We start from the raw sequence: 54872 nt of genomic DNA on the forward strand, positions 1-54872 counted from the left end.
CTTCCCGAGTTGTTCACCGACTTGTCGCCCGCGACCTGGTTTCGCCCCCCTACCATCTCCCTGCAGCGGTCAAGCCCGAGTCAGGCGCGAGGAAACGGGGAGCAATTGCGGGACAGATCAAAGCCGCCCGGCGTCGGTGCGGTCATCGGCTGGACGGCGCTGGCCGCCATCGCCCCGGGCGCCGCGCATCTGCGCGCCGGATGGCGAAGGACCGGACTGGCGCTGCTGTGCGCGTACGCGGCGCTGCTGCTGCCCCTGCTCTGGATCGCGCTCGCCTCCGACCTCGGTGACCTCGCCGGGCGGTTGGTCTCCTCCTCCTGGCTGACCGGCGTCACGGTGGCCTCGCTGGCGCTCGGCGTCGCCTGGTTCGTCCTGGTCGTGCACTCGTTCGTGGTGATGAACCCCGGCACGCTGCCCGGCGCCGGGCAGGCGGTCGCCGGGGTTCTGGCGGGAACGCTCGCGGTGACCGTACTGCTGCCGTTCGGCCTCCTCGGACAGTACGCGGCGGTCTCGCAGTCGGCACTGGACGACGTCTTCACTGCCCCGTCCACCTCACGCCCCACCGGCGGCGGGGGTGGAGAGGACGACCCGTGGGCGGGCCGCGACCGGGTGAACATCCTGCTGCTCGGCGGGGACGCCGACACCCACCGGGTGGGCGTGCGGACCGACAGCGTCAACGTGGCCAGCATAGATGTCAAAACCGGCAACACCGTGCTGCTGAGCCTGCCGCGCAACCTGGAGAACATCCGCTTCGTCCCCGGCTCCCCCATGGCGAGGCGCTTTCCCGACGGATTCAGGCTCCCGGCCAATCCGGACGGCTCGCGCGAGGACCTGCTCTTCGCCGTCTGGGAGTACGCCGACGCGCACCCGGAGATCTTCGGGGGCCGCGGGAAGCAGGGAGCGAAGACGCTCATCGACACGGTCGGCTACACACTGGGCCTGAAGATCGACTGGTATGCCCTGGCCAACATGTGGGGCTTCGCCCGGCTGATCGACGCGATCGGCGGCGTGACGGTGACCGTGCCCCAGGACGTGGTCTTCGGCAAGTACGACGAGGGCCTGGTCAAGGCGGGTACCCGCAGGCTGCGCGGCGCCGACGCGATGTGGTTCGCCCGCTCGCGCACCAACAGCGACGACTACACCCGGATGGGGCGCCAGCGGTGCGTGCTGGGCGCCCTGCTCTCCCAGGCGGACCCGGCGACCGTGCTGTCGCGGTTCAACCAGGTCGCGCTGGCCACCAAGGAACTGCTGCGGACCGACATCCCGCGCCCGATGCTGGAGCACCTGGTCCCGCTGGCGCTGAAGGTCAAGAACGCGAAGGTGACCAGCGTCCAGTTCGTCCCGCCGCTGATCAACACCGGCTACCCCGACTGGAGCAGGATCCGCACGATCACCGCGAAGGCCCTGCACTCCTCGGCCGTCATCAGGCGTCCCCTCACCGCCACCGCGCCCCCCACGTCCACCCCTCGGGCCACGACCTCCCGCACGCCCCTCCCCAGGGCGAGCAGCACGGCGAAGCCGGACCCGACCGCTCCCAAGGGCATCGCCGAAGGCTGCGGCTGAGCGGGGCCGTACTACCTGAATGCGGGCCGGTGCTCCAGCCTTCAGAGTGGGGAGCGCGTCAAGCCGAGTACGACTCCTTGGCCAAGCGGCGGACACGGGCCTCGTCGATGCGGTGGCCCAGGCCCGGCTGGGTGAGTGGCACGGCCACCACGCCGCCGGAGGCGCCGACCGGCGGGTCGACGATCTGCGCGCTGCGCGGCGGTTCGGCCACGTCGCAGGGCAGGGTGCAGCCGGGCAGGCTGGCGGCGGCGACGGTGGCCGCGCGGGCCAGCCCGGTGCCCCGGCCTCCGGCGCAGGCGATATCCCATCCGGCGCGCATCGCACGGTCGTGCACCCGCCGTACCTCGCGCAGGGAGCCCAGGGCCGACGGGCGGAGCAGCAGCGCCCTGCCCGCCCCCGCGGCGATCGCCTCGTCCAGCTCCGCGGCCGAGGCGACCTCGAGCAGGACCGGGGCGGCGACGCGCTGCTGCAGGTCGGCGTGGTCGGCCAGACCGGCGGGACCGGCGAAGGGACGTTCGATGGCGGAGAGCGTGTAGGCGTCCAGCGCCTCAAGGGCGGCGACGTCGCGGTAGGCGCCGCGGGCGTCCACGCTGATGCCCAGCACGGGGTACGCCTGGCGGACGGCGCGCAGCGGCTCGATGTCCCAGCCGGGGTGGACATCCAGGGTGACGTGGGCGTACCCGGCGCAGACGTGCCGGTTCACCCGGGCGACCAGGCTCTCCAGGTTGCGGTCGGCGCCGATCCTGACGGTAGCCGTGAGGGAGGTACGGGTACCGCCCAGCGCGTGGGCCAGCGGCACTCCGCGCATCCTCGCCCACAGGTCCCAGCAGGCCATGTCGGCGGCGGATCCACCGGGGACGGCGCCGAGCTCGTCGGGGTGCTCCCAGTCGACGCCGATCAGCGCCTGCGCGAGCCCCTCCTCCAACGCGACCCAGGTCTTGGGGTCGGCGTCGACGACCTCGCCCCACCCGGTCATGCCCCCGTAGTCGGTGATCCGGACGAGGATACTCTCCGGCCGCCTGCCGTACGGCAGCACCAGCCGGAACACCTCAAGCTCGCGGACACGCGGCATGACCCCCCCTTGACCTCTCCGAACCCGGAGAATTCAAGCTCCTAAAACACGAATCCCGCCCGAGGGCGGGACTTCTCTCAACACCACCGGGAACGGCGTTCTTCCATGGTGCCACGGCGGCCCGCGAATGCCCCCTGCTTGCGAGGGTGGGATTAGGTCAGGTTTTTTACGATATTTCTGGCGCTTTCGGTGCGGAGAGAACTCAGGTCGGGTACGGAGGCAGACCCAGGAGGAGCTCAGCCCCGGACAGGGGCGTCGGCTCTGACCCGGGCGCCGACCAGGGCTCCGGTGGTCGCCATCAACGCCGCCAGCCCGAAACAGAGCAGGTAGGCGACGGCCGAGGCACCCAGTGCCGCCAGGAGCGCGCCGGCGACCGCGACGGAGACGACCGTGTACACCGACTCCGCGACCCCCAGTGACGCGCTGTTCTCCCCCTCCTCCCCCGGGGGTGACAGCTCCAGGACGAGCACCGACAACGTCGGGTACACGATGCCCATGCCGAGCCCCAGGACGATCTCCCCGAGGAACGCGGCGGCGACCGGGACGACGGCGAAGACGGTCAGGCCCATCAGCACGAGTCCCACGGCGATCAGCACCGAACCGCAGCACAGCACCAGGACCCGGTCGAAACTCCGGCGACCCACCACCCACGAGCCGAACGACCAGCTCAGCGCGCCACCGGTGAGGGTGAGCCCGGCCATGGTCAGCGACAGGCCACGCTCCTCGTTGAGCATCAGCGGCAGGAACGCCTCCCCGCCGATGGCCGCGCCCGCCGCGATGCCCCGCAGTGAGATCACCGAGGGCAGGCCCCTGGCCGCGCGCAGGGTTCCCTCAGGGAGCAGCCGGGGCAGCGCCGCGACCAGCGTGGCCAGCCCGACGACCAGCAGGACGAACCCGGCGCCGCGCGCCGCGCCCCCGTACTGCATCAGTGCCGCGCCGACCGCGACGAGCACCGCCCAGCCCAGCCGTCGCGCGATCGAGGAGCGCGGGCCGGTCCGCGGCCGGTCCGACATGGGCGCGGCGGCCAGCCCTCGCCAGAGCAGCAGCGCCGCGGGGAGGAGGAGCACCGTCACGCCGATGAAGACCCAGCGCCAGCTCGCGTGCTCCACCACGAGGCCGGTGATCACCGGCCCCACCATGGAGGGCACCACCCAGGCCGTCGCGAAGATCGAGAACACCCGGGGGTGCGTCTCGGCCGGGTAGACCCGCGAGACCAGCACGTACATCGCGACCTGGAAGACGCCTCCGCCGAAGCCCTGCACGAAACGGCCCACGACGAACACGTCCATCGTCAGCGCCGTCCCGGCCACGACCAGCCCCGTGGCGAAAAGCGCCACGCCGACCCAGAGCGGCGCCACCGGCCCCCTGACGTCGCCCCAGCGCCCGCCCAGCACCGTCGCGATCACTCCGGCCGCCATCGCCCCGCTGAACGCCAGCCCGTACAGCGCGTGACCGTCCAGCTCGTCGGCCACGACCGGCATGGCGGTGGCCACCGCCAGGTACTCGAAGGCGACCAGGGAGATGAGTGCCACCAGCCCGACGGTCAGGGCACGGTGCCGCGCGGCGAATATCCCGACGGCCTGCTTTTCGCCCGTGATGGTAATCATGGGCCGACGGTACGCCCGGCGCCTCACCCCCGGCATCGGGCCTCCGGGTCAGTCCTTGGTCGTAGGACCGGCCTCCCGGATGTGCGAGACCAGCCCCCTCAGCAGCAGGTCGAGCCCGAACTCGAACCGCTCCGTGCCGTTGGCGTCCATCAGGTCGTCGATCCGGGCGACGAGGTTGGGGAACCGGTCGACGGGCAGGCCACGGTAGAACGTGGCGATCTGGCCGAAGAACTCGCTCATGAACTCCCCCAGCTCCTTGCCGCTGCCGCGCTGCCGGCTGACGTAGAGAGAGCCCTCGTAGGCGTCCGAGCAGACGTACAGGCCGAGACGGTCGATCATCATGGCGGCGGACTTGGGCGGCACCCCGCCCGCGAGCATGATGGCCAGCTGTCCCTCGGCCACCCGCAGCCCGTTGGGACCGGTCGGGATGGTGGCCAGGCCGACCCTGGCAATGTCGGCGTGGGCCCTGAACACCAGAAAGGCCTGCATGATCAGCTCCCTGATCTGCTCAAGCCAGCGCTCGGGATCAGGCTCGGGCACCCGGATCTCACTCATGACCTCGTCATAGATCAGCTCAAGCAGTTCCTCCTTGTTCGCCACATGGGCGTAGAGCGAGGCGGGGCCGGTGTCGAGTGCTTGGGCGACGCGGCGCATGCTCAGCGCGTCCAGGCCCTCGGCGTCGATGAGGCGCAGCCCGGTGGCGACGATGAGATCCCTGCTCAGGACGGTTCTCGGGGCACTCGCCTTGCGGGTCTTGCGCCACGGCGGGGCGGGGATCTGGGTCACCCGCCGATCCTATACCGCAACGAATCGCGTTCACGAACACCGTACTTAGCGCGAACAATGTACTTGACACGAACAGTGTTCGCCCATAAAACCATGTTCGTATAAAACGAACAGCGTTCGTCGATCATTCGACCTCCGATCGGAGCCCCCCATGACCCACACGGTCGAGACCGGCCCCTCACCCGTCGGCGCGGAGCCGTACCGGTGGCGCTGGGTCGCCCTCTGCGTGGTCCTCACCGCCGAGGTGATGGACCTGATGGACGCGATGATCACAACCATCGCGGCGCCGTCCATCCAGAAGGATCTGGACGGGTCGTCGAGCATGATCCAGTGGCTCAGTGCCGGATACACCATGGCGATGGCCGTGGGTCTCATCACCGGAGGCCGTCTTGGCGACCTCTACGGACGCAGGCGCATGTTCACCATCGGCGCGCTCGGCTTCACCCTGTGCTCGCTGCTCTGCGGACTGGCCGTCTCACCGGAGATGCTGATCGTCGCGCGGGTGCTGCAGGGCCTGGCCGGCGCGGTGATGGTGCCGCAGGGCCTCGGCGTGATCAGGGAGGTCTTCCCGCCCAAGGAGCTGGCCGCCGCGTTCGGCGCGTTCGGCCCGGTCATAGCGTTGTCCACGGTCGCCGGACCGGTCCTGTCGGGCTGGCTCGTCGACGGCGACTTCTTCGGTACCGGATGGCGCATGATCTTTCTGATCAACCTGCCGGTCGGCCTGTTCGCCCTGCTCGGCGGGCTACGCTACCTGCCCGCGTCACAGCCCTCAGGCGCCTCACGGCTGGATCTGACCGGGATGGGGCTCGTCTCGGCCGCCTCATTCCTCCTGGTCTTCCCTCTGGTCCAAGGGCGCGACCTCGACTGGCCCGGGTGGACCTTCGTGATGATGGCCGTCTCGATCCCGGTTTTCGCCCTCTTCTGCCTCCACCAGTCCCGCAAGGAGCGCGCCGGCGGCGCCCCGCTGGTCGTGATGAGCCTGTTCCGCAAGCGCGCCTTCGCCGGCGGCCTGGTCACCGGCCTCGTCTTCTTCACCGGGATGGTCGGCTTCTCCCTGGTGTTCGGGCTCTACACCCAGATCGCCCTGGGCTACGGCCCGCTGAAGGCCGGCCTCGCCGGCCTGCCGAACGCCATCGGCACGCTGGTCGGATTCATTCTCGTCAACGCCTCCGGGCTGGCCCGGAGGGTGGGCCGCAGACTGATCCACATCGGCACGGTAGTGATGGCCGGGGGCGTCGCGGGGGTCGCCCTCACCCTGAACGTCGCGGGCATGGGCGTCACGCCCTGGCAGCTCGCCCCCGCCCTGCTGGTCACCGGTATCGGGATGAGCCTGATCATGGCGCCGTTCTTCGACATCGTGCTGGCCGGGGTGGAGCCTCACGAGACCGGCTCGGCCTCCGGGACCCTCACCGCCATCCAGCAACTCGGCGGCACGCTGGGCGCGGCCGCGATCGGGACGCTCTTCTTCGACCTGCTCAAGCGGAACTGGAGCTTCGAGGACTCGATGCTCCTGACGATCTGGGTCGCGGTGGGCCTGCTCGTCGCCACCTTCGCGGCCGTCTTCCTGCTCCCCCTGCGCGCCCGGGACGAGCAGGACACCGCGCACTGACCCGCGCACTGACCCGCGCCCGTTCCCGTGACCCGCCGATGTGCCACGGGATCGGGTGGCGGCACCCTCGCGGGGAGAACCGACCTCCCCATGGGTACAGTGGCCGGTGGTGCGCCGGGAAGTCTGGTCGGCAGTGGCCGACCCGACCCCGAAAACGGAGCACCGATGACCGAGACCCCACCTGGCACGTCCCGCCTGCTCGGCCTGGGCTCGTGGCCCGAGGCCCGCCGCATCGCCGGCATCCTCCGCGAGGAGACCGTCGGCGGGGCGCTGCTGCTGGCCGGTGCGATGGCCGCCATGATATGGGCGAACTCCCCGTGGTCAGGAACCTACGAGGCGCTGCGCGCCTTCAGGATCGGCCCCGCGGCCCTGCATCTGGATCTGAGCCTGGCGAGCTGGGCCGCCGACGGGTTGCTGGCGATCTTCTTCTTCGTGGCCGGCCTGGAGCTGAAACGCGAGTTCGTCGCCGGTGACCTGCGCCAGGTGCGGCGGGCCGCGGTGCCGGTCGCGGCCGCGCTCGGCGGAGTGATCGTCCCGGCCGTGCTGTACCTGCTGTTCACCCTGGACGCCGACGCCGGTGCCGCGAAGGGCTGGGCGATCCCGACCGCCACCGACATCGCGTTCGCCCTGGCGGTGCTCGCGGTCATCGGCCGGTATCTCCCCACCGCGCTGCGTACCTTCCTGCTCACCCTGGCCGTGGTCGACGACCTGGTGGCCATCATCATCATCGCCGTCTTCTACACCGAGCACCTGTCGGTGCTGCCGCTGCTGGGCGCGCTGGTACCGCTGGCGATCTTCGCCCTACTGGTGCAGCGCCGAGTACGGTCCTGGTGGCTGCTGCTGCCGCTGGCCGCGGTCACCTGGGCGCTGATGCACGCCTCGGGCGTGCACGCCACCGTCGCGGGTGTGCTGCTGGCCTTCACCGTGCCGGTTCTTCGCAGCGAAGGCGCCGGCGGTCCGGAGGCCGGGCCCGGCCTGGCCGAGCACTTCGAGCACCGCCTGCGGCCGCTCTCGGCGGGGGTGGCCGTGCCGGTGTTCGCGTTCATGTCCGCCGGGGTGGCCATCGGTGGTCTGAGCGGCCTGGCCGACGCCCTGAGCGACCCGGTCGCGGTGGGCGTCGTCGTGGGCCTCGTGGTGGGCAAGCCCATTGGGATCATGCTCGCGACCTGGCTGGTGGCCCGCTTCACCCATGCCCGGCTGGACGAGGGCCTGGCCTGGGTGGATGTGGCCGGGCTGGCCGTGCTGGCCGGTATCGGGTTCACCGTCTCCCTGCTCATCGGGGAGCTGGCCTTCGGGCTCGGCAGCGAGCGCGACGCCTACGTCAAGGTGGCGGTCCTGTCCGGCTCCCTGATCGCGGCGCTGGCGGCGACGGTGATCCTGCGGCTGCGCAACCGCGTCTACCGGCGCATCCACGAGGCGGAGACCGCCGACCTCGACCACGACGGCATCCCGGATGTTTACCAGGAGCGTTCCTGAGGGGCCGGGAAGCCTGCCGATCCCCTCGACGTGTCGTCGAGAGGCCACCGGGCGAAGAATCGTCCGAGACGACGGCTGATCCGTCGGTGGGTGCCGGGCCGCCGCGTTCGGCCCCTGACGTCCTGGAGAAGGTGGGCCCCCGCGGCCTTGCCTCCTTCACCAGGACGGGATCAGGTGGCGGTGCGCTCCAGTCGGCGCTCGGCCCACTGGCCGATGTCGCGGCGCTCGATCGCCGCGGCCATCAGGTCGGGGAAGGCGTCGGGGGTGCAGGCGAAGGCGGGCACCCCCATGGCAGCGAGCGCCGCGGCGTTGTCGTGGTCGTAGAAGGGCGCGCCCTCGTCGGAGAGCGCGAGCAGCACGATCACCTGGACGCCCGCCGCGGTCATCTGGGCGACCCTGCGGAGCATCTCCTGCCGCACACCGCCCTCGTAGAGGTCGCTGATCAGAATGAAGATCGAGTCGTTGGGGCGGGTGATGAGGCCCTGGCAGTAGGCGATGGCCCGGTTGATGTCGGTGCCGCCGCCGAGCTGGGTGCCGAACAGCAGCTCGACCGGGTCGTGGAGCTGGTCGGTGAGGTCGACGACCGCCGTGTCGAAGACGACCAGCGAGGTCCTCAGCGAGCGCATCGAGGCGAGCACCGCGCCGAACACACTGGAGTAGACGACGGAGGCGGCCATCGATCCGCTCTGGTCGATGCAGAGCACCACCTCTCGCTGGACCGCCCGCTGCCTCCTGCCGTATCCGATCAGCCTGGACGGGATCACGATGTTGCGCTCCGGCAGGTAGTTCCTCAGGTTGGCACGGATCGTTCGGTCCCAGTCGATGTCGGCGACCCGCCTGGGCCGGTGGGTCCTGGCCGAGCGGTCCAGGGCGCCGGTCACGGCGGCCTTCGTCTTCTGAACCAGCCGCCGCTCCAACTCGGAGACGACCTTGCCGACCAGCGCCCTGGCCGACTCCCGTGCCTTCTCGGGCATCACCCGGTTGAGCGACAGCAGGGTGCCGACCATGTGCACGTCCGGCTCGACGGCATCCAGCATCTCCGGCTCCATCAGCAGCCGGGTCAGGTTCAGCCGCTCGACGGCGTCCTTCTGCATGACCTGGACGACGGTCGAGGGGAAGTAGGACCGGATGTCGCCCAGCCAGCGCGCCACCCGGGGCGCGGAGGCGCCCAGGCCACCGCTCCGCTCGGCCGCTCCCGCACCGGCGCTGGCGCCGTCGTACAGCGCGGCCAGTGCCCCGTCCATCTGGGCGTCGATGCCGGCGAGCGAGCACCCGGTGCCGTCGGCGTCACCGCCCAGGACCATCCGCCAGCGGCGCAACCGCTCATCCATCGCTGCTCCCCGTCCTTCCCAGAATCGCCAGCACGGTCCGCACGGCCGCCGCCGCGCGTTCCTCGTCGAACTCCTCCGCGTCCGGTGCCCGATCCGCGCCGCCAGAGCCGAGAGAGCGGACGCGCGAGCCGATCGAGCGCCGCTCGGGGGCGGCGAAGGCGCCGAACGTCCTGCGGAGCAGGGGCAGCACGTCGACGAAGGTCTCCGGGGCGAGGCCGGTGAGCCACTCGTCGACCAGCCCGAGCAGCCGGGAGTCGTGGACGAGCAGCAACCCGCCCCCGGAAAGGAACCCCTCGATCCAGGACGCCGCCCTGGCCGGCGGGTGCCCCGCCGACATCGCCAGCGACATCCGGCGGCCCGCCTCGGCCGTGTCGAGGTCGGCCGCGTCCAGCAGGATCCTGGTGAGCCGGCCCTCGATGAGCCCGTGCAGGTCGCCGCGGCCACAAACCCCGCGCAACGCCACCAGCCACCGTCCCTGCGGAGACTCCTCCTCAGGGCGGACAGCGCCTCCCGAGGATCCGGTGCTCCTCGTCTCCTTCGCACCCTCCGGACCGTCCAGGCCCACGGAGCCGGCGGACGCGCCCGGATCACCCTGAGCCCCCGTCTCCCGTGAACCACCGAAGACGTCAGGACCGGTGGGCACGGCTTCGAGCAGGGAGACGGCGGTGTGGACGGCGTCGATGTGACGGATCAGGTCACGGGCGGCGTCGTCGTCGAGGCCGGTGACGGCGCCACCGAGTCCGACGCAGATCCTGGTGAGCATGGCCCCGACGATGGTGGCCAGGCCGGTGGCGGGGGTGCCGCGCACATCGCCGTATCGCTGGGCGCGGACCATCGCCGGGAGCGCCGCCATCAGGTGCGTGACGTCGCCGTCGAGCGCGGCCCGCGCCGACAGGGCGTCGAGCACGTGCGGCAGCGCCTCCGGCAGATCTGCGAGCAGGCAGTGCTCCACCAGGCCGGTGAGCCCGGCCAGCGTGACGCCTCCGGACGCCCCGCCGCCGGGCGGTCCCCCGGTCCCGGCCGCACCGCCTCCCCGGCCCGGCATCCCCGAGCCGGAGTTCCCGCCGGACACCCCGCCCCCGTCGGCGAGGTCGCGGACGCGGGCGGCGGCCGCCGCCGGGACGGTCGTTCCCCAGGAACTCGCCTCGATCAGGTCGATGTCGAACTCGGGCCGCCAGGCGAGCGACCACGACTCGCGGAAGGTGCCCTTGCTCCGGCTCTCCTGGGGAGTGCCCCAGGAGACGCCGAGCAGGCGGAGCCTGTGCAGCAGCCTGCTGCGCTCCAGGTCGAGGGGTTTGCGCAGGTCGAGGTCGTACTCACGATCGAGCGCCTCGGGCTTGAGCCTCACCCGTCGCTGTTCCTCGCGCAGATGGCGCTGGAGGGGGACCATCGGGGTGCTGTCCGGCACCTGGCCGAGCCGCTCCCCCACGACCATGCGCCGCTGGATCAGCTCCACCGGCAGGTCGTCGCCCTCGCACAGCACCGCCCTGACCGCCTCGGTGACCTCCGCCAGCCCGGCCAGGGGCCGCCCCCTGAGCACGGCCAGGCTCTCGGCGAGCCGGACCGCCTCGATGACGTGGGCGGAGGAGACCGGCAGGTCCTCCTCGCGGAGCACTCCGGCCGCCCCGGTCAGCCACCGCTCGACGGGGCGGTCCGGGGAGGCGAACAGATGGTGGTACCAGCCGGGGGAGGTCACACCCGCGCCGTACCCGCTCCAGGAGGCCAGCCGGCCGTACGTCCACGGCACCCAGGTGATCTCGGCCCTGACCTTGGGCAGCCCTCTGAGCAGCGCGTCGTCGGCCTTCACGGTGGGCAGCCCGGCTCCCCAGGGCGCTCCCTCACCCGCCGTGCCCGCCAGTGCGGGGACGTGCCAGGCCCCGCAGACCACGGCGATCCGCTCGAAGCCGTCCCGGATCGCCCTGCGGATCGTGCGCCGCATGAAGGCCTCGCGCCGCGCCTCGTACCCGTCGGCGACGTGTCCCTCGCGGACCGCCTCCACCGCCTGGGCGATCATGTGGAACGGGGTGTCGCCACGATGCTCGACGGCGTCCTCCCACCACCGCTCCGGGTCGTCGTATCCGGCGGCTCGGGCGAGGGCTCCGATCGGATCGACCTGTACGGCCTCCGGAATGGCTTCGCCTTTCCCGTCGTCATCCGCCGTTTCACGATGAAGGCCGGAAACACCGGTGTCCGGCTCCGCTCCGGGCCGCGGCTCGGCGTCGCCGGTCGCGCCGGGGCGGGAGGCGAGGCTGTGCGCGGCCGGCAGGTCGCAGAAGCGGACCGGGATGCCCGCCCCGACGGCGTGGCGGAGCGCCTGCCACTCGGGGGAGAACACCGCGAACGGCCAGAACGCGGCGGTGGACGGCTCGCCCGGCACGTGAGCGAGGAGCGCCACCGGCGGCCGGAGGTCGGGGTCACCGGCCAGTTCGACCAGCTCATCCGCCTCGGGTGGGCCCTCGATGAGCACGATGTCCGGCTTGAGGCGGTCAAGCTCGTCGCACAGGGACCGCGCCGACCCGGGTCCGTGGTGCCGGATCCCCAGCACGGAGACGCTCATCGTTTCCCCCTGACCGGTGAGGAAGCCGGCTCACCGACCGGCGGCACCGGCGGCGTGACGCGGTGGCGACCGCGCGGGGTGGCCGCGGGTGTGCCACCCGATACGAGACCGAGGCCAGGTGGGGAAGCCGGCTCACCGACCGGCGGCATGGCGCGATGGCGACCGCGCGACCTGATCACCGGTGTGCCACCCGGTCCGGGGCCGGCGCCCGGGACGGAGATCGGGAGCGGTCCCCTCCCGGGGGTCATCGCCTCAGCCCGCGTCACGGCAGGCCCGGTAGAAGTCGCGCCAGTCCTGGCGCTCGCGCACCACGGTCTCCAGGTACTCGCGCCAGACGACGCGGTCGGAGACCGGGTCCTGGATCACCGCGCCGGCGATCCCCGCGGCCACGTCGGAGGGGCGGAGCACCCCGTCTCCGAAGTGCGCGGCCAGCGCGATGCCGTTGGTGAGGACGGAGATGGCCTCGGCGGTGCTGAGCGTGCCGCTGGGGGACTTGACCTTGGTGCGGCCGTCCTCGGTGACGCCGGCGCGCAGCTCCCGGAAGACCGTGACGACGCGGCGGATCTCCTCCAGCCCGGTGAGGGTCTCGGGCAGTTCCAGGGAGCGGCCGAGCTGGCCGACCCTGCGGGAGACGATGTCCACCTCCTCCTCGGCGGTGGCGGGCACCGGCAGCACGACCGTGTTGAACCGGCGGCGCAGTGCGCTCGACAGGTCGTTGACACCGCGGTCACGGTCGTTGGCGGTGGCGATGATGTTGAAACCTCGCTCGGCCTGCACCTCCCGGTTGAGCTCGGGAATCGGCAGCGTCTTCTCCGACAGCACGGTGATCAGCGCGTCCTGGACATCGGAGGGCATCCGGGTCAGCTCCTCCACCCGGGCCAGCCGCCCCTCGGCCATCGCCCGCATCACCGGGCTCGGCGTGAGCGCCTCCATGGACGGCCCCTCGGCCAGCAGCCTGGCGTAGTTCCAGCCGTAGCGGATGGCCTCCTCCGCGGTGCCCGCCGTACCCTGCACGAGGAGTGTGGAGTCACCGCTGATCGCGGCGGCCAGATGCTCCGAGAGCCAGGTCTTGGCGGTGCCGGGCACGCCGAGCAGCAGCAGCGCGCGGTCGGTGGCGAGCGTCGCCACGGCCACCTCGACGATGCGCCGCGGCCCGATGTACTTGGGGGTGATCTGGTCGCCGTCACCGAGGATGTAGGTGGTCACCGCCCAGGGCGACAGTTTCCAGCCCGGCGGACGGACCCGGTCGTCGCCCTTGGCCAGGACCGCCAACTCCTCGGCGTACTGGTCTTCGGCGTGGGCCCGCAGAACCGTTGTCACTGTGTGAGCTCCTTCAACATGTCGTCACGGAAACGCAGGAGGGCGGCGACCTCCTGGATGGGCGGCTCCAGGGAAAGCCGGCCGGCCATGTCGTGCAGTGCCGGATCGATGCGCTCACCGGCGAGCTTGGTCAGCTCGCCGAGATTCCACGGCTGGGTGCCGGCCACATCGATGATCTTCTGGAGGACCGCCGTGGCCAGGGCCGGCCCCCACGGGGCCGCGGCCCCACCGAGAACCATGATCAGTTGGCCGTCCAGACCGTGCCGCCGTACGAAGTCGGCCGCGACGATCTCCTGCCTGTCGCGGGGCAGCGCGGCCAGCAGGTCGGCGATCGGGTCCCAGGCGAAAAGCTCCAGCGCCCACTCCGGGTCCCCCTGGAGCACGGCGGCCCTGACCCAACCGGCCATGACCTCGCGATGCCAGTCGACGATCTTCATTCGGACCAGTTCCCCGGGCGGCCGGCCGAGCAGCCGGGGCCAGACGCCGAGCGGGGTGCGGGCCACGGCCTGCTGCAGCCACCAGCCCCGCTCGCCGGTCCCCCGGGGCGCCTTCGCCCGGATGCCGTCGCGCTCCATGGCGCTGTCGCAGGCCACCGGCGGGTCGACGTGGATCTCACCTCCCACGACGGTGACATACCGGGCGACGCGCTCTGCCATGCGCAGGGCCAGGCGCGATCCGGGGAGCCGGGTGAGCAGGTCGGCCGCCTGGTGACGGACCTCGCGGCGGCGGTCGTCGAGCGCGGCCTCCAGGAACGGCTCGTCCTCGAGCGACAACCCCGTGGTGAGAGCCTCCAGGAACGCCGCCCTGTCGTCGGGCCCCTCCTTCTCCCAGGTGGCGGCGAGCAGTTCCCTGGCCCTCGCCGGATCGGCCGCCCGCAGCTCGCCCAGATGGACGCGGCGGTCACCCGAGGTGCCGAACTCCCAGACCTGCGAGGTCGGCCCAGAGTCGGTCGCAGGGCCGGTCACGGCCACTCCCGTGACCTCCTCAAGCAGGAAACCCCACGCCGGGTTCAGTCCCGCCAGCCAGCGTCCCCGGTTGCCCGCCAGGACGCCGAGGTACGGCCGGATCGACCTGTCCCTGACCGCGTGGTCGAGAAGCTCGGGCAGCAGGTGGGGCGAGAGACGGTGTCCACGTCCGGCCGCGATCTCCAGCCATTCGGTGAGCAGTCTCGGCTGCTCACCACCGAGAACCCGGGCAAGCCGGTCGCCCGCGGCGCGCGAGACCTCCGGCTGCTCCTCGGGCGCCGCGAGACTCGGCGGCTCGCCCGGGGCGACCGGCCGCCGCCCCGCGCGCATCCGCAGCGTGTGCACGGCCGCGCGCCCGAGCAGCTCGACCTCGCTCGCCCCTTCTCCTGGCAGCGGGCGCCGGTCGGTCCCGACGAGCGCGGTGGACACCAGTTCCTCCCAGTCCGCGGAGGCGTTCACAGGGCGATCACCCGGCCTTTCTCATCCCAGGTCGTGAGGGGGCGCAGGCCCCTCGGGGTCCATTCGGCGGCGACGGTCAGCGGGTGGCCGCCCGAGGTGGCGACCAGCCGCCACGGGGTTCCCGCGGACGGGTGGAGCGGCAGCCCGCCGGAGGGCCCGGCCAGGAGCCGCGAACCGCTCCCCGCCGGGGTCACCCCCTCCAGCACGAGCGGCCAGGAGTCGAGCCAGGGATCGCCCGCCAGAGCCTCGGCCACCTCGTCCAGTGCCCGCTCGATGCTCTGGCCGGGCGGCGGACCGGCCGGGGCGGCGTCGTGCCGGGCGGCGACCACCGCGCGCAGCGGAGTCGAGCCGGGGTAGAACGCCAGGTCGGCGTCCATGGTCGTGCCGGTGACGAGTGAGGCGTCGAGAGCCTGTCCGACCGGCGCGAACGAGAGCACCAGCGCCGCCCTGCCCGTCTGGCGCCCGCGCAGCCAGACCCGGCGCGCGATCAGCCGGTCGTGCTCCTCGTCACGCCGTCCCAGCACGTCCCACAGGTCGCGGACGACCTCCCCGGCGAGCGCCTCCTCCTTCGTCACCGAGAAACCGACCCGGTCGCGCACCCTTTCCCGGAGCCTCGCGGGCCCGGCCTCCGGCACACCCCCCGGACCGTCACCGGCTCCGGCAGGCGAGGAGGCCGGAGCCGCGAGGTTGCGGTGGGCCACGCAGAGCAGGTGCAGCAGCGCGTACTCGCTGAGCAGGCGGGCGGGCCAGTCATCGCCGTCCAGCACGGCGGGCAGACGCGACAGCGAGCCCGCGACAGCGGGCGCCTGGGCGTCGATCAGGCGCTTGACCAGGTCGTCCCACTGGTCGTGGCGCCGTGACCCGGCGAGACCCTGCCTGACCTGGTCGGCGAGCCAGCGCTCCAGATCCGACAGACCGGCACTCACACGCTGCTCGCGCAGCGCGGCCCGGCGACCGTCGGCGAAAGGCGCCTCGGCAGACCTGACGGCGCGGGTCGCCCCGGCCTCCGCCGTCCTGGCCGCGCGGTCGCGCCGTCCGTCGAGCCACTCACCCACCCAGTCGGCGACCTCCTCCGCGACGGGGACACCGTCGGCCGACCACAGGAGCAGCAGTCCCAGAGCGTGCTTGCACGGAAACTTCCTGCTGGGGCAGGTGCACCGGTAGGCGGGCTCGGACAGGTCGACGCAGGCCCGGTAGGGCTTGGAGCCGCTGCCCGCGCACTCACCCCACACCGCGTCGGCGGTGACTCCGGTCCCCGACCACTTTCCGGGGGAGGAAATTGTCCCGGCCGCTTTCTGGGACGAGGCGTCGGGCGCGAGCGCCAGCACCTGATCCCGGTTCCACCGTTCGATCACGGACCGAACCTAGCCAACCCCTCCGACAAATCCGGACCGTCCACCCCGCAGGGCGATCTCCGTCCCCACGGTGACTCCCGCACCGATCGGCGACCCTCGTCGCGCCCCGTACGCGCGCGCTCGCGCGCCCGCCCCACCGATCGTCCAGACGGCTTCCGCCGCGGAGACGCCCGTACCGTCCCAACACCGCCCCATGCCCGCGCAATACGTCGGTGCGCACACGAACCTCACACGGTCCGCCCAAGGAGCCGGGTCCCTAGAATCGGTGCGATGACGACCTCTTCGCGTCCTCCGCTCGCCGAGACCCTGGACCTGCTGCCGCACCCCGAGGGCGGCTGGTTCCGCGAGACCTGGAGGACCTCCGTCGACCTCACCCCGCCCGGGTACACCGGAACGCGGGCCACCGCGACGGGGATCTACTTCCTGCTGGGGCCCGGCGAGGAGTCGCGTCCACACGTGGTCGCCTCCGACGAGGTGTGGCTCTGGCACCGGGGCGGCCCGTTGACACTGATCCTCGGCGGCCACGAGGGCCAGCCCATCCACTCCGTGACCCTGGGTCCGCTGGTGGAGGAGGGCCAGGTCCCGCAGGCGCTGGTGCCCGGCGGCACCTGGCAGGCCGCCCGCCCCGCCGGCGACGAGGCCGTACTGGTGAGCTGCGTCGTGTCCCCGGGTTTCGACTTCGCCGACTTCCGACTGATGTGACGACCTCGTCCTTCACGGGGAGAATGCGGTCACAGGTCCATACCGGGAGGTCGAAGGTGACCAGCGAGATCGTCTCCGTCATCGGCGGAAAAGAAGCGTCCAACGGCACCGCCTACGAGTCGGTCAACCCGGCTCGCCTGGACGAGGTGGTCGCGCGGGTCCGGCTCGCGGACGCGAGCACGTTCTCCTCCGCGTGCCGCACGGCCACCGCGGCCCAGCGGGAGTGGTCCCGGGTTCCCGCGCCCGTCCGGGGGCGGGTGATCGCCTCCATCGGGCGGTTGGTGGAGGCCAACGCCGAGGAACTGGCCCGCCTGGTCACCCGTGAGATCGGCAAGCCGTACGCCGAGGCACTGGGCGAGGTACGCGAGATCGTCGACACCTGTGACTTCTTCCTCGGCGAGGGCAGGCGACTGTACGGGCAGACGGTCCCCTCGGAGATGCCGGACAAGAACCTGTTCACCTTCCGGGTCCCCGTGGGAGTGGCCGCGGTGATCACGGCGGGAAACTTCCCGGTCGCGGTGCCGTCGTGGTACCTGGTCCCGGCGCTGCTGTGCGGCAACGCGGTGGTGTGGAAGCCCGCCGAGTACGCGGCGGCCTCGGCGCACGCGCTCTACCGGCTGTTCACGGCGGCCGGGCTGCCCGACGGCGTGCTGAACCTGGTTCTCGCCGACGGCGCCACGACGTTCGAGGGCCTGGAGTCGGCGCTGGCCGAGGGCACGATGCACAAGGTCGGGTTCACCGGGTCCACCGCGGTGGGCCGCGCCGTCGGCGAGCTGTGCGGGCGCCATCTGCAGTCCCCCTGCCTGGAGTTGGGCGGCAAGAACCCGATGGTGGTCATGCCGGACGCCGACCTGGACCTGGCCGTGGAAGGCGCGCTGTTCGCGGGCTTCGGCACCGCCGGGCAGCGTTGCACGTCACTCGGCACGGTGATCGTGCACGAGAGCGTCCACGAGGAGTTCCTCCGCCGGTACGCGCGCGCCGTGGCGGAGGCGGCGATCGGCGACCCCGCCGGGGACGTGCTCTGCGGCCCGCTGCTCGACGAGAGGTTCGCCTCGCGCTACGAGGAGTACCTGGGCTGGATCCAGCCGCACCACACCGTCGTCTCCGGTCCCACCGGCCGCATCACCCCGGACAACCCGCGCGCCGGCTTCACCGGGGAGGGCGGCCTCTACTACCACCCGGTGGTCGTGGACGGCGTCCGCCCCGACGACCGGCTCTTCCTTGAGGAGACCTTCGGCCCCATCGTCGGTGTGACCGCCTTCGACACGCTGGAGGAGGCCGTCGAGTTGGCCAACCTTCCCGGCTACGGGCTCTCCTCCTCCATCTACACCACCGACCCGAAGTCGGCGTTCCACTTCCGCGCCGGCATCGGCGCGGGCATGGTGAGCGTCAACAACTCCACCTCCGGCGCGGAGGCTCACCTGCCCTTCGGCGGCAACGGCAGATCCGGCAACGGCAGCCGCCAGTCGGGGGTGTGGGTTCTCGACCAGTTCACCCGCTGGCAGGCGATGAACTGGGACTACTCGGGCAGGCTACAGAAGGCCCAGATGGACGTCGCCGAGATCGTCCCCGACCTGGACTTCCGCCTCTGACGCCCGCTGATGTCCGCTGATGTCCGCTGACCGTCCGGCCCCCGCCCCATGGCGGGGGCCGGCGGTCCGTGGCGGCGGGTTCAGTGGTGGGGCACCACGTGTTCGAAAAGCTCGAAACTGGTGAAGAGCAGGAACGCGACCGCGATGAGGGAGTACAGCAGGGCCGGCTGCGACAGGTGGCGACGCGGCCGGGGCCCGGCGGGCGAGGCACCGGCTCCCACCGCGGGGACCGGGGCCGGACCGGGACCGGGGGCCGGGGCCGGGGCGGGTGTGAAGGCGGTGGTGGGAAAGAAGGCACCGTCCCGGGGGTGCGCACCCGCCGGGAAGACGCGGACACCGCCGCTGCCGCAGGCGGGACAGCTCATTCCCGACCACGGGGGCTGGACCATCACGCCCGACCTCAGCCAGAGCACGACGTCGTGTCCGTATCCGTCGGTCAGGTGACGGACGAGGTACTCCTCCTGCCAGAGGTGCCCGCAGTGCGTGCACCCCAGTGGCCAGGTCTCGTGAGCGCTGAACTCCTCATGCACGAGGATCACCCCCATTGCGTCAGCGAACATCCCATCTGAGTGTGGGCGCCCTCCCTCGTTACAGCAAGCGATGAAAAGGTGCGAAATCCGTTACGACCATCCAATGAGACCATATAGTGAGACGATTCTTCTTGAAATATGAGATTCCTGCTACGGTCGGGATCGATGGAAAGAAGAAGGGGTCTCCCATGACAGGCAAGGACGCCGTCTACACGCACGGACACCACGAGTCGGTGCTCAGGTCCCACAGGTGGCGTACCGCGGAGAACTCGGCCGCCTACCTCCTGCCGCACCTGAGACCGGGCATGACGCTGCTGGACGTGGGCTGCGGGCCCGGCACCATCACCGCCGACCTGGCGGAGCGGGTCACGCCCGGCACTGTCACCGCGGCCGAGATCAGCGAGGAGGCGCTCGGACTGGCCCGCGCGGAGGTGGAGCGGCGCGGGCGCTCCGGCGTCGAGTTCTCCGTGGCGGACGTGCACGAACTGTGCTTTCCCGACGACACCTTCGACGTCGTCCACGCCCACCAGGTGCTCCAGCACGTCGGCGATCCCGTGTCGGCGCTGCGCGAGATGCGGCGGGTCTGCAGGCCGGGCGGGATCGTCGCGGTACGCGACAGTGACTACACCGCGTTCACCTGGTTTCCCGAGATGCCCGAACTGGACGAGTGGCTGGACCTTTACCTGAGAATGGCGAGGGCCAACGGCGGCGAGCCCGACGCGGGGCGGCGACTGCTCTCCTGGGCGCACGCGGCGGGGTTCACCGACGTCTCGGCCACCTCCTCGACCTGGTGCTTCGCCACACCCGAGGACCGTTCCTGGTGGGGCGGTATGTGGGCCGAGCGGATCCTGAAGTCCGACATGGCCCGCCAGGCCCTCGCCTCGGGCAGCACCGAGGAGGACCTGTGCCGCCTCTCGGCGGGCTGGCGCGCCTGGGCAGGGGAGCGGGACGGCTGGCTGTCGGTGCTCCACGGCGAGCTGATCTGCCGCGTCTGACCGGCGCCGAGCCTACCGGCGAATGGCTCGGGGCACCCTCGGCGAAGGCGCCCCGAGGGAGGGTCAGGGTTGCTGAGTGATCTTGACGTTGTCGATGCCGGCCTCCACCAGGGAGGCACCCGAGGCGTCGGCGGCCTCGATCAGGATGCGGACCGTCTGGCCCGCGAAGGCGGAGAGGTCGGCCGTGGCGACCGCCCAGGCGCCGTTGCGGTTGGAGGCCGCGCCGAGCTGCTGGAACACCTGGGTGGTGGTGGAGCCGACGACCTTCACGCGCAGGAAGTCGGCGGTGGAGGATGGCCGGTGACTGGACGCTGGTGACCCCTCCGTCGATGTCGTAGTCACCCGCCGCGGTGCCCGCGAGCCTGCCGGTGACCAGGTCGTTGGTGCCGCTGACCGTGGTGCCGAGCTGCTTGGCGCCGCTGGAGGTGGTGGCCTGCGGGCGGAGTACTCCAGGAAGCGGAGCACGGCTTCGCGGTTACGGGTGGTCTGCGGGACGATCTGCTCGTCGGGAGGATAGAAGCCCGGTGAGGAACCGGTCGGGTACATCTCGATGGTGTAGCTGAAGATCTTGAAGACGCCCCACAGCCAGTCGTCGATCGTGCCGTCGGTGATGTAGAGGTCGCTGGCCTGTTGGGGGGTGTAGCTGTTGGTGGCGGCCATGTTCTGGCCCAGGGTCGCGTGGGCGTCACGGTCGTCCTGGGTCAGGCCGGGGCCGGTGTCGTTGTAGGTGTAGCCGTACGGCCACAGGATCAACTCGCTGTAGGTGTGCCAGTCGATGTGCGCCTTGATCTGCTGCACGCCGCCGACGACCCTGCTGCGGACCCAGTTGGCCACCGCCCTGACCTCGGGAGCCGACTCGGCCGCGGAACCCCGGTAGGTGTCGCTGGAGGCGGAGCCGGAGGAGCCACCGCAGCAACCCCACTGGTAGCCCCAGTTGCGGTTGAGGTCGGTGCCCACGTACGACGAGCCGGAGTTGGGCTGCCGGTTCTTGCGCCAGGAGCGGTAGGAACCGGTGGCGATGTCGTACTCGCCACCGTCGGGGTTGAGGTCCGGCATGATCCAGATCTCGCGGGTGTTGACCAGGTTGGCGATGCGACTGTCGGTGCTGTAGCCGTCGGTGAACAGGTTGAGCAGGTAGATCGCCATCTCGACGGTCATGTGCTCGCGAGCGTGCTGGTGGTGCGTGAACAGCACCTCGGGCTCGTTCTCATCCGTGTTGACGTTGTCGCTGATCTTGACGGCGATCAGGTCGCGCCCCTCGTACGAGGTGCCATAGCTGATCTTGCGGGCGATCGTCGGGTGGTCGGCGACGATCTGGTTCACCGCGGCGGTCATCTCGGCATAGTTGTGGTAGCCGGAGTCGGCCGAGGGGAAGTCCGAGCGCTGTTCGGGCCCGGTCGGGGATAAGGACCTGGGAATCCTCGTGACGGTGTGGCCGAGTTTCTTGATCGCGGCGACCTCGGCCTCGCTGGCGGTGACCACGACCGAGTCGGTATCGACCTGATCGATCGCGGCACCGGTGGCCGCGATCGCGCTCCGCTGCTGGGAGGTGCTCGGCCCCTGGACCTTGTACTGGCTGTTCGGTTGCGGCTCGGCCGAGGCGCCCACCCCATTCACACCAAGACATAACAGCGCCAAAGCGGCGAACACCACGATCAGACGGCGTCTCACCTGCGTCCTCCTCGGGCACGCATTCTAGGGATTTGTCGCGTGCCTCCACCGAGAGTCAGACAGGGAGGTTGATTAGCAAAGGCCCAAATTTCAGGAGCCGTATCCCCTCCGCCCCGAGATCAGAAGACGACCTCGAACCAGAGCGTCCTGGCGCCCTCGGGAACGTCGTCCTGGATGCCCCAGTTGTCGGCGAGCAGGTCCACCAGGAACATGCCTCGCCCGCCCTCCGCCTCGGGGTCGTTGCGCACGTGCGGCATCGACGCGCCGGACCCGGCGTCACAGACCTCGACCAGCACCGCGGCCGATCCCACCGCCACGGTCATCGCGACCTCTCCGCCCTCTCCGGACCCCGAGTGGAGCACGGAGTTGGTCACCACCTCGCTCACCAGGAGAATGACGTCGTCCGACGCAGGGTGTCCCTCGCCCAGAAGCTCCCTGACCCGGCTTCGCGCCATCGACACCGACTCCGGAACCCCCTTGAGGGTCACCGTGGATCGAGGTGAGACGGCCTGCCGTCCGGTCGTCATGGTTGACCTCACTCCCTGACACGCATATCCCATGCACATCGCCCTCTGAGATGGCACACTCACTCACGGTGAACTGTTCTATCAAGGACTGCAATACCTCATGTTGAGATTCCACAGATTTGCTATCAAAGGACGGAGGGAGGTAGATGCGTGGCCTCTCGACACAGCCCCACGGCCCGTCATCGCCGCCTGATGGCTGAACTGAACCGTCTGCGAAAGGACAGCGGGCTGACACGGGTGGAGGTGGCCGAGCGAATCGGCTCCACCGACACCACCGTCTGGAGATACGAGACGGGCCTGACCCGTCCCCGCCCCTCGGACGTGTCGGCCCTCACCGATGTGTACGGCGTGACCGGGGAGGCACGTGACTCCCTGATCCAGATGGCCGTGGAGGCCCGGCGGCGAGGCTGGTGGCACCCTCACCGCCAAGCCCTTAAGCCGGGCTTCGACTCCTACATCGGGCTGGAGGCGGAGGCGTCGCTCGTGCGCTCGTACGAGCCGCTCGTCGTTCCCGGCCTGATGCAGACCGAACCGTACGCACGCGCGGTGATCGAGGCGACCTCCGTTGTCCAGACCCCCTCCCAGGTCGAGGAGACGGTCTCCGTACGCATCTCGCGCCAGCGGTTGCTACACGGACCCGGTGACCCGATCCACCTCGTCGCGGTGCTCGACGAAGCAGTGATCCGGCGTCAGATCGGCGGGCGCGACGTCATGTCGGAGCAGTTGGAACATCTCGTCCAGCTCGGCGCGCTGCCCAACGTGGAGATCCGGGTCGCCCCGTTCTCCGCGGGGGCGCACGCGGCGATGGACGGCAAGTTCTGCCTGCTCAGCTTTCCCGAGCCCGAGGTTCCCGACCTGCTCTACCTGGAGCAGGCCTCAAGCGGGCTCGTGCCGGACGACCCGGAGCAGGTCAGCCGATACGCCTCCATGTTCGAGAGCCTCTGCGAGATGGCACTCGGCCAGGAGGATTCGGCGGCCTTCATCGCCCAGATGGCGAGAAGGTTTTCCTCCCCCTAGCCGTAGAAGGAAGAAAAAGTGCGAGGGTCCACGATGGATCTGTCCGACGCCGAGTGGCGTAAGAGCGGTCGCAGCACCAACGGAGGCGACTGCGTGGAGGTGGCGGTCGTCCCCGGTGATCCGGCCGTCGCCCGGCACAAGGCCGACGCCGATCGGCTTTACCTCGTCCGCGACTCCAAGGATCCGGGCGGCCCGGCTCTGGCGTTCACCCGGAGCGAGTGGGACGCCTTCGTCGGCGGCGTGAAGGACGGCGAGTTCGACTGACGGGCCTCCGGGGGAACCGGCTCACCGACTCCCCCGGGACCTCCCGACCGCACAGCCCGCCCGCGGCCTCGGCCCGGCGGGCTGTGCGTGTTCGGAACCGTCAGCGCGGGGGCCGCTCATCGGTGCCCTTGTAACCGAGGACCCGCATGGCGACCTCTGGGTCCATCGCCGCGGCGAGCAACTGTGCCCGTTCCACGGCGTTGTCACGCTGGGCCTCGGCCCTGGCCCTGGCGGCCTGCGATCCCCGGGTGACCGCGGCGACGATGCCCGCTCCCACGATCGCGGCCAGTACGGCGACGAGCACCACCGGGAGCGTGCCGGACTGTGGTGAGCCCGCCCCACCCATCACGACACTCCCGCCGTTGAGCGTGTACACGCCCAGCAGCGTGAAGGCCGCCAGCGCCACCAGGCTGACCACGACCAGGAGCACCACCTTCAGCCGCCCGCCCCGCGGCGCGGGAACACCGGACGGCGGAGGCTGCGGCAACGGCACGGGCGGTGGCGATGACAGCCGGGGCACCGGACCGCCGTCACCCCACGGCACGAAGTCCGGCTCGGCCGTGAGCGCCGAGGCCGGCCCGGCCGGCACCGCGGCGCCGTGGCCGTTGCCGTTGCCCATCACCGCTCCCGGTACGACCGCGACGGCGGGTTCGAGCCTGAGCAGGGCCGCCGGGACGGGCAGGGTGCGCGACACGTGGCTGTGTTCGCGATGCGCCCGCGCCGCCTCCAGGTGATACTCCTCGATCTCGGCGTAGAAGTCGTCCGAGAGATAGACCGAGCCGTCGACCAGCGGCCCCTGCCTCCGCTCCAGGATCGCGACCACGTCGTCACCGTTGAGCGTCTTGTGCGTCTCCAGCGCGTGGGCCAGACACAGGACGTCTCTCCGATGCTCCCGTAGCAGTTCCTCGGTCCGGTCCAGCAGGCGCACCAGGTTGAACTCGATGCGCTCACCCAGCACGTCGGGGGCCAGCGGTTGCCCGCCTCCCGGAGTCTTGGTGAAACCGATGCCACCGCCGCCGGGCTTGGGCATCGACTTGCCTCCCATGATCTCCAGTTCCTGCAGCGCGGGCACCGAGGTCACCCCGCGCCCCATACCCCAGTGCGCCTCCATCAGCGCGGTGAGGTACGTCGCCGAGAACAGGTCACCCGAGACGCCGGAGGAGTTGTCCTCCCCAAAGAACATCCGCTCTCCCGCCAGCGAGGCGAGCGAGACCATGATGTCGGCCTCGTGCTCGGACTTCCAGCGGGTGAACTGGTCCTCGGGCTTGATGCTCGCGACCATGCCGAGATAGTCGGCGCCCTTCTCTATCGTGGCGATGTCGATCTCAAGGTGGTAGCGGGTGCGGTAGGCCGCCACGGCGTGGCAGGCCTCGTGCACGGCGACCGCGTGCCGCTCGCGCTCGATGTACTCCACGTCCTCGGGCGGCCCGAGTTGCTTGAGCCGTTTGGCCCTGGTCACGTCCGACCAGGTGATGACCTCCCGGCCATCGCGGATCGCGGTGATCAGCGACTCGTTCACCAGGTCCTTGATCGTGGCACCGGTGGCGTAGGGCGTGATCGTCGCCAGCTTGTCCAGTTGCTCGTCGGTCAGCTCGTGGTCGACCTTGTCGAAGTAGCCCCGGTAGGTGCGGACCCGGCCCGCCTTCGACGGGTAGCCCACCTTGTAGATGCGGTCGATGCGGCCCGGCCGCAGCAGCGCCTCGTCCAGCGAGTTGGGCATGTTGGTGGCCATCATGACCAGGATCCGGTACTTCGGCGGCGGCTTGGGCCGCATGCCGAAGAGCCTTCTCACATGCCGGTTGACGAGGCCCCGGGGCTTCTTCAGACCCGACAACTCGGTGAGCAGCGCCTGCAGCGTGCCCGGGTCGCCGCCTCCGCCTCCCATCCCGCCCATCATGAAGCGGCTGCGGCCGGTGTCCGGTTCCTTCCGCTCCGCCGCGCCCTTGCGGGTCAGCAACCAGCGGGTGTCCTCGCTGAGGTAGCCGAATCCATGGCACCCCGCGACATGCGGGGAGAATCCGGGGCCGCCCCTGGGCCCCTGCTGCGCCAGCGAGCCACGCCGTCCGAGGGAGTCGGCCTCGTCGAAGAAGACGATCACGCCCCCGTATCGCAACGAGAGCTTGCGGAGCTTCCTGAACAGCGACTTCACCTTCAGGATGCCGATGCCCATGAACATGTTGACGAACGCGCCGGGGTCGACGAACACGTACGGCTTGCCGGTCTCCCCGGCCACGGCCTCGGCCATCAGGGTCTTACCGGTGCCCGGCGGGCCCCACAGCAGCAGGCCGCTGGGCACGTAGCCACCACGCTCCTCGATCGCGTCCGGCCGCTCCAGGAAGACGATGTTCTCCTTGACCCGCTCGACGACGTGGTCCTGGCCCCAGACGTCGGTGAAGCGGGTCTTGATGTCGTCGGGGAAGTAGGTCTCCACGCCGCCCCGCGACAGCAGCCAGAACAGGCCGATGAACTGGAAGGCGATGAAGAAGAACGCGAAGGCGAGCTGCGCCACGTATGGCAGTGCCTGCCAGAGCAGCGCGGGCGCCTGGAACAGCGCGAGCGCGGGAGAGGTGTCCAGCACCTCGCCGAGGATGAGGGCGAGCACCGCGATCCAGAACAGCCATTTGATGGCGCGCGCCATCCTGAAGCGGTTCCAGTCCGAGAAGCGGCGATGGGTCCAGCGTTCGAAGCCGCCGAACACACCGCGCGTCCAGAACCGGTTGTATCCGGCGGAGCGCTCGCTGACGAAGAAGTGGAGCTGGCGCAGGAACTCGGCTCCCAGAAGCCAGAAGATCCACGGCGCCGCGACAGCGGTGGTGACCATCGCATCCTGGAACGTCATGATGCCCTCGAATGAGGCCATCTCGCTCCATACCAGGATGAAGTAGATGATCGTCAGGATGAGGAGGAATTTGATCCGATCCCAGAACGGCATCTTCTTGCGCTTGTCGGGATGCGGGTCCGTCGGACCCGAACCGGGGGCCCGTAGTCCTTCGAAGGTGGGGGGCGGCGGAGGTGACTTCATGTACGGGCTTCTCCTCACCCGGTGAGTCGTTTGACCTTGAAAGATTGCGCGATCCGGTCGAACTCCCCGGCGCGCTTCCGGTAGCAGGCCGCCGAGCAGCGGATCAGCAGGGTGGAGATCTGCTTGCCGTCCTGGGCCAGATAGGAGGTGAGGTCGAAGGTCTCCGTCCCGGCGCCCTCGATCGCGTAGTTGAACCGCACGTGCACCCCGCGCAAGCCGTCTCCGGGCTGGAGCACCTCATCGGCGAGAAGCTCGAAGTCCTTCAGCGGATAGCCGGGGATCTCCGCGTACTCCTTGCGCACCGTCTCGGTGACGGGCAGGACGGAGTTGCGCATGCTGTTCAGGGAGAGCGCGTCCTGCTCCTCGGGAAGGAGCTTGGCGATCCGGGCGAAGACGAATGGTTCGTCCTCGGTGCCGTAGCCGAGCAGGTGATCTGGAGACGGTTTGCTGTGGGCGTCGTAGGCGGTCGACCAGATGAGCTGTTTGCGCAGCTGGGCGGTGGCCGATTCGAGGTCGGCTCCGATGGTCGCCTTGTCCAGCGCCGTCTGGTCGACCTTCTGCCAGGCCGCCGGAACCTTGAAGTATGTCTGCCCATCGTCGTGGCGGACGTAGGTGAACTCCGCACGTGCACATCCCGTGAGCCCGCCGACCATGGTGGAAACAACCACCATGGCAACCACGGCAAACCCGGCCCTCGATCTTCTCACCAGGGCTGTACCTCCGCTTTACGGGTTAACGAGGTGGTTGTTCCCGTTTTTTAAGCGCCCCTCTCCTTTCTCGGCTCATTCGTCTTGGAAGTCTTGACCAAATCTTTCCGAGAACCTGGCTTCACTTGTTACAAAGCTCCGCCGTTGACCCCGACACATCATTGAACTCTCGACCTCCGCCGTAGGCCAGAGGCGGACGGAAGGGTGTTTCACCTCCGGCTCACGACGGGAATCCACCCCCGGGTAGGCCCAACCAGAACAATATCCCTTTTGTCCCCTTTTTGCCCATATGTGTTTTTGTGGGGGTTTTCCAGGGTAGGAGGAAATGAAATTGTGGGAACCGGATGCTCTTCCCATATTCACCGCAACGGGCGTCAGCTCTGGTCAATGTCGTCTTTCTCTGTGATGCACCGACGGGGTCTGGCCCCGAGGACTCGAAAGAGATGAGACGGACTCCGCAGCAGGACAATCGACAGGGAGTGGTGATCGTGAACAACATGGTGCGAATGGCCCTTGCCGTGGCCGGAGGCTACCTTCTGGGGCGCGGGAAAGTACGGCTGGCCACGGTGCTGGCCATCGCCGGCGTGACCGGCCACCTACGCGGCGGCAAGGGCGACCTGTTGCAGCAGGGGCTGAAGATACTCGGTTCCTCTCCGGAACTGGAAAAGATCACCGAAAGCATTCGCGGCGACCTCCTGGAGGCGGGCAAGGACGCCGCCAAATCCATGATGACCAGACAGATCGACTCGCTGAGCGGCAAGCTGCACGACCGAGCCGAGTCACTGCGGCACCCCGAGGAGGCCGAGGAGGAACCGGAAGAGCCCGAGGAAGGCCGGAAGCGTCGAGGGAAGCCCGCGAAACCCCCGAAGAAGTCCCAGCCCAAGGACGAAGAGGAAGAAGAGGAGGAAGAAGAAGAGGAAGAAGAGGAAGAGGAGCCTGAGGAGGAAGAGGAAGAAGAAGAGGAGGAGGAGGAAGAGGAGCTGGCACCGGCCAGGTCCAGAGGCCGGGGCTCAAGTCAGCGCAAGCCCGAACCGTCGCGAACCAGGCGGGCGCCCGCCAAGTCACGGGGGTGAGCCCCATGGCTGAGGCCTCCAAGGGCCAGACCGACCAGAAAGAGCAGCGGCCCGAGCACAACGGCCAGGAGAACTCCATGGACCGGCTCACCCACGAGTTCCAGAATCTCCTCGGCGCCGTCGGCGAGCGGGCGCTGTCCACGGTGGGCGACAAGGTCAAAGGAATGACCGGCAAGCTGACCGACTATGCCGGAGGCGGTGGATCGGGCCTGCTGAGCACGCTGACCGGCTCGGGGGGATCCCTGGTCGGCGGCCTGGTGAAGGGACTGGGCAAGAAGGCGATCGGCGGCCTGGTCAAGAAGATCACCGGAGGCGGCAAGGGTGGGAAAGGCGGGAAGTTGAAGATAACCAACATCGTCGAATCCATCGACATCGGCGTTCCGATACGCATGGTCTACGACCAGTGGACCCAGTTCGGAGACTTCCCGAAGTTCATGAAGAAGGTCGAGAACGTCGACCAGCCATCTGACGAGAAGCTGGAGTGGAAGGCACAGATCTTCCTGTCCCACCGCACCTGGGAGTCGACGATCATCGAGCAGGTGCCCGACAAGCGGATCATCTGGCGCTCGAAGGGGGCGAAGGGGTACGTCAACGGCATCGTGACCTTCCACGAGATCACCCCCGACCTCACCCGGGTTCTGGTCACCCTGGAGTACTACCCGAAAGGCCTGTTCGAGGGCACCGGCAACCTGTGGCGCGCCCAGGGCAGACGGGTGCGCCTCGAACTCAAGCACTTCCGGCGGCACATCATGAACCAGGTGCTCCTGAAGCCCGACGAACTTCAGGGATGGCGTGGCGAGATCCGCGACAGCAAGGTCGTCAAGGACCAGGAGACGGCCCTCCGGGAAGAGGAGGAGGCCAAGGAACAGGCCGAACAGGAGAGCCCCGAGGAAGAGGAGAAGGGCGAGGAGGAACAGGCCGAAGAACCCGAGGAAGAAGAGGAGGAAGAGGAAGAGGAGCCCGGCGAGGAAGAGGAGGCGGAAGAAGAGGAACCTGAAAAACCCGCCGCGAAGGAGCCGTCCAAGCGGCCCGCCCGTCGCCGCAAGACCTCCGCCCAAGTGTGACCGGACACGTCGCAGCGGATAACCAGAGAGGAACGCCATGACCGTCGTTCAGGGGGGCAGGGCCGCCGGCTACCGATCCGCATCGGGGCTGGCCGACGTCGTCGACACGATCCTCGACAAGGGGATCGTGATCGACGCCTACATCAGAGTCTCTCTCGTTGGAATCGAACTCCTGACCATCGACATACGGATCGTGGTGGCCAGCGTTGACACCTACCTGCGCTTCGCGAAGGCCGTCAACCGCCTCGACCTCACCCAGACCGGCTCCCAGAAGACCCTGCCGGAAATGGTGCAGGACATGACAGAAGGGGGCGGCAAGTCGGTGGCCAAGGGAGCGACACACGGGGTGCTGGACGCGGCCAAGGAGAAGCTCAGCGGCCTGACCGGCGAATCCGAGGAGGAGCCAGAGGAGGAGCGCGAAACGGTACCCCGGCCCAGACGACGGAAGGAGCGGTGAGATGCACGCTTCCAGCGCGAAGCCGGAGGCCGCCCGGTCCGGCGGGTCCACGTCCGGCGCTCGCGCCACCCAGAGACGTTCCGCCTCCGAGCGGCGGGGGACCGCCGGCGCCGGGGGGGCCGGCGCCTCCAGGCCCGGCACCAGCGCCTACATCTACGGGATCGTCCCGGCGGACGTCGAACTGACCTCGGACACCCTCGGGGTGGGAGACCCGCCGGGCGCGGTCAGGCTGGTGCGGTACGGCGAGATCGCCGCCCTGGTGAGCGACGTGGCCACCGACCGCCCGCTGGGCAGGCCGAATGACCTCATGGCCCACGAGCGACTGCTGGACGAAGCCGCCGCGGAGGTGCCCGTGCTCCCGATCCGTTTCGGGGCGGTGGTGACGGACACCCGGGCGGTCGTCGACGAGTTGCTCACGCCGCACCACGACGAGTTCCTCGCCACGCTGAACGCCCTGGAGGGACAGGCGGAGTTCGTGGTGAAGGGGCGCTATGTCGAGCAGACCGTCCTGCGGAAGGTGCTGGAGGAGAACCCCGAGATAGCGAGGTTGCGCGACGAGATCCGCGACCTCCCCGAGGAGGCGACCTGGGACACCAGGATGCGGATCGGAGAACTGATCAACGCGTCGATCACGGCCAGACGTGAAGCCGACACCGCCGCACTGGTCGATGCCCTCGCTCCGCTCTGCGTCGACATCGCCGTGCGCGATCCCACCCATGAGCAGGACGCCGCCCACCTCGCCCTGCTCGTGCGGACCGACCGGCAGCCGGATATCGAAAAGGCCCTGGACGTGTTCGGAAAGCGCTGGGAGGGCCTGGTCGGGCTACGACTGCTGGGCCCGCTGGCACCGTACGACTTCGTCAGGACACAGGAGAGCGGGTGATGACGTGGGACCACTAGGACTGATCCTGGGTCTGCCGTTCGCACCGGTCCGCGGGCTGGTCCGGCTCGCGGAACTGCTTGAGGAGCAGGCCGAGCAGGAACTCTGGAGCCCCATGGCGGTCAGGCGCCGCCTGGAGGAGCTGGCAGAGGCGAGGGCCGCCGGTGAGATCTCCGAGGAGGAGGAAGCCCAGGCCGCGGAGGAGATCCTCCAAGGGATGATCATTTAGCCGGTGCGGCTCCGCCGGCCGGGAGACGATGAGGAGAGTGAGCCCGTGCCTGTCAAACGCAGCCCTCGCAAGGAGCGCCCTACCGACGATTCCTACGATGACGAGGCTTTCGACGAGGACGAGGAGTCGTATGAGGACACAGAGGACGGCGAAGAGGAGGAGGGTCCGGACGGTGACGGCCGGTCGGTGAAGTCCGCCCGGCGACCGCGGCGGCGCTCCCACATGCTGTCCGCGACGACCGCCGGAGCGGCCGGTCGGCGGCACATCGCCGAGCTGATCGACAAGGACACCGAAGGGGTGACACTGGTCCGGCCGGAGAAGGACGGCTGGCTGGTCGAGGTCGAGGTCGTCGAGGACCGTCACGTCCCCTCCTCCGGCGACATGCTCTCGCTCTACCGGGCCGAGATGGACGCCGAAGGGAACCTCCTGTCGTACCGCAGGGTGCGACGCTACCGGCGAGGCAGGCCCGACAGCGGCGAGGTGGGCTGACATGGCCGAGGTGGGGCGATCCGGCGCGCTCCCCAGGGCCTACGGCGGAGGCCTGGCGAGCAACGGGGGTCCCGCCAATCTCGCCGACATCCTGGAACGGGTGCTCGACAGAGGCATCGTGATCGTGGGCGACATCCGAGTGAACCTGCTGGACATCGAGTTGCTCACCATCAAGCTGCGCCTGCTCATCGCCTCGGTGGACACCGCCCGGGAACTGGGCATCGACTGGTGGGAGCACGACCCGTGGGTCACCGCGCAGGATCGAGACCTGGTCGCGGAGAACCGTCGTCTCCGCCGTCAACTGGCCGCCGCCGGGGAGGGCGGGGAAGGCCGGCCAGACGAGTGGGAAGAGAGATCCCCCAGGAAGGTCAAGGAGTCGAGAGGTGCCAGAGGGCCACGGGAGTACAGCGAACCTGACAGGTTCGGGAAGCGGGAACGCGATGGCTGAGGCCGGTACGTATCTCTACGCGATCTCCCAGGACCTGGGCCGCGCTCTGCCCGCCGACGTGTCGGGCGTGGCCGGGGCCCCCGTACGTGCGATCACGCACGAGGGTCTGGTCGCGTACGTGAGCCCGGTTCCCCTGGACGAGTTCGGCGAGGAGCCGCTGCGGCGTTCCCTGGAGGATCTGGACTGGGTCGGGGAGACGGCCCGCGCTCACCATCGCGTCGTGGAGGCCGTGTCACAGCAGGCTCCCACGGCACCGGTCCGGCTGGTGACCGTCTACAGCACCGAGGACCAGATCCGTGACCTGCTGCACCGCAGGCATGACGACTTCGCCGCGGTGCTCGCCCGCATCACCGGTCGCAGGGAGTGGGGAGTGAAGGCGTACGCCTGTGCGGCCGCGGCCGACTCCCCCTCGGCCGGGTCCGCCGACTCCGCCGCGGAGCCGGAGGACGACAGGCCGGGCACGGCCTACCTGAAACGTCGCCGGGCGAATCTGCGCGACCGGGAGGAGACGTGGCGCCTGACAGCCGAGCGCGCGGAGCACATCCATGCCACCGTGGCCGCCACCGCCGTCGCGAGTCATCGTCACCGGCCCCAGGATCCGGAGCTGTCCGGCCGCGAGGACCCGATGGTGCTGAACGGCGCCTACCTCGTCGACGAGGACCGTGCGGAGGAGTTCGTCGCGACCGTCGACGGTCTGCGCGGGCAGGGGATCGACGTGGAGCTCACCGGCCCCTGGGCGCCCTACTCCTTCACCGCGCTGGATCTCGGCCCGGCCGACCGGGAGACCTCCGATGACACGTGACCACCGCCCGCGCGGCGCCGAGCTCGCCGCCCAGGGACGCATTCCCGCCGAGCGCGTGGCGCTCGTCGACCTGCTCGACCGGCTGCTGGCGGGCGGGGTCGTCGTCAGCGGCGACCTCGTGCTCTCCATCGCGGACGTCGACCTCGTCCGCATCTCCCTACGCGCCCTGATCACATCCGTATGGGCGATCGACCCGGTCCCCTCCGCGAACCCGCCCGGCACGGTCACGGTCGTACGGACCTCCGGCGCGACCGCCCCGGCGAAGGCGCTCGACTCACCGGACCAGGGGTTCCCGCGGTGAACCGCCCGTCAGAGAAGAAGCTCCGCAAGACGGAGGTCCCCGGTGTCACCCGGGAGAGACCCGGTGCCGCCGTGGAGGACCCACGCCCCGCGCGGCAGGCATCCGGCAGGGCGCGGGTGCCCGCTGAGACCTCACCCGGAACTTCCGGAAACACCCGGAGGAGCTCCGGCGAGGTGAGCGGGGCGGGCGGGGTGTGGCAGGAGGCCGGTGGGGTGTGGGAGAGGACCGATGGGGTGTGGGAGGGGGCCGGCGGCGTATGGGAGGGTTTCCGGAACACGCGTAGAACGGCTCGGGGAACGGCACGGGGGACGGCGCGGAGCGGCCACTGGCGGGTGAACACCGATCCGGAGGCGGTCGAGCGGGACCTGACCCGCCTCGTGCTCACCCTCGTCGAGCTCATCCGGCAACTGGTGGAACGCCAGTGCGTGCGCCGGATGGACCGGGGTGACCTGTCGGACGAGCAGGTCGAGGTGCTGGGACTGACGCTCATGCGTCTGGAGGAGGCGATGACCGAACTGTGCGAGCGCTTCGGACTCTCCCCCTCCGACCTCAACCTCGACCTCGGGCCGCTCGGAACCCTGCTGCCCACGGACTGACCCACCTGCCCGGGACCGGAGACGCGAGGGACAGGTCTCGGTGGCCGGACCACCGAGACCTGTCCCTCGGATCTTTCGTGCGAGAGAAGACCTAGGTCAGGTCCTCACACTTCCTGGCGTCGGGGTCGTTGGCCGCCTTCGGCACCCAGCGGACATTGGCGAACGAGGCGGAGAACGCTCCGTCGGTGTAGACGAGGAACGGAGTGTTGACCACCTCCAGGTCGAGGCCCCCGGCGGCGAAGCAGGCGATGGGAATCTTGACCGTCGATTTGCTCCCGGCCGGGAGTCCCTGGAAGAGGGAGGTCGCCACCACCTCGGAGAAGCACGGATAGACGCAGTGCACGCTGAGCACCGTCCTGGCGGCCGGGGCCTGGTGGACGATCGTGTCGAAGACCAGAGCCGCATCGGCGTTGAGGTAGCCCCGAAGATCGGAACCGCCCGCCGGGTCCTGCAGGTAGATCTGGGCCGGACCGGTGCCGCTCCAGGTCGCCTTCAGGCCGTCCTGCTGCACGTTGACGTCTGACTGCACCACGGAGATCTCGGCGTGCGACGCCTGGCCGTCGGCGCCGATCTCGGTGCCGCCCCAGTTCTCCGCCGAACCGATGAAGCTCTTGTAGGGCGCGATGTCGGTCCGGTTGAAGATCTCCAGATCCTCGCTCGCCTCACCGCCGCCGCCCTGCCCGCCACAGCCGAACTCGGGCGCGGTCTCGTCCAGCGTGCCGACCGACCCTGTCTGGCCGTTGCGCAGGCCGTAGCCGAGCGGGAAGAGCGGGTCATAGCCCTCGGTGCCCGCGTTAAGCGGCGTCTGGCAGGCACTCTTGGGCCAGGAGTAGGGCAGCTTTCCGGTGAAGCCGTCGCGGTACCTGCCCCGGACGAGCACGTCGGCGACACCGCCGCCCTCGGTGCCCGGCAGCCATGCGGCGACGAAGGCGTCGGAGCGGTTGAGCTCCTTGTTGACCCAGAGCGGCCGGCCGCTGACGTAGACGGTGACGACGGGCGCACCCTTGCCGCTGACCCGATCCAGCACGGCGCGGTCGGCGGGGTAGATCTTGGCGGCCTCCAGCGAGCGCCGCGCGAGGTCCCCGACGCCCTCGGCGTACGGCGTCTCGCCGATCACCGCGATGACCGCGTCGTACGACGAGGGGTCGACGCCCTCGCCGGTCTCGTTGAAGGTGACGTTGGCCGCGCCGAGCGCCTCGCGCAGGCCGCCGAGGATCGTCGTACCGTTGGGGAAGTCGGCGTTGACGTTACCGGTGCCCTGCCAGGTGAGGGTCCAGCCGCCGGTCTGGTTCTGCAGGCTGTCGGCGCTCTTGCCGACCACGAGGACCTTGGAGTTCGCGGCCAGCGGCAGCACCTTGCCGTTGTTCTTGAGCAGGACCTGCGACTTGCGCACCGCTTCCCTGGCGAGCTTCCTCGCCTGCAGCGCGTCACTGGAACCGGCGAAGGCGCGCTTGGAGGGCTTCGGCCCGTCGAGCACGTTGGTGCGCAGTTTCACGCGCAGGATGCGGGTCACCGCGTCGTCGATGCGCGCCATCGGGATCTCACCGTTCTGGACCTGGGCGATCGTGTTGGCGATGAACGCCTTCCAGTCGTTGGGCACCATGACCACGTCGATGCCCGCGTTGATCGCCTGCGGGCAGCTCGCGTTGGTGCATCCGGCGACCTGGCCGATGCCGTTCCAGTCGGAGACGACGATGCCGTCGAAGCCGATCTTCTGCTTGAGGATGTCGGTGAGGGCCCGCTTGCTGCCGTGCAGCTTGCCCTCGTTGATACCGAGGTCGGCGTTGGTCCAGCTGTTGAACGACGCCATCACGCTCTGGGCGCCGGCCGCGAGCGCGCTGTAGTAGCCCTGGCCGTGCACGTTGATCATCTCGGCCTCGGACGAGGGGTTGACGCCCTGGTCCACACCCTTGATGGTGCCGCCGTCACCGATGAAGTGCTTCGCGGTGGCGATGACGCCGTCGGAGCCGATTCCTCGCGGGTGCCTGCCCTGCAGCCCCTTGACCGCCTCGTAGCCGTACGCGCGGGTGATCCGAGGGTCCTCCGAGAAGCCCTCGTAGGTACGGCCCCACCTGTCGTCGAGGGGGACGGCGAGGGTGGGCGCGAACGCCCAGTCCTGGCCGGTGGCGCGGATCTGCCTGGCGGTCGCCGCCCCGATGTCACGCACCAGGCACGGGTCCTGCGCGGCGCCCAGGCCGATGTTGTGCGGGAAGACCGTCGCACCGTAGACGTTGTTGTTGCCGTGGACGGCGTCGATGCCCCAGATGACGGGGATCTTCGTCCGAGTGGCGGCGGAGGCGTTCCAGTAGGCGTCGGCGAGGTCGAGCCAGTCCTTCGGCGCGGCGTGCTTGTCGCGGTTGGGCCACGCGCCGCCGCCGTTGAGCACCGAGCCGATGAAGTACTGCTTGACCTCGTCGGGAGTGATCGCGCTGATCTCCGGCTGGGTCATCTGGCCGACCTTCTCGGCGAGCGTCATGCCCGCGAGGATCTTCGCCACCCGCTTCTCGTCCGACCGGTTCTGGCCGATGGCGCTGTCGACCTTGGGCCACTCGGCGAGGGTGGGCAGCTTCTTCTCGATACGGGCGCAACCGCGGGCGTCCAGGGCCGGTTTGCCGATCACCGGTTGCCGGCCGCCCGTCGCGGTCTCGGCACCCGCGCTCGGGATCCCGGCGACACCGGCCGCCAGGACTGTGAGGCTCGCCAGCACCGCGAGCCGGCTCCGGTTGGCGCCCGGCCGGGCGAAGGGTCTGATCATCGAAGGTCCGTTCTCCAGGCACAGCGACGGTCGTGGCGGCCCCCCGAGTCCGCACTTCGCAGATCCTTACGCTGTGACGCTGCCGAGTCAATAGTTTCGCGAGAGCGCTCTCTCGAATGAACACCTGTTCGATACCTGACCTGCGGTTTACAAACCCCGCTCACCATGCCCTTCACAACGCGATACGACCACATCACCCCTGGCCGGGCGGGCCAAACCCCATCCTTCTGAGAGCGCTCTCAAGAGCTGGGTGCGCACTGTCCGAGCCGGACGAGCCGGCGGACCGTCAGGACATGGGCCGACGACCGGCGCTCTCGCGACGGCTCGGACAGGGGGCCGGGGGCACGCGAACCGCAGGCCGCAGACGGGTGCCGGCCGGAAGCGGGATCAAGGTGACCGGGGGGCGGGGCGGCGGCCGGCGGGCCTCAGGACATGGTGTTGCCGCCGTTGACCGCCAGGCGCTGGCCGGTGATGAAACGGCCGCCGGGCGAGGCCAGGAAGGCGATCGCGTCGGCCACCTCGGTGGGCACCCCCATCCGGCCCAGCGGCAGGCCCGCACGGTACTCCTCGACGTCCATTCCCTCGTGGCGCTCCACCGGTATCCAGCCGGGCTCGACGGTGTTGACGGTGATGCCGTACCGCCCAAGCTCGTTGGCCCAGGAACGGGTCAGGCCGTGCATCGCCGCCTTGGCCGCGACATAGTGCCCCATCTCAACGTTGCCCAGGTCGACGACCTCGCTGCCCACGTTGATGATCCGGCCCGAGCCGGCCTCGCGCATCGCGGGCAGCACGGCCCGCAGGATCAGCAGCGGCGCCTTGACGAAGAACCGGAGCTGGTCGAGGTGATGCTCCCAGGTCTGCTCGGCGAGGGGGACCAGCGGCTGGGGTCCGGTCGCGTTGTTGACCACGACCTCGACCGGTCCCGCCTTCTCGGTCAGCTCCGCGATCCCCCGCCGTACCGACTCCTCGTCCGTCACGTCGAAACGGGCCACGCACGCCCGGCCCCCGGCCGCGGAGATACGCTCGGCGACGGCCGTGGCACCCGCGGTGTCATGGGCGTAGTTGACACCGACGGTCCAGCCGTCCTCGGCGAGCCGCACGGCGATGGCGGCACCGAGCCCCCGCGAGGCCCCGGTGACAAGCACGCATCCCATCCGCTTCCCCTTTCCTGACTTTTCTGGATTCCACGGCTCCCATGCCACGAGTGGAGTCGCTCCCATTGTGGCGGGCCGTGGCACCCGTGCCCCGTACCGGCCCTGTGGGGGCGGGAAGGTTCGGAGACACCCGCCCCCTCCGGGAGTTTGGGACTAGGCAAGTGACGGGGTGTGGGCTAGCTTCTGGACAGGTGTCCAGTTTGAGGAGCGACAATGCCCAGGACCACCGAGCCGCCCCGGGCCCGGCTGTCGGACCGGCAGGCCGAGACCGTGCGCCGGCTCACCGAGGCGGCGGTCGAGGAGGTCGCCGAGCACCGGTACGAGGGGTTGACGGTGCGCGGGGTCGCCAAGCGGGCCGGGGTCGCGCCCGCCACCGCATACACCTACTTCGCCTCCAAGAACCACCTGCTGGCGGAGGTGTTCTGGCGGCGGCTGCGCGACCTGCCGGAACCGGACCCACTCCCCGGCGGCTCCCCCGCCGACCGGGCCGCCGGGGCGCTGAGCGCGGTGGCGCTGCTGGTCGCCGACGACCCGGCGCTCTCGGCCGCGTGCACCACCGCGATGCTCGCCGACGAGCCCAACGTCCTCCGGCTGCGTGCCCGCATCGGGCTCCGCGTCCACGAGCGGATCTCCGGCGCCACCGACGCCTCTCCCGCCGCCCTGCAGGCCTTCGAGCTGGCCTTCTACGGCGCGCTGGTCCAGGCGGGAATGGGCCACCTCTCCTACCTCGACCTCCCCGACCTCCTCGCCACCACCGCCAGAACCATCTTCCCCGCCGAGGAAACCCTGTGAGGCCGCGCCGGTGACTGGACTGAGGAGTGAAGGAGCGAAGCGGATGAACGACGAGGGAAGGAACCGGATCCCAGCGGCCGAACCGCGACGCGCCGGCGTCGCCGACAACACGGAGCGAAGCGGATGAACGACGAGGGAAGGAACCGGGTCCCAACGGCCGAACCGCGACGCCCAGCGTCGCCGACAACACAGCTTGTTTACAGCCCCTATGACTACGCGGTTCATGAGGATCCGTATCCGATCTACGCCAGGCTCCGGGAGGAGGCGCCGCTCTACCGCAATGAGGAACTGGACTTCTGGGCGCTGTCCCGGCACGACGCCGTGAGCGCCGCGTTCAGGGACACCTCGACCTACTCCAACGGGTACGGGGTGTCGCTGGAGCCCACCGCATGGGGGCCGAAGGCGCACCGGACGATGTCCTTCCTGGCCATGGACCCGCCCCGGCACACCAGGATGCGGGCGCTGGTCTCGCGGGGGTTCACCCCGCGCCGGGTGGCCGCCCTGGAGCCGAGGATCAGGGAGATCACCCGGCTGTACCTGGAACCGGCGCTGGAGTCCGGACGGTTCGACTGGGTCACCGCCGTCGCGGGACGGGTGCCGATGGACGTGATCTCCGAGTTGATGGGGGTGCCCGAGGCCGACCGGCAGGAGCTGCGACGATTGGCCGACGTGGTGGTGCACCGCGACGACGGCCTGCAGGACGTGCCCCAGGAGGGCATGGCCGCCTCGCTGGATCTGGTCGTCTACTACTCCGACATGCTCGCCCGACGCCGCGCGCACAGGACCGAGGACCTGACCAGCGCCCTGCTGGACGCGGAGATCGACGGTGACCGGCTGACCGACGAGGAGATCATCGCATTCCTGTTCCTGATGGTGGTCGCGGGCAACGAGACCACCACGAAGCTGCTCGCCAATGCCCTGTACTGGGCGTACCTGAACCCGGCGGAGGGCGCCAAGGCGCTGGGCGGGGCGATCGGGCCGTGGGTGGAGGAGACCCTTCGCTATGACACCTCCTCGCAGATGCTCGCCAGGCGCGTCACCGGCGAGGTGGAGATGTACGGTACGCGACTGCCGGCCGGTTCCCGGCTGCTGCTCCTGGTCGGCTCGGCCAACCGCGACGGGCGGGTGTTCCCCGACCCCGACCGCTACGACCTCGACCGTGACACCGGCGAACTGATCAGCTTCGGCCGCGGCGGCCACTTCTGCCTGGGCGCCTCACTGGCCCGGCTGGAGGCGCGGGTGGTGCTCGGCGAACTGGCCCGGCACATCACCGGCTACGAGATCGACCTGGCCTTGGCGGAACGGGTGCACTCCGCCAACGTACGCGGCTTCGCCCACCTGCCGATGAGCGTGACACACCGATGAACCGCCACCGAGGTATCCGGAGCGCCTCCCGCCTCGTACGACGTCCGAGGCGCCGGCCGGGGTCCCGAGCGCCCCGCACCGTGCTGCCCGCCCGGCGCCCGGGCCACCCGAGCCCCCCGCCGCCCCCGATGACCGAGCCATCCGCGAGCCGCTGACCATGGAGGTTCCCCATGCCGAGAATTCCCCCGCATCCCGAACGCAGGCCGGTCCTGGTCACCGGAGCCTCGTCGGGCATCGGCGCGGCCGTGGCCGTGAGGCTGGCGGAGGCCGGGTATCCGGTGGCGTTGGGAGCGCGCCGGACGGCGATCTGCGAGGAACTGGCGGCGAAGATCCGGGCCGGGGGCGGGGAGGCGGTGGCGCTGCCGCTGGATGTGACCTCGGACGGGTCCGTCTCTTTTTTTGTCTCCGAAGCTGAGCAAGCGTTAGGTGAAGTAGAGGTGGTGGTCACCTGCGCCGGAGAGGTGACGCCGGAGAACTCCTACCAGACCTCCGTCCCCTCCTTCGAGGCCCAACTCCAGCTCAACCTCGTCGGCACCCAGCGGTTCGTGTCCGCGGTGGTCCCCGCGATGGCGGCCAGGGGCCGCGGTGACATCGTGTTCGTCACCTCTGACGTGGTACGCCTGCCGCGCCCCCGGATGGGCGCCTACGTCGCCGCCAAGAACGGGCTGGAGGGGCTGGCCAGGGCGATGCAGATGGAGCTGGAAGGCACCGGGGTACGCGCCTCGATCCTGCGCCCAGGGCCGACCCTGTCGGGCATGGGGTCCACCTGGCCGGTGGAAGTCCTGCAACCGGTCCTGGACGACTGGACCAGGTTCGGGCTGGCCAGGCACGACCGCTTCCTCAAACCCCTCGACGTGGCCGCCGCCGTTCTCGCCGTCGTCTCCATGCCCCGCGGCGCCCACATAACCCTCCTCGAAATCGAACCCGAAGCCCCCCTACACCAAGAACACCCATGAGGACGCGCCTAGGACATTCCCCTGAGGGACTACCCGTGAGGCCGCGCCGGTGACTGGACTGAGGAGTGAAGGAGCGAAGCGGATGAACGACGAGGGAAGGAACCGGATCCCAGCGGCCGAACCGCGACGCGCCAGCGTCGCCAACAGCAGGCCTGTGGTTTCGGGGAGTGAGCATTTAGCGGAGTTGCGCACCGATCCGATCGGGTTGATGCGGCGGGTACGGGAGGAGTGCGGGGACGTCGGCGCGTTCGCGCTGGCGGGGCGGCCCGTCGTGCTGCTGTCCGGCGCGGAGGCCAACGAGTTCTTCTTCCGCTCCACGGAAGAGGATCTCGACCAGGCCGAGGCGTACCCGTTCATGAAACCGATCTTCGGGGAGGGCGTGGTGTTCGACGCCCCGCCCGAACGGCGTAAGGAGATGCTGCACAACCAGGCGTTGCGGGCCACCATGATGCGCGGGCACGCCGAGACCATCGAGCGGGAGGTCAGGGAGCTGGTCGCGCTCTGGGGCGACGAGGGCGAGATCGACCTGCTCGACTGGTTCGCCGAGCTGACGATCTACACCTCCTCCTCGTGCCTGATCGGCCGGAGGTTCCGCGAACAGCTCGACGTGCGGTTCGCGCGCCTCTACCACGATCTTGAGCGCGGCACCGACCCGATCGCGTTCGTGGACCCGTACGCCGACATCGAGTCGTTCCGCCGCCGCGACGAGGCCAGGGTGAAGCTGGTGGCGCTGGTCCAGGAGATCATGGACTCGCGCCAGGAGAGCGGCCCGGTGACGCGGGAGGACCGCGACCTGCTGGATGTGCTGCTCTCGGTCAAGAACGAGGACGGCACGCCACGCTTCGGCGCCGACGAGGTCACCGGGATGTTCATCTCGATGATGTTCGCCGGGCACCACACCACCTCCGGCACCGCCGCCTGGACGCTCATCGAGCTGCTGCGCAACCCGGCAGTGCTGACGGAGGTGACCGGGGAGCTGGACGCGCTGTACGCCGACGGCTCCACGGTGAGCTTCCAGGCGCTGCGCGAGATCCCGGTGCTGGAGTCGGCGATCAAGGAGGCGTTGCGGCTGCACCCGCCACTGATCCTGCTCATGCGGATGGCCAAGACACCGCAGCGGGTGTGCGGGTACGACATCGAGCCCGGCGAGCTGGTGGCCGCCTCCCCCGCGATCTCCAACCGGCTGCCCGGCGACTTCCCCGCGCCGGACGAGTTCCAGCCGGGGCGCTACGCGGAACCGCGCCAGGAGGACCTGGTCAACCGGTGGACGTGGATCCCGTTCGGGGCCGGCAGGCACCGCTGCGTGGGAGCCCAGTTCGCGATGGTCCAGCTGAAGGCGATCTTCTCGGTGCTGCTGCGGGACTGGGAGTTCACACCCGCCCAGCCGTTGGACAGCTACGAGAACGACCACAGCAAGATGGTCGTCCAGCTCCGGCAGCCCTGCGCGGTCCGCTACCGCAGGCGGGCCCGATGAGGGTCGTCCTGGATCCCGACCTGTGCCAGGGGCACGCCGAGTGCGAGTTCGCCGCCCCGGAGGTCTTCTCCGTGCCCAGACGCGGCGTGGTGGAGATTCAGCGAGGCGCCCTGCCCGACTCGCTGCCCGACACCCTGCTCGACGCGGTGCGCGAAGCCGTGCGGAACTGCCCGACCCGGGCCCTGCGACTGGAGGACTGATGTATCCCCGCGAAGAGCTGGACGAGATGGTCCGGCTGTGGCTGTCGTCCAACCGGGAGTGCGAGCGCCTCGGCGACTGGAGGCCGCTGGCCTCCCTCTACACCGAGGACGCCACCTACGGCTGGAACCTCGGGCCCGAGCTGGAGTTCATGGCCGTGGGCCGGCAGGAGATCCGCGACATCGCGCTCGGCCAGGAGATGGGCGGTCTCGACGGCTGGCGGTACCCCTACCAGAAGGTCCTCGTCGACGAGGTCGCCGGTGAGGTGGTCGGCTTCTGGAAGCAGGTCGCCGAGGCGACGCGCCCCGACGGCACGCCGTACGAGGTGGCGGGGATCGGCGGTTCGTGGTTCAGGTACGCCGGTGAGATGAAGTGGTCGTGGCAGCGTGACTGGTTCGACTTCGGCAACGCCACCGCGCTGTTCGTGGAGATGATCCAGGCGGGCGTGCTGACCGACGGCATGAAGCGCCGGATGGAGCGCGCCGGCGGCAGACCCGACGGCTGGTACCGGTTGGGCGGCGCCCCCGTCGCTCTCTGGGACCGCCCGTGAGCCGCCGTCCCGGCCGTGCGCCGCGCCGGGTTCCGGAACGGGCCGCGCCACCCTCCGATCGCGCGCCGGAGCGGGCTCCGGCCGTAAGGGGGCGGCGATGAGCGGCCGGTTCGCGAGCGTCAACCCCGCCACCGAGGAGGTGGTCGGCGAGGCCCGCGACGGGACGCCCGCCGACATGGACGCGGCGATCGGCGCGGCGCGGGAGGCGTTCGACGCCGGGGTGTGGTCCGCCGATCCGCGGCTGCGGGCCCGCTGCCTGCGCCAGCTGCGAGACGGGCTCGTCTCGCACGCCTCCGAACTGCGGGAGCTGACCGTGGCGGAGGCCGGCTGCCCGGTCTTCCTGACGTACGGCCCCCAGCTGGACGCCCCGGTGGCGGACCTGGGGTGGTTCGCCGACCTCGCCGAGTCCTACGAGTGGTCGCGGGATCTGGGGGTGGGCGCGCCGATGGGCATGACGTCGCGGCGTACCCTGCTGCGCGAACCCGCCGGGGTGGTCGGCGCGATCACCCCGTGGAACTTCCCGCACCAGATCAACCTGGCCAAGCTGGGCCCGGCGCTGGCGGCAGGTAACACCGTGGTGCTCAAACCCGCCCCCGACACTCCCCTGGTGGCCGAGTTCATGGCGCGGATCGCCGCTGAGGAGACGGACTTCCCGCCCGGCGTGCTGGGCGTCGTCACCTCCTCCTCGCATGCGCTCGGCGCCCAGCTGGTCGCCGACCCCCGGGTGGACCTGGTCTCGTTCACCGGTTCCACCGCGACGGGCCGCTCGGTGATGGCCTCGGCGGCGGCGACCGTGAAGCGGGTCTTCCTGGAACTGGGCGGCAAGTCCGCCTACGTCGTGCTGGAGGACGCGGACATCGGTTCGGCCGCGGCGATGGCGGCCTTCGCGGTGGCCACCCATGCCGGACAAGGGTGCGCGCTCACGACCCGGCTGCTGCTGCCCCGGGCGCGGTTCGACGAGGGTGTGCACGCCGCGGCCAGGACACTGGGCAAGCTGGGGGTGGGCGACCCCGCCGACCCCGGGACCGTCTGCGGACCGGTGATCTCGGCCGTGCAGCGGGACCGGGTGGAGTCCTACCTGCGGCTGGCCGTGGCCGAGGGCGGCGCGTTCGCCTGTGGCGGTGGGCGGCCACCGGACCGGGAGCGGGGCTTCTGGATCGAGCCGACCCTGATCGTCGGGGTGCCGAACTCCGCCAGGGTCGCCCAGGAGGAGATCTTCGGCCCCGTCCTGGTGGCCGTGCCGCACGACGGGGACGACGACGCGGTGCGGATCGCCAACGACTCGCCGTACGGGTTGTCGGGCGCGGTGCACGGGGGTGACGAGGAGCGCGCGCTGGCGGTGGCCAGGCGGCTGCGGACCGGAACGGTCGGCGTCAACGGCGGGCAGTGGTACGGCGGGGACGTGCCGTTCGGCGGTTACAAGCAGTCGGGGATCGGCCGGGAGATGGGCGTGCTCGGCTTCGAGGAGTACCTGGAGAGCAAGGTCGTCGCCACCCCTCACGGAGGTCAGTGATGCGTTTCGAGAACAGGGTCGCGATCGTCACCGGCGGCGCGCGAGGAATCGGCGAGGCCTACGTCCGCGCCCTGGCGGCCGAGGGCGCGAAGGTGGTGGTGGCCGACCTGGAGACCGAACTCGGCGAGCGGGTGGCCAAGGACGTCGGCGGGGTGTTCGTCAGGACCGACGTGGCCGATCCGGAGTCGGCGAGGGCGATGGCCGAGACGGCCAGGGAGAGTTTCGGCAGGCTTGACTACCTGGTCAACAACGCCGCGATCTACGGCGGGATGAGGCTGGACTTCCTGATCACCGTGGACTGGGACTACTACCGGAGGTTCATGGCGGTGAACCTGGACGGGGCGCTGAACTGCGTGCGCGCCTGCTATCCGCTGATGGGCGAGGGCGCCTCGATCGTCAACCAGTCGTCGACCGCCGCGTGGGTCTACTCCGGGTTCTACGGCCTGGCCAAGGTCGGGATCAACGGCCTGACCCAGCAGCTCGCCCACGAACTCGGCGGCATGGGCATCCGGGTCAACGCGATCGCCCCCGGCCCCACCGACACCGAGGCCACCCGGGCGGTGGTCCCCGAGGGCTACCGCAAGCGGATGGTCGGCGACCTGGCGCTCAAGCGGCTCGGGCGGCCCGAGGACCTGACGGGGATGTGCCTGTTCCTGCTGTCGGACGAGGCGGGCTGGATCACCGGGCAGATCTTCAATGTGGACGGCGGGCAGGTGATCCGGTCATGAGCGGCGCGACCTGGACGCAACCCCAATCGAGTGACCTTCGAATCAACGAGGGGGTTCTCCAATGAGACTCGGATTCATCGGGCTGGGGCAGATGGGCGCGCCGATGGCCACGCACCTGGCCGGCTGGCCCGGAGGGCTGCTCGTGCACGACATCAGGGCCGAGGCGTGCGCGCCGGTGGTGGAGAAGGGCGCGCGGGCCGTACCGGACCCGTTGGAGATCATGGCCGAGGCCGATCTGATCGAGGTGATGGTCCTCGACGACGAGCAGGTACGCCAGGTCGTGCGCGCCGGGCTGCCGGCCGCGAGGGCGGGCACGGTGATCGCCGTCCACTCGACGATCGCCCCGTCCACCGCCGAGGAACTGTCGGCCGAAGCCGAGCCGTACGGCGTGCACGTCGTGGACGCCCCGGTGAGCGGCGGCTTCATGGGCGCGCACCAGGGCAGGCTGGCGGTGTTCGTGGGCGGCCCGCAGGAGGCGGTCGAGCGGTGCGAGGAGCCGTTCGGACGCTGGGCGGAGCTGGTGCTGCACGTCGGCCCCGCCGGGGCCGGCACCAGGGCGAAGCTGGCGCGTAACCTGCTGCACTTCGCGTCGTTCGCCGCGGCGGCGGAGGCTCAGCGGCTGGCCGAGTCGTGCGGGATCTCACTGAAGGCGCTGGCGCGGGCCGTCAAGCACTCGGACGCGATCACCGGCGGTCCCGGGGCGATCATGTTGAGGAAGACGACGGGACCTGTAACGCCGGACGATCCCTGGTACGACATATTGCTACATGTTAGGACTCTGGGTGAGAAAGACCTTACCCTCGCACTGGAACTGGCACGGGCCAGAGGGGTGGAGACCCCCCTGGCCGCCCTCGCCCTCGAACGGCTGGCCGACGGACTCGGAGTGCCCCATGAGCGATCACACGAATGACACTCCTGACCGCCGGAGGCGCGGATTGGAGATCATGAAACAGGTCTACGGCTGGGATCACGTCGGGGACGGTCCTGGCGATTTCTTCGGGATGACCGTCGAGCACCTGTTCGCCGAGGTGTGGTCCAGGGAGGGGATCTCGACCCGCGACCGGCGGCTGCTGCTGGTCGGCCTGCTCGTCGGGCAGGGCATGGACGACGTCGTCGGGCTCCAGCTGGACGCGGCGCTGAGGACCGGTGATCTCACCCCCGACGAGCTGCGCGAGATCGTCATCTTCCTCACCCACTACGCCGGGTGGCCCCGGGGGGCCAAGCTCAACGGCCAGGTCGAGGAACTGATCGCCCGCGTCATGAAGTCCTGACCCGCCGCGGAGCCGCGGACCCCGCGCCGAAAGGTCACAGCCTCTCGACGTTGGGCCCGCGGCACCGGTTCCGGGTGTCGAGGACGAAGGCGCTCGCCCGCTGGACGAGCTCGTAGTCGAAGCGGTCGTGGTCGGTGAGGACCACCACCACGTCCGCCGCCGCCAGCTCCCGCTCCGAGAAGGCGACGACCTCGACGCCCTCCGGCAGCAGGAAGCAGTCCACATGCGGGTCCGCGGCCCGCACGTCCGCGCCCAGCTTGCGCAGGCCCCTGACCACGTCGATCGCGGGCGACTCGCGGCAGTCTCCGGCGTTCTTCTTGTACGCGAGGCCGAGCGCGAGCACCCGGCTGCCGTTGACCGGCTTGCGCAGGCGGTTCAGCGCGAGGCCGACCCGGCGCACGACCTGGTCCGGCATGTGGTCGTTGATGTCGTTGGCCAGCTCCACGAACTGGAAGTTGTGCCCCAGGCTGCGCTTGACCTTCCAGGACAGGTACGAGGGGTCGATCGGCAGGCAGTGCCCGCCGACCCCGGGCCCCGGGGTGAAGCGCAGGTAGCCGAACGGTTTGGTCGAGGCGGCGTCGATGGCCTCCCAGACGTCGATGCCGAGCTGCTGCGCGAAGATCGACAGCTCGTTCACCAGGGCGATGTTGACATGCCTGAAGGTGTTCTCCAGGAGCTTGCACAGCTCGGCCACCTGTGGCGAGGAGACCGGGACCACCTCGTCCACGATCCTCGCGTAGAACGCCCTGATCCTCTCCAGGGACGCCCCGTCGATCCCGGAGACCACCTTCGGCGTGTTCTCCAGGCGCCAGCGCGCGTTGCCCGGGTCGATCCGTTCGGGACTGTAGCCCAGGTGGAAGTCCTGCGGTGCCCGCAGCCCGGAGCCGTCCTCCAGCAGTGGCAGCAGGTACTCCTCGGTGGTTCCCGGATAGGTGGTGGACTCCAGCACCACCGTGGCGCCCCGCCGCAGCAGCGGGGCGAGCGACTCCCCCGCCGCACCGATGTGGCGCAGGTCGGGAACGCCTTCGCGCAGCGGCGTCGGCACGGTTATCACGCAGACGTCGAACCCCTCGGCGTCGGCGTAGTCGGCGCTGGCCAGATAGCGCCCCGACCGGTGGGCGGCGGCCAGCGTCTCGTCGCCGACGTCCTCGACATAGGACTCGGCGGCGTTGAGCCGCTTGACCCGCCACTCGTCCAGGTCGATCCCCACGACGTCGAACCCCGCGTCGACCGCCCGCATCGCCAGAGGCAGGCCGACGTAACCCTGGCCGACAACGACCAGCTTCTCTCCCATGTCAGGACCCCCGTCACTTCAAGTGATATATGACCTGACTGTAGGAGCCGAGTGTTCTCACAACATTGATTTGGGCCCCTGGGCGTGTCGCCTCCGCATTTCGCCGGTCCGCTGCATGTCGATTCAGGATGGCGAGAACGACAACAGTAAGGTCGATTTCTCAGGTGCACATCGATTTCAAATTACCAGACAAAGGGACAATCTTATGATAAATAGTGATCGCCCTCGCGCTCTCCGTCGGAATGGCCTCAGCCCCTACCTGGAAGCGGCTCTCGCAGCCTTCCTCACATTGGGCACACCCCTTGTGATGCCACTCAGCGCGAACGCAGACATACAGCCGGTAACCCTCGGGCAAGCCGAGGACTGCGCGGTCATGGCCGGCAACGCGGTCACAGGCACGGATCTCACCATGATCATCGGTACGGTCGCCTTGAGCCCGGGCATCACGATGACCGGCTTCCCACCGGGGATAGTGCGCGGAGAGGTGCACAAGAACGACGCAGCGGCGCAGCAGAAAAAGGCCGACGCGGTCGCCGCCTACAACGACGCGGCCGGGCGGACGCCCACCGCCACCATCCCGCCGAACCTTGGAGAAGGGGCGACCATCACGCCGGGTGTCTACGACACTCCCGGAGGCGTCTTCAAGCTAGCCGGGACGCTCACACTCGACGCTCAGGGCGACCCGGACGCAACCTTCATCTTCCAAGCCGATTCCGCTCTCAACACAGCAAAGACCAGCAACATCGACCTCACGAACGGCGCCCAGGAGGACAACATCATCTGGCAGGTCGGCGATTCGGCGACCCTGGGGGAATACTCCACCTTTCGGGGGACCGTCCTGGCCCTGAACGATGTCAAGGTGATGACGGGCGCGGCGATGCACGGCCGTGCCATGGCGCTGAACAACGTGGTCACCTTGAACGGCACGACCATCCTGCCGACCACCCAGATCATGCTGCCGAACGCCCCAGAGACCGAGACGTCTCTCACCTCGTCGTTGAACCCGTCCCAATTGGGGGATCCGGTCACCTTCGTCGCCAAGGTAAGCGGGGACTTCCATGGGGTCAGCCCCACTAATACCGTGCTCTTCAAGGACGACTCCGTCGTCATCGGCTCGGCCATGCTCGACGACCTCGGCGTCGCGACGTTCACGACCGCGGAACTCACCAGTGGCGTGCACCCCATCACGGCTGTCTACGTGGCCGGTGGCACCTCCGTCGGCGAGGCCTGGGTCGAATTCGCCCCGAGCGAATCACCCGTGGTGAATCAGCAGGTGCTCGACCGCGGGACGACATAGATCAGCACCTTTTCCTGACTCCGGCGTTCTCAGATCGTGAGATCGGGGATGCCGAACGGGACAGCGCCCGCCGACTCCGACGGCAGCACCCACCGCCTTGCCGTACCCCCAGAGCCGTCGGCACCCGTTCTGGTGCGCCGACCCGCCCACTGGCCGACGGACACGGCAGAGTCAATGACGACGAGGCTCCGCAGGAACAGGCGCCATTGACAATCACCTGTTCGCGGGGCCTCATGACGTCTTGCCCTGCAGGCAACTCGTGACCCGCACCGCCATATCCGATGTCTCATCAGCCGGGCACTCCGGAACCACGGCATGCGCCTGTGCCTGGACCTCGCCTCCCACGGTAACCGGATAACGACACAATGGTGCGCGTTCACTAAATGAGTTGAGATCACGAAAGATGCCGACCAAACGGACACCTTTTATCTCGGCGTGTCGTTTGTTTGCCCCAATCGTAACTTCGATCAAGCATCACCACTTCATGAATGGGCATCTCTCGTTTGCACCGCCATGCAATGCGGTGACTCGAAAATCCGATTTTCGCCGTAGGGAGAACCCATTGATTCCTCGCAGGAACACGGCGGTCGCCGCATCGGCGACAGCCTGCGGAACACTGGAATCCCCGGCTCCGGGAGCGACCTCGGCAAGTATGACCGCCGAAACGGCCGGGACCACTCTCCTGGACCGGCAGACGGATGGAGGCGCCGCCCTCCATCCGGCCTGCGGACATCGTCACCGGAAGTCCTGTCGGTGCCTGTGTGATCGGTGCGGGCGCCGGCGGGACGGCCGGCGCCGGGGTCGCCCTGTCCCGCCGGCACCCCTGCCCGTTGCCATGCGAAAGTGCGCCCCCTGATCGCCTTGAGCGCCCTGGCCGGGTAAGCGGCCATAAGTGGTCATCCGAAGCGGATTCTCTCATAAAAACAATCAAAGACACTGTAATCCGCCAGGGAAGCCTGCAGCTGGACAGCGAACCCACTCAGGGCACTGGCCACGGAAGATATCCGCAGGTTAACCCTGCTTTAAACAAGCGTCGATGGAATTCGACCCGCGATTCACTGCAGACATATAATGACATCGTCAAAGCCTTGTCCGCCCTCATGAGTCGCGGCGCCTTCAACGGGAACCAAGATGCCAGGTCGGCGTTTCTCACCGCCAGCATCTTTAATTTTTATTAAAAACAGTGACCGACCGGGCAGAAGTAAGCAGGGATCGCGAGGTTGATCCTTAATGTACGGACTGCACGCAAGGTCCGACACCTGAGATCACCGGAGAGTTGACTCCCATGTCCAAACCCCATTACAGCCCACCCGAGCAACCGGCCAGTACGACTTCGCCGGCACAGCTGAAGCGTGAAACCGGTCACCGCGGCTTTCTCCGGCGGAGCGTCGGTCGCTCTTGGCTTGTAGTACTGCTGACAACTGTCCTGTCGATGGGCGTGATCGTCGGAACGCCACACAGCGCGAACGCGGATCAGGCACCGGTGAGTCTCGGCGACGCCGCGCCCTTCGGCGTTCTGGCCGGGACCGCCGTGACGAATACGAATCTCACGGCGATCACCGGAGACCTCGGAGTGAGTCCGGGCATCTCGGTGACCGGATTCCCACCCGGCACGGTGAGCGGAGCCGTCCACGCGGGCGACGCTACGGCGTCCGGCGCCAAAGCCGACCTGGTCGCCGCCTACAACGACATCGCCGGGCGGACACCTGTCGTCACCATACCGACAGAGCTCGGCGGCACGACCAGGACCCCGGGCGTCTACAACTCCGCCGACGGCACCTTCGGAATATCCGGGACGCTCACACTCGATGCCGACGATGATCCGGACGCGGTCTTCATCTTCAACGCGTCCACCCTCTCCGCGGCAAACGTCAGCAACATCAACCTTGTGAACGGCGCCCAGGAGGACAATGTCTTCTGGCGAGTCAGCGGCTCCGCGACGCTTGGAACGTTCTCCACCTTCCGGGGAAACGTTCTGGCGCTGACATCGGTGACGGTGGGCCCCGGCGCCACCCTCAACGGCCGCGCCTTCGCGCTCAACAACACGGTCACGCTCCAAGGCGCCAGTGACCCACCGAAAACCCGTATCAGCGTGCCGAACGACCCGCCGACCACGACAACCCTGACCACGTCGGCCAACCCCTCCCAGCAGGGACAACCGGTCACCTTCACCGCCGTGGTGAGCCCGGTCACGGGCTCGCTCGTCCCCCAGGGCGAGGTGGTCTTCAAGGATGGCTCGACCGTCATCGGCTCGGGCTGGCACGACAACTCGGGCCCTGCAACCTTCACGACCTCGAGCCTGGCCGCCGGGCAGCGTTCGATCACCGCCGTCTATCTCGGCGGCGACACCCCCGACGGTGAGGCCATCGTCCATTTCGCCCCGAGCAAGTCGCCCGAACTGATCCAGACCGTGCGGACCAGCCTATGGGACAACACAGCGGTCCCGGCCGCCCAGTCCTACCCCGATCCCAAAGCCAGTACGGCCGGTGTGATATTCGGTAACGAGGCCCTACTTCACAACGCAATACACGAACAGCCCGCTCCTCGCGCTCGCGAACGGCGCGGAAGGCGGAAACGGCGTATACAAATACGGCGCCACGGACTCCTTCCCAACCGCCGGCTATCTAGCCAGCAACTACTGGGTGGATGTCGTGTTCACCCCTGCGAATAACTCTTGAACGACGCGGCGCTCCCGGCCGTCCAACGTGATCCCGTCTCCAAGGCCGTTACGCTCGGCGTCAAATTCAAGACGACCACGACCGGAGCCGTCAACGGCATCCGCTTCTACAAGGGCACGCAGAACACCGGGACGCACGTCGGAAGCCTGTGGACCGGCGACGGCCAGCTGCTCGCGCTCGCGAACGGCGCGGAAGGCGGAAACGGCGTATACAAATGTTGCGCGAAGAACTCCTTCCCGACCGGCGACTACCGGGTCGACGTGATGTTCGTTTCGCCTTAGCCTCGATCTTTCCTGGCCAAAGGTGTGGTCGGCTGACGCCGTAGCCGATCGCTGATTTCGGTGTCCGGGCGGCGTGGCGGCCCGGCTCACGCCTGCCGGGCGAGGTTCCACGCGCCCGCAGATGTCCTTCTGATCGTCCGGACGGCTTGCCGCCGGCAGGCTGGTGCGGGCAATGCCCGCAGCCCGCACGACGGCCATGGTGACCTACTCGGCCCAAGGCCGTCGTGCGGCGCGGGATCAGGCGAGTGCGCGTGGACATGGAGAGCGGAGAAAACCAGACGCGCAGCCGTGCGGATGTATCACCGGGACTGGACGCGGGAGGGGCGGCCCGCGATGCGGCGGAGTTCGGCGGTCACGAGATCGTCGTCGCGGCACAGCAGGCAGAACCAGGCGAGCAGATCACAGCTGATCGCGGTGGCGGTGCATCAGATCCGGTCGATGGCGAACTGCCACACTCACGGCCTCAGCCTCGAGATCCGAGAGCGTCGGCTCACCGCCACCCGTCTCGGCGGCGCCACCGCCGTCCATGAGGCCCGGGTCCGGTCTGCTGAGGGCACGTCACCAGAGTCGACCCGGCCGTCGGCGCGGGCTGCCTTGACGCGGCCGTCAGGAGTGTCCCCTTCAACAGAGGCTCAATAAAGGTCTGGCAAGGACATCCCCAGGTGGGAGCGTCTCTGGCCCCTTTCGGTCATCAGATCGTCAGGCTTTCAGTTGTCTAGTCATCTAATGCGATGGTTCGAGTGAGGAGTTTAAGTGCCAGACGACAAGCAACAGTCCGGTCCGAGGTTGCGGCGGATTCTCCGGAGCGCGATCACCTTCGGAGGCGGCGCGGTGGCCATGCTCAGCTTACTTGGGGCGGCCTTACCTCCTCCCCCCGCATCGGAGGCCGCATCGCCGACCGTGATGGCGGCGGCAGGCCTGATGGAGAACGGGATGGAATCCGCCAGGCCGGCGCCGAGCAATTCCAGGCTCATCCCCTCTCCCTCCCCTTCCGACGAGGTGTCGCCCGTCAAGGGCGCAACTGACAGCGCACACGGCACGAAGATCAGGAGCCGGTCTCCCCATGCCCTGAGACGCAGAGCCGACTGCCCGCCCACTTCTGTCATCTGTATGGAGAACAGTCTGCCTGGCAGTCCTCCCAGCGAGTGGGACGTACCGACCCAGAGCCGCAACATCGAGGGGTACGCCACTCAAATGAGCGTGAACAAGGGGGAGGACGTCCAATTCAAGGTGAAGACCGATGCGACCGATTATCGTATAGATATTTACCGCATTGGATATTATGGCGGCATGGGCGCACGGCTGATAACGACGATCCAGCCCTCCGCTGCCTTGCCCCAGACGCAACCGACCTGTCTGGGTGACACGACGACCGGCCTAATCGATTGCGGAAACTGGGGACTGTCGGCCTCCTGGCCGGTGCCGAATGACGCCGTTTCCGGAGTCTATGCTGCGAATATGATACGGGAAGACGGCACGACCGGGGTCAGTCAGATCCTATTCGTCATCCGGGATGATTCCCGCAATTCGGATATCTTACTTCAAACCTCCGACACCACATGGCAGGCGTACAACCAGTATGGCGGTAACAGCCTCTATGTCGGCAAGCCGGTGGGACGCGCCTACAAGGTCAGCTACAACCGCCCGCTTTTTACGCGTAGCAGTTTCTTCATGGCCGAGTATCCTCTGGCCAGATGGATCGAGGCCAACGGGTACGACGTCAGCTACACCAGCACTGTCGACACGGCCAGCCGGGGAGCGGAGCTTCTTGAACACAAGATATTCGTCTCCTCCGGACATGACGAGTACTGGTCCAATGAAATGCGAAGCAATGTCCAGAACGCCCGGGACAACGGGGTGAGTCTCATCTTCCTCTCTGGAAACCAGGTTTTCTGGAAAACCAGATGGGAGAACTCTCTGGATGCAACGGGTGCCCCTTTCCGGACACTGGTCTGCTACAAGGAGACTCACGCCAACGCCAAGATCGACCCGAGTCCACAGTGGACCGGGACGTGGCGCGATCCCCGTTTCTCCCCTCCATCGGATGGCGGAAGACCCGAGAACGCCCTAACGGGGCCGTTGTACATGGTGAATACCCCGGCAAACGACGCCATCGCCGTTTCCGCCGAATATCGCGACATGCGACTGTGGCGCAACACGTCTATTGCCAACCTGCAACCCGGCCAGCAGGCGACCTTTCCCGTTGGAACGCTGGGGTACGAGTGGGACGAAGCATCCGACAACGGGTTCGCACCGGCGGGGTTGGTGAAGTTCTCCAAGACAACCTTGATCAAATCATCGACGTACCTGCTTAACTTCGGCAGCACCTACGGCGCCGGAACCCCGACACACAGCCTTACGCTCTACAGGCATACGAGTGGCGCGCTGGTCTTCGGCACGGGGACCGTCCAGTGGTCCTGGGGACTCGATGACAATCATGATTTGAACCCCGCAGGCGGCGGCCGCTTGGGCGGTACACCCCCCACGGATATCCGGATGCAGCAGGCGACAGTCAACCTTCTGGCCGACATGAAAACCCAGCCGGCCAGCATCCAACCGGGTTTGGTTCCGGCGGTCGCGTCAACGGACACCGCTCCGCCCACATCGGCAATCACCTATCCGGCAAGTGGCGGCACCGTACCCGCTGGAACCGTCATCCCCGTTCAAGGGACGGCGGCTGACACCGGAGGCGGGGTCGTCGGCGGAGTCGAGGTTTCATTTGACGGCGGGACGAGATGGTTTCAGGCAACGGGTCGCACTAGTTGGCGATACAACTGGACAACGCCCAGCAGCGGAACGGTAACGGTCAAATCCCGAGCGGTCGATGACATCGGAAATATTCAGGGGACTCCGACGGAAATGACCGTCACCGTCGTCCCAGGGTGTTCCCCCTGCAGCATCTGGCCACCGTCGGCCGTGCCGGCCGTCCAATCCCAGCCCGATGCCAATGCCAGCACGGCCGGCGTGAAATTCAAGGCGGCCACGGCCGGAACCATCAACAGCATCCGCTTCTACAAGGGTCCGCAGAACACCGGGACGCACGTCGGAAGCCTGTGGACCAGCAGCGGCCAGCTGCTCGCGAGCGCGACCTTCACCAACG

Annotated in this window: 46 protein-coding genes and 3 pseudogenes; 33 read left to right on the top strand and 16 right to left on the bottom strand. The window is 69.1% G+C overall.

The annotated features are described in order from the left end of the window. The first annotated feature begins 105 nt into the window (after positions 1 to 105). Entirely contained in the window at positions 106 to 1563 is a 1458-nt protein-coding gene (locus tag IG98_RS0135900) for an LCP family protein (RefSeq protein WP_245651861.1), read from the top strand. A gap of 58 nt (positions 1564 to 1621) precedes the next feature. Here the strand turns inward: IG98_RS0135900 and IG98_RS0135905 are convergent, their stop codons facing one another. From IG98_RS0135905 to IG98_RS0135915, 3 genes are all read right to left on the bottom strand, one after another. Beyond that, complete coding sequence (locus IG98_RS0135905; protein ID WP_030922889.1) at positions 1622 to 2635, bottom strand: enolase C-terminal domain-like protein; 1014 nt, start codon at positions 2633 to 2635, stop codon at positions 1622 to 1624. 236 nt (positions 2636 to 2871) lie between these two features. Beyond that, positions 2872 to 4242 carry an MFS transporter gene (locus IG98_RS0135910; RefSeq protein WP_037972162.1) on the bottom strand — a complete coding sequence of 457 codons (1371 nt, stop codon included), beginning with the start codon at positions 4240 to 4242 and terminating at the stop codon, positions 2872 to 2874. A gap of 48 nt (positions 4243 to 4290) precedes the next feature. Then, the gene (locus IG98_RS0135915; RefSeq protein WP_030922894.1) at positions 4291 to 5028 is read right to left on the bottom strand and encodes a TetR/AcrR family transcriptional regulator; all 738 of its coding nucleotides are present in this window, start codon (positions 5026 to 5028) and stop codon (positions 4291 to 4293) included. A 151-nt stretch (positions 5029 to 5179) separates the two neighbouring features. On the opposite strand from IG98_RS0135915, the gene IG98_RS0135920 reads away from it, so the two are divergent. Together IG98_RS0135920 and nhaA are read left to right on the top strand one after the other, a co-directional pair. After that, the gene (locus IG98_RS0135920) at positions 5180 to 6637 is read left to right on the top strand and encodes an MFS transporter (RefSeq protein ID WP_030922897.1); all 1458 of its coding nucleotides are present in this window, start codon (positions 5180 to 5182) and stop codon (positions 6635 to 6637) included. A gap of 165 nt (positions 6638 to 6802) precedes the next feature. After that, the gene (nhaA, locus tag IG98_RS0135925; protein WP_030922899.1) at positions 6803 to 8113 is read left to right on the top strand and encodes a Na+/H+ antiporter NhaA; all 1311 of its coding nucleotides are present in this window, start codon (positions 6803 to 6805) and stop codon (positions 8111 to 8113) included. A 170-nt stretch (positions 8114 to 8283) separates the two neighbouring features. On the opposite strand, the gene IG98_RS0135930 is transcribed toward nhaA, so the two are convergent. From IG98_RS0135930 to IG98_RS0135950, 5 genes are all read right to left on the bottom strand, one after another. Next, positions 8284 to 9444, bottom strand: a complete 1161-nt coding sequence (locus IG98_RS0135930) for a VWA domain-containing protein (protein ID WP_030922903.1) — start codon at positions 9442 to 9444, stop codon at positions 8284 to 8286. Beyond that, on the bottom strand, positions 9437 to 12001 hold the full coding sequence (locus IG98_RS0135935; RefSeq protein ID WP_030922905.1) for a DUF5682 family protein: 2565 nt from the start codon (positions 11999 to 12001) through the stop codon (positions 9437 to 9439). The genes IG98_RS0135930 and IG98_RS0135935 overlap by 8 nt, the downstream gene beginning before the upstream one ends. Before the next feature lie 252 nt (positions 12002 to 12253). Next, positions 12254 to 13321, bottom strand: a complete 1068-nt coding sequence (locus IG98_RS0135940; protein ID WP_030922908.1) for an ATP-binding protein — start codon at positions 13319 to 13321, stop codon at positions 12254 to 12256. Further along, the gene (locus tag IG98_RS0135945) at positions 13318 to 14745 is read right to left on the bottom strand and encodes a DUF5691 domain-containing protein (RefSeq protein ID WP_030922909.1); all 1428 of its coding nucleotides are present in this window, start codon (positions 14743 to 14745) and stop codon (positions 13318 to 13320) included. Before IG98_RS0135945 ends, IG98_RS0135940 begins: the two co-directional genes overlap by 4 nt. Further along, the gene (locus IG98_RS0135950) at positions 14742 to 16100 is read right to left on the bottom strand and encodes an SWIM zinc finger family protein (RefSeq protein ID WP_030922912.1); all 1359 of its coding nucleotides are present in this window, start codon (positions 16098 to 16100) and stop codon (positions 14742 to 14744) included. The genes IG98_RS0135945 and IG98_RS0135950 overlap by 4 nt, the downstream gene beginning before the upstream one ends. A gap of 270 nt (positions 16101 to 16370) precedes the next feature. Here IG98_RS0135950 and IG98_RS0135955 point away from each other — a divergent pair, with 270 nt between their 5' ends. Together IG98_RS0135955 and IG98_RS0135960 are read left to right on the top strand one after the other, a co-directional pair. Then, positions 16371 to 16802, top strand: coding sequence for a cupin domain-containing protein (locus tag IG98_RS0135955; RefSeq protein WP_030922915.1), 432 nt, complete (start codon positions 16371 to 16373; stop codon positions 16800 to 16802). A gap of 56 nt (positions 16803 to 16858) precedes the next feature. Next, complete coding sequence (locus IG98_RS0135960; RefSeq protein ID WP_030922918.1) at positions 16859 to 18394, top strand: aldehyde dehydrogenase family protein; 1536 nt, start codon at positions 16859 to 16861, stop codon at positions 18392 to 18394. A gap of 80 nt (positions 18395 to 18474) precedes the next feature. Here the strand turns inward: IG98_RS0135960 and IG98_RS51280 are convergent, their stop codons facing one another. Next, complete coding sequence (locus IG98_RS51280; protein WP_157594716.1) at positions 18475 to 18954, bottom strand: hypothetical protein; 480 nt, start codon at positions 18952 to 18954, stop codon at positions 18475 to 18477. Positions 18955 to 19112: 158 nt separating this feature from the next. Here IG98_RS51280 and IG98_RS0135970 point away from each other — a divergent pair, with 158 nt between their 5' ends. Next, on the top strand, positions 19113 to 19919 hold the full coding sequence (locus tag IG98_RS0135970; protein ID WP_030922923.1) for a class I SAM-dependent methyltransferase: 807 nt from the start codon (positions 19113 to 19115) through the stop codon (positions 19917 to 19919). A gap of 63 nt (positions 19920 to 19982) precedes the next feature. On the opposite strand, the gene IG98_RS0135975 is transcribed toward IG98_RS0135970, so the two are convergent. Both IG98_RS0135975 and IG98_RS0135980 read right to left on the bottom strand, forming a co-directional pair. Continuing rightward, positions 19983 to 21590: a M14 family metallopeptidase gene (locus tag IG98_RS0135975; RefSeq protein ID WP_245651862.1), complete on the bottom strand. Its 1608-nt coding sequence runs from the start codon at positions 21588 to 21590 to the stop codon at positions 19983 to 19985. 119 nt (positions 21591 to 21709) lie between these two features. Then, positions 21710 to 22117: an ATP-binding protein gene (locus tag IG98_RS0135980; RefSeq protein WP_030922930.1), complete on the bottom strand. Its 408-nt coding sequence runs from the start codon at positions 22115 to 22117 to the stop codon at positions 21710 to 21712. 192 nt (positions 22118 to 22309) lie between these two features. Between IG98_RS0135980 and IG98_RS0135985 the strand changes: the two genes are divergently transcribed. Both IG98_RS0135985 and IG98_RS0135990 read left to right on the top strand, forming a co-directional pair. After that, positions 22310 to 23134 (top strand): helix-turn-helix domain-containing protein, encoded by an 825-nt coding sequence (locus IG98_RS0135985; protein ID WP_051753382.1) that lies wholly within the window; start codon positions 22310 to 22312, stop codon positions 23132 to 23134. A 33-nt stretch (positions 23135 to 23167) separates the two neighbouring features. Beyond that, positions 23168 to 23398: a DUF397 domain-containing protein gene (locus IG98_RS0135990; protein WP_030922935.1), complete on the top strand. Its 231-nt coding sequence runs from the start codon at positions 23168 to 23170 to the stop codon at positions 23396 to 23398. 100 nt (positions 23399 to 23498) lie between these two features. Here IG98_RS0135990 and IG98_RS0135995 read toward each other — a convergent pair whose 3' ends face one another. Together IG98_RS0135995 and IG98_RS0136000 are read right to left on the bottom strand one after the other, a co-directional pair. After that, on the bottom strand, positions 23499 to 26420 hold the full coding sequence (locus tag IG98_RS0135995; protein WP_030922937.1) for an AAA family ATPase: 2922 nt from the start codon (positions 26418 to 26420) through the stop codon (positions 23499 to 23501). A 14-nt stretch (positions 26421 to 26434) separates the two neighbouring features. Continuing rightward, the gene (locus IG98_RS0136000) at positions 26435 to 27091 is read right to left on the bottom strand and encodes a hypothetical protein (protein WP_051753383.1); all 657 of its coding nucleotides are present in this window, start codon (positions 27089 to 27091) and stop codon (positions 26435 to 26437) included. Positions 27092 to 27471: 380 nt separating this feature from the next. On the opposite strand from IG98_RS0136000, the gene IG98_RS52835 reads away from it, so the two are divergent. The 10 genes from IG98_RS52835 to IG98_RS53815 are packed head-to-tail and all read left to right on the top strand — an operon-like array spanning position 27472 to position 33466. Further along, complete coding sequence (locus tag IG98_RS52835) at positions 27472 to 28200, top strand: hypothetical protein (RefSeq protein WP_211264272.1); 729 nt, start codon at positions 27472 to 27474, stop codon at positions 28198 to 28200. A gap of 5 nt (positions 28201 to 28205) precedes the next feature. Further along, positions 28206 to 29264: an SRPBCC family protein gene (locus tag IG98_RS0136010; protein ID WP_030922946.1), complete on the top strand. Its 1059-nt coding sequence runs from the start codon at positions 28206 to 28208 to the stop codon at positions 29262 to 29264. 37 nt (positions 29265 to 29301) lie between these two features. Continuing rightward, positions 29302 to 29721, top strand: coding sequence for a gas vesicle protein GvpJ (gvpJ, locus tag IG98_RS0136015; protein WP_030922950.1), 420 nt, complete (start codon positions 29302 to 29304; stop codon positions 29719 to 29721). A gap of 1 nt (position 29722) precedes the next feature. Next, positions 29723 to 30604, top strand: coding sequence for a GvpL/GvpF family gas vesicle protein (locus IG98_RS0136020; protein WP_084195899.1), 882 nt, complete (start codon positions 29723 to 29725; stop codon positions 30602 to 30604). Between the two features lie 4 nt (positions 30605 to 30608). Then, positions 30609 to 30830 (top strand): gas vesicle protein GvpG, encoded by a 222-nt coding sequence (locus IG98_RS0136025; RefSeq protein WP_030922954.1) that lies wholly within the window; start codon positions 30609 to 30611, stop codon positions 30828 to 30830. Between the two features lie 45 nt (positions 30831 to 30875). Beyond that, positions 30876 to 31319, top strand: a complete 444-nt coding sequence (gvpO, locus tag IG98_RS49460; RefSeq protein WP_084195906.1) for a gas vesicle protein GvpO — start codon at positions 30876 to 30878, stop codon at positions 31317 to 31319. A 1-nt stretch (position 31320) separates the two neighbouring features. Next, the gene (locus tag IG98_RS45725) at positions 31321 to 31767 is read left to right on the top strand and encodes a gas vesicle protein (protein ID WP_051753385.1); all 447 of its coding nucleotides are present in this window, start codon (positions 31321 to 31323) and stop codon (positions 31765 to 31767) included. Continuing rightward, positions 31760 to 32569 (top strand): GvpL/GvpF family gas vesicle protein, encoded by an 810-nt coding sequence (locus IG98_RS0136040; protein ID WP_030922960.1) that lies wholly within the window; start codon positions 31760 to 31762, stop codon positions 32567 to 32569. Before IG98_RS45725 ends, IG98_RS0136040 begins: the two co-directional genes overlap by 8 nt. Then, complete coding sequence (locus IG98_RS45730; RefSeq protein ID WP_037972169.1) at positions 32559 to 32870, top strand: gas vesicle protein; 312 nt, start codon at positions 32559 to 32561, stop codon at positions 32868 to 32870. The genes IG98_RS0136040 and IG98_RS45730 overlap by 11 nt, the downstream gene beginning before the upstream one ends. Continuing rightward, positions 32867 to 33466 carry a gas vesicle protein K gene (locus tag IG98_RS53815; RefSeq protein WP_245651863.1) on the top strand — a complete coding sequence of 200 codons (600 nt, stop codon included), beginning with the start codon at positions 32867 to 32869 and terminating at the stop codon, positions 33464 to 33466. Before IG98_RS45730 ends, IG98_RS53815 begins: the two co-directional genes overlap by 4 nt. A 91-nt stretch (positions 33467 to 33557) precedes the next feature. Here the strand turns inward: IG98_RS53815 and IG98_RS0136055 are convergent, their stop codons facing one another. Continuing rightward, positions 33558 to 36221: a glycoside hydrolase family 3 protein gene (locus IG98_RS0136055; RefSeq protein ID WP_030922969.1), complete on the bottom strand. Its 2664-nt coding sequence runs from the start codon at positions 36219 to 36221 to the stop codon at positions 33558 to 33560. A gap of 425 nt (positions 36222 to 36646) precedes the next feature. Continuing rightward, a complete protein-coding gene (locus IG98_RS0136060; RefSeq protein WP_030922972.1) occupies positions 36647 to 37375 on the bottom strand; it encodes an SDR family oxidoreductase in 729 nt (242 codons plus the stop codon). Between the two features lie 213 nt (positions 37376 to 37588). On the opposite strand from IG98_RS0136060, the gene IG98_RS0136065 reads away from it, so the two are divergent. The 10 genes and pseudogenes from IG98_RS0136065 (at position 37589) to IG98_RS0136110 (ending at position 46222) form a co-directional block, all read left to right on the top strand. Next, positions 37589 to 38167, top strand: coding sequence for a TetR/AcrR family transcriptional regulator (locus IG98_RS0136065; RefSeq protein WP_030922973.1), 579 nt, complete (start codon positions 37589 to 37591; stop codon positions 38165 to 38167). A gap of 123 nt (positions 38168 to 38290) precedes the next feature. Continuing rightward, positions 38291 to 39532, top strand: coding sequence for a cytochrome P450 (locus tag IG98_RS0136070; protein WP_063766349.1), 1242 nt, complete (start codon positions 38291 to 38293; stop codon positions 39530 to 39532). 170 nt (positions 39533 to 39702) lie between these two features. Further along, entirely contained in the window at positions 39703 to 40488 is a 786-nt protein-coding gene (locus tag IG98_RS0136075) for an SDR family oxidoreductase (protein WP_030922977.1), read from the top strand. Positions 40489 to 40570: 82 nt separating this feature from the next. Beyond that, positions 40571 to 41962 carry a cytochrome P450 gene (locus IG98_RS0136080; RefSeq protein ID WP_084195900.1) on the top strand — a complete coding sequence of 464 codons (1392 nt, stop codon included), beginning with the start codon at positions 40571 to 40573 and terminating at the stop codon, positions 41960 to 41962. Next, positions 41959 to 42162, top strand: coding sequence for a ferredoxin (locus tag IG98_RS0136085; RefSeq protein WP_030922984.1), 204 nt, complete (start codon positions 41959 to 41961; stop codon positions 42160 to 42162). Before IG98_RS0136080 ends, IG98_RS0136085 begins: the two co-directional genes overlap by 4 nt. Beyond that, complete coding sequence (locus tag IG98_RS0136090; protein ID WP_030922986.1) at positions 42162 to 42710, top strand: Cif family virulence factor; 549 nt, start codon at positions 42162 to 42164, stop codon at positions 42708 to 42710. Before IG98_RS0136085 ends, IG98_RS0136090 begins: the two co-directional genes overlap by 1 nt. Positions 42711 to 42801: 91 nt before the next feature. Further along, a pseudogene (locus IG98_RS0136095) lies at positions 42802 to 44223 on the top strand (aldehyde dehydrogenase); the annotation flags it as partial. Further along, positions 44223 to 44951, top strand: coding sequence for an SDR family oxidoreductase (locus tag IG98_RS0136100; RefSeq protein WP_030922990.1), 729 nt, complete (start codon positions 44223 to 44225; stop codon positions 44949 to 44951). The pseudogene IG98_RS0136095 and the gene IG98_RS0136100, both read left to right, overlap by 1 nt. 61 nt (positions 44952 to 45012) lie before the next feature. Beyond that, positions 45013 to 45861, top strand: a complete 849-nt coding sequence (locus IG98_RS0136105; protein ID WP_030922991.1) for an NAD(P)-dependent oxidoreductase — start codon at positions 45013 to 45015, stop codon at positions 45859 to 45861. Between the two features lie 34 nt (positions 45862 to 45895). After that, positions 45896 to 46222, top strand: coding sequence for a carboxymuconolactone decarboxylase family protein (locus IG98_RS0136110; RefSeq protein ID WP_245651864.1), 327 nt, complete (start codon positions 45896 to 45898; stop codon positions 46220 to 46222). Positions 46223 to 46256: 34 nt separating this feature from the next. Here the strand turns inward: IG98_RS0136110 and IG98_RS0136115 are convergent, their stop codons facing one another. Further along, positions 46257 to 47516 carry a nucleotide sugar dehydrogenase gene (locus IG98_RS0136115; RefSeq protein WP_030922993.1) on the bottom strand — a complete coding sequence of 420 codons (1260 nt, stop codon included), beginning with the start codon at positions 47514 to 47516 and terminating at the stop codon, positions 46257 to 46259. A 373-nt stretch (positions 47517 to 47889) separates the two neighbouring features. On the opposite strand from IG98_RS0136115, the gene IG98_RS47700 reads away from it, so the two are divergent. From IG98_RS47700 to IG98_RS0136140, 5 genes and pseudogenes are all read left to right on the top strand, one after another. After that, the gene (locus IG98_RS47700) at positions 47890 to 48813 is read left to right on the top strand and encodes an ice-binding family protein (protein WP_051753387.1); all 924 of its coding nucleotides are present in this window, start codon (positions 47890 to 47892) and stop codon (positions 48811 to 48813) included. Between the two features lie 1432 nt (positions 48814 to 50245). Continuing rightward, positions 50246 to 51214, top strand: a pseudogene (locus tag IG98_RS47705) (ice-binding family protein); the annotation flags it as partial. 151 nt (positions 51215 to 51365) lie between these two features. Next, positions 51366 to 51491 (top strand): annotated as a pseudogene (locus IG98_RS53820) (hypothetical protein); the annotation flags it as partial. Beyond that, on the top strand, positions 51488 to 51772 hold the full coding sequence (locus IG98_RS0136130; RefSeq protein ID WP_030923002.1) for a DUF4082 domain-containing protein: 285 nt from the start codon (positions 51488 to 51490) through the stop codon (positions 51770 to 51772). The pseudogene IG98_RS53820 and the gene IG98_RS0136130, both read left to right, overlap by 4 nt. 1194 nt (positions 51773 to 52966) lie before the next feature. Then, on the top strand, positions 52967 to 54872 hold a 1906-nt coding region (locus tag IG98_RS0136140; protein ID WP_245651865.1), incomplete at its 3' end, for a N,N-dimethylformamidase beta subunit family domain-containing protein.

The organism is Streptosporangium amethystogenes, assembly GCF_000721075.1.
Classification (GTDB): Bacteria; Actinomycetota; Actinomycetes; order Streptosporangiales; family Streptosporangiaceae; genus Streptosporangium; species Streptosporangium amethystogenes.

Coding starts and splice junctions, on each gene's coding strand:
- IG98_RS0135905 (WP_030922889.1), bottom strand. CDS start 2,635: ATGCCGCGTGTCCGCGAGCTTGAGGTGTTCCGGCTGGTGCTGCCGTAC.
- IG98_RS0135910 (WP_037972162.1), bottom strand. CDS start 4,242: ATGATTACCATCACGGGCGAAAAGCAGGCCGTCGGGATATTCGCCGCG.
- IG98_RS0135920 (WP_030922897.1), top strand. CDS start 5,180: ATGACCCACACGGTCGAGACCGGCCCCTCACCCGTCGGCGCGGAGCCG.
- nhaA (WP_030922899.1), top strand. CDS start 6,803: ATGACCGAGACCCCACCTGGCACGTCCCGCCTGCTCGGCCTGGGCTCG.
- IG98_RS0135930 (WP_030922903.1), bottom strand. CDS start 9,444: ATGGATGAGCGGTTGCGCCGCTGGCGGATGGTCCTGGGCGGTGACGCC.
- IG98_RS0135935 (WP_030922905.1), bottom strand. CDS start 12,001: ATGAGCGTCTCCGTGCTGGGGATCCGGCACCACGGACCCGGGTCGGCG.
- IG98_RS0135955 (WP_030922915.1), top strand. CDS start 16,371: ATGACGACCTCTTCGCGTCCTCCGCTCGCCGAGACCCTGGACCTGCTG.
- IG98_RS51280 (WP_157594716.1), bottom strand. CDS start 18,954: ATGTTCGCTGACGCAATGGGGGTGATCCTCGTGCATGAGGAGTTCAGC.
- IG98_RS0135970 (WP_030922923.1), top strand. CDS start 19,113: ATGACAGGCAAGGACGCCGTCTACACGCACGGACACCACGAGTCGGTG.
- IG98_RS0135980 (WP_030922930.1), bottom strand. CDS start 22,117: ATGACGACCGGACGGCAGGCCGTCTCACCTCGATCCACGGTGACCCTC.
- IG98_RS0135985 (WP_051753382.1), top strand. CDS start 22,310: ATGGCTGAACTGAACCGTCTGCGAAAGGACAGCGGGCTGACACGGGTG.
- IG98_RS0135990 (WP_030922935.1), top strand. CDS start 23,168: ATGGATCTGTCCGACGCCGAGTGGCGTAAGAGCGGTCGCAGCACCAAC.
- IG98_RS0135995 (WP_030922937.1), bottom strand. CDS start 26,420: ATGAAGTCACCTCCGCCGCCCCCCACCTTCGAAGGACTACGGGCCCCC.
- IG98_RS0136000 (WP_051753383.1), bottom strand. CDS start 27,091: ATGGTGGTTGTTTCCACCATGGTCGGCGGGCTCACGGGATGTGCACGT.
- IG98_RS52835 (WP_211264272.1), top strand. CDS start 27,472: ATGCTCTTCCCATATTCACCGCAACGGGCGTCAGCTCTGGTCAATGTC.
- IG98_RS0136010 (WP_030922946.1), top strand. CDS start 28,206: ATGGCTGAGGCCTCCAAGGGCCAGACCGACCAGAAAGAGCAGCGGCCC.
- gvpJ (WP_030922950.1), top strand. CDS start 29,302: ATGACCGTCGTTCAGGGGGGCAGGGCCGCCGGCTACCGATCCGCATCG.
- IG98_RS0136020 (WP_084195899.1), top strand. CDS start 29,723: ATGCACGCTTCCAGCGCGAAGCCGGAGGCCGCCCGGTCCGGCGGGTCC.
- IG98_RS45725 (WP_051753385.1), top strand. CDS start 31,321: ATGGCCGAGGTGGGGCGATCCGGCGCGCTCCCCAGGGCCTACGGCGGA.
- IG98_RS0136040 (WP_030922960.1), top strand. CDS start 31,760: ATGGCTGAGGCCGGTACGTATCTCTACGCGATCTCCCAGGACCTGGGC.
- IG98_RS45730 (WP_037972169.1), top strand. CDS start 32,559: ATGACACGTGACCACCGCCCGCGCGGCGCCGAGCTCGCCGCCCAGGGA.
- IG98_RS0136055 (WP_030922969.1), bottom strand. CDS start 36,221: ATGATCAGACCCTTCGCCCGGCCGGGCGCCAACCGGAGCCGGCTCGCG.
- IG98_RS0136060 (WP_030922972.1), bottom strand. CDS start 37,375: ATGGGATGCGTGCTTGTCACCGGGGCCTCGCGGGGGCTCGGTGCCGCC.
- IG98_RS0136065 (WP_030922973.1), top strand. CDS start 37,589: ATGCCCAGGACCACCGAGCCGCCCCGGGCCCGGCTGTCGGACCGGCAG.
- IG98_RS0136070 (WP_063766349.1), top strand. CDS start 38,291: ATGAACGACGAGGGAAGGAACCGGGTCCCAACGGCCGAACCGCGACGC.
- IG98_RS0136075 (WP_030922977.1), top strand. CDS start 39,703: ATGCCGAGAATTCCCCCGCATCCCGAACGCAGGCCGGTCCTGGTCACC.
- IG98_RS0136080 (WP_084195900.1), top strand. CDS start 40,571: ATGAACGACGAGGGAAGGAACCGGATCCCAGCGGCCGAACCGCGACGC.
- IG98_RS0136085 (WP_030922984.1), top strand. CDS start 41,959: ATGAGGGTCGTCCTGGATCCCGACCTGTGCCAGGGGCACGCCGAGTGC.
- IG98_RS0136090 (WP_030922986.1), top strand. CDS start 42,162: ATGTATCCCCGCGAAGAGCTGGACGAGATGGTCCGGCTGTGGCTGTCG.
- IG98_RS0136100 (WP_030922990.1), top strand. CDS start 44,223: ATGCGTTTCGAGAACAGGGTCGCGATCGTCACCGGCGGCGCGCGAGGA.
- IG98_RS0136105 (WP_030922991.1), top strand. CDS start 45,013: ATGAGACTCGGATTCATCGGGCTGGGGCAGATGGGCGCGCCGATGGCC.
- IG98_RS0136110 (WP_245651864.1), top strand. CDS start 45,896: ATGAAACAGGTCTACGGCTGGGATCACGTCGGGGACGGTCCTGGCGAT.
- IG98_RS0136115 (WP_030922993.1), bottom strand. CDS start 47,516: ATGGGAGAGAAGCTGGTCGTTGTCGGCCAGGGTTACGTCGGCCTGCCT.
- IG98_RS47700 (WP_051753387.1), top strand. CDS start 47,890: ATGGCCGGCAACGCGGTCACAGGCACGGATCTCACCATGATCATCGGT.